Below are 41,986 nucleotides of genomic sequence, written 5' to 3'. Positions count from 1 at the left end.
ATGCAGGTTGTCAGCTTGAGATCGTAAATGAGAGTTACACTACCCAGACCTGCTCGTACTGCCTTAAAATAAGTGACAGTAGCTTGAGGGTAGAGCAGGTTTGCGAATAAGAGGATGGGCTTGTGCTGAGTGTGGCACATGGCATGATAGAGATATCAATGCCGCTAAGAACATCCTCGCGGTCGGGCTTGACCGTCTAGCTGTAGGAATCCCCTCGGTTTAGCGAGGGGAGGAAGTCAAGGATAGAATGTTATTGGTTACTGCTGATCGATAGTACTTAGCTATTACAGCGTGTCACGCATAAAGGCAATCATTTTGTCCCAGCTTTCAGTGGCTGCAGCTTCGTTATAACCTAAGTCCACGCCATTATCCGCAGCACGTTTGTCAGCATTTGGATTGGTAAAGCCGTGCTTAGCATTGTCATAGACATCCACAGTGTAATCGACGCCGGCATTGTCCATTTCTTGTTTGAAGCTCTCAACATCCTCCATTGAAACCATACTGTCATCACGACCATGAGCTACCAAAACTTTAGCATTGAATTTGCCCTTTTCAGCCGGCTGCTTCGGAGATAGATTACCGTGGAAGGTGGCGACAGCTTTAAGAGGCATGCCTTCACGGGCCATATCTAAACCAATTTTACCGCCAAAGCAATAGCCAGCTATCCCCAAACGATTGCCATCAACGGGAAGCTGGTCGGCAAAGTCATCTAATATCGCACGGCAACGACCCATTAATTTATCTTGGTCATTTAGCATTTGCGTCATCCACTCATTGGCTTGGGCCGCATCTGTGGTCAGCTTGCCTTCACCATAGACATCCATGGCAATAGCAGCAAATCCAGCTTCAGCTAAGCGTTCAGTGACTTTACGGGGGTGCTCAACCACGCCCCACCATTCTGGGGCAACTAAGATGCCTGGCACTGAGTTTTCATCACTGGCATTCTCTGGAAGCGCAATATAGCTGATTAGCTCCATGCCATAGTCAGCAGTGGTTTTGATTTCGTATGTTTTAATAGTCATCGGTTATGTCCTTATTGATTTATGGATTCGTTTTTTTTATAGAATAAGCTTTATAAAAGCCGGCTCATGATCGTTTATGGCCGTTTATAGTTATTCATAGCCCTTTATAATGAGGGCTTTGGATTTCACTTCTAATAACATAACAAAGATACCCGCCAGTTTCGATTTAAGAAATGTGAACAGGCTTTACAGCTTGCTGTCGGTTTGTGTTGATTCCCAGAGCCTAATCTATTAGTCTGCTGTCTATTGCTTAGGTAGCGGCCTCAGAGATAGCTTGAGGCAAAGGAATTAGTTAACAAGAAAATAGCTAAGTTACAGGTTAAATGACAAATCGAGGAATTATTGTGGGTGATGAGCAGTTAAGAGCAAATTTCTGGGAAAAATATCCCCTAGAGCAGCTGACGACAGCGGAATGGGAGGCTTTGTGTGATGGCTGTGGCGGCTGTTGTCTGGAGAAATTTTTGGATGATCCTGACTCGCCTTATGAAGTGGAATACACGGATGTGGCGTGTAAGCTGCTCGATTGTAGCACGGGCTATTGCTCAAACTATGAGAATCGTCAGCAGTTTGTGCCTGAATGTGTGTCTTTAACCGCGGATAAATTACCAGACATGATGTGGCTGCCGAGCAACTGTGCCTATAAAAGGATATATTTGGGCGAAGGCTTACCTGACTGGCACCTATTATTGACCCAAGATATTGAGCTGACCCAACAAGGAATGCGTGAGGCAGGGGTGGGTGTGGCAGGGCGCTGTATTAGTGAGAGGCAGGTCAGTGAAGAGGAGCTTGAGGAGCGTATTGTGCGCTGGATACAGGCGTAGGCTCTAAGCTAAATACCAAAAAAAGGAGCGCTAAGGCTCCTTTTTTGTTTTTTTACTATATTAACTACTGATTAATTAATAATAGTGACTAGTTTACAAACTCAGGGTAAGCTTCTTGGCCACATTCTGATAAATCTGCGCCTTCATACTCTTCTTCTTCAGAGATACGTAATCCCACCACAGCTTTTAAGATACCCCAAACGATTAAGCTTGCACTAAATACCCAAACAAAGATAACGGCTGCACCGCCAAGCTGACCTAAGAAAGTGGCATCTGCATTGGTGACCGGTACGATTAATACCCCAAATAGACCGACCACACCATGCACAGAGATAGCACCGACAGGATCGTCAATTTTCATTTTATCTAAAGCTAAGATTGAGCACACTACCAAGACACCAGCGGTTAAACCAAATAAAGTGGCTTGCACCGGAGTAGGGGTTAATGGCTCTGCAGTAATGGCCACAAGACCAGCCAAGGCCCCGTTTAATAGCATGGTTAAATCCGCTTTGCCAAAGATAATACGGGCAAGCAGTAGAGCACCGATAGCACCGCCTGCTGCTGAAGCATTGGTATTTAAGAACACCATAGCCACTGAGTTGGCACTGTTAATATCGCCCAGCTTCAGCACCGAACCGCCGTTGAAGCCAAACCAACCCATCCATAGGATAAAGGTACCCAGAGTGGCTAGAGGCAGGTTGGCACCAGGGATGGCGCGAATTTCACCATTTTTACCATATTTACCTTTACGAGCCCCGAGTAATAACACGCCGGCCAACGCCGCTGACGCACCAGCCATATGTACAATGCCAGAGCCTGCAAAGTCGCTAAAGTTAAGCTCACCAATGAAGGGTACGGGATTACCGCCCCAAGTCCAGCTACCTTCCATAGGATAAATAAAGCCGGTCATCACTACCGCAAAGGCGAAGAATACCCACAGCTTCATGCGTTCCGCTACCGCCCCAGAAACAATAGACATACAGGTGGCGACGAATACCACTTGGAAGAAAAAGTCAGAGGCTTGTGAATAAACCGCATCGCCATCGAAACCATTGGTGGCTGAAGCGGCCAAAGCATCTTTCACAAGGGTTTCGCCCCCAGAGATACCGCTTAAGAAGAAGCCGCCGTCATACATGAAGTGGTAGCCACACATCAAATACATGGTACAAGCGATGGCAAATAGGCCAACGTTTTTGGTTAAAATTTCAGTGGTGTTTTTGGCACGAACCAAGCCTGCTTCTAACATGGCAAAGCCAGCCGCCATCCACATGACTAAGGCGCCGCACATTAAGAAATAGAAAGTGTCGAGAGCGTATTGTAGTTCAAAAATCTGGTTTTGCATGAAGATTCCCCCTTGGAATGCGATCGAGATTGTCAGGATGTCATTTGTCGTGGCGATTTAAGTTCTTGATCTTAAAGGCCAAAATGAGCGCTGTGATCGATAACAGCTTAGATGGCGTCAGGACCTGTTTCACCGGTACGGATACGAATAACTTGCTCTAGAGGGGAGATAAAGATTTTACCATCACCAATTTTGCCTGTGCTTGCAATGCGAGTAATGGCTTCAATGGCAGGCTCTACCATCTCATCCGTTACGGCCACTTCTACTTTAACTTTAGGTAGGAAGTCGACCACATATTCTGCACCGCGATACAATTCAGTATGGCCCTTTTGACGACCAAAACCTTTTACTTCAGTAACTGTAACGCCTTTCACGCCAATTTCAGATAAGGCTTCACGCACATCGTCTAACTTAAAAGGTTTTAATATTGCGGTAATCAATTTCATAGAAGATCCTTATTAATGACTTTGATAATGTTTGGATTTGATTGTTTACAACAAACGGCTTGTTAATACGGCTATTTAGCTATTGTCTTTGATGTCATTGTTTCAAGAATTGTGCCAACCAAAAACGAAGGGGGATGACGTTTTTAGGGCTAATAATGCATCAAAGTAGTGCGTATTAAACTAATAGTGCACCAAATCAGTGTGCACCATATCAAGCAATAACCGAATTATTATAACTAAGTTTAACTATAGAGGGTTAGCCATTGGTTAGTAATTTGTGAAGGGTGTTCTGTGGCGTTACCGAGGTTACTGGGGTTACTCAGGGTTGCAATAACTAGCAAATCATTACAGCCACTGTGGTTATTTAATTGTATTATAAAGGTAGGGGAAGTAATGCCTAAATATAATAATAAATCCCCTCACATCTAAACGATTCATCTAATTGGAGATAGGGTGTTGCCTATTCATTCTGCGAAAGGTGTGGTCAAAAAAGACCACATCTCATGGTTTATCTTTGGCCTTATGGCCAGTGTGACTTTTATCGGTATTCTGTCAGAGTTGGTGCCATCTGGTATCTTGCCTCAAATGATCCAAGGTCTTGGTATTGAAGAGACACAAGTTGGTTTTTTAGTCGGTATTTATGCTTTAGCTTCGGCCATCTTTGCCATTCCTCTTATTAGCATGACCTTGGCTATCAACCGAAAAACTTTATTACTGGTACTACTGGCCGGTTTTGCGCTATCCAATATTGTGGTCGGCCTGACTTCTTCGTATTACCTTATTGTGGCCATGCGTATTCTTGGTGGTTTCTGTGCCGGTATCATGTGGCCAATGATTGCCGCGTATGGTGCCGCTTTGGTGACAGAAGATCTACAAGGCAGGGCCATTACTATTATCATGGCGGGGAATACCTTTGGCGTAAGTCTAGGTCTGCCGTTTATGACTTACATTGGTACTCATCTGGGCTGGAGAACAGAGTTTATCCTGCTAGGGGCGTTGGGCGCAGTCATTGCTTTATTGGCCGCCAAATTCTTGCCAGCAGTACCCGGTGAGAAGTTGACCCAAAGCAACTCCCCAATGGTCATGCTAAAAATCCCACAAGTGTGGAGGGTACTGGTATTAACCTTCTTATCTGTGGTCGCCCACTATAGTACTTATACTTATATTACCTTGTTGGTTGAAACCTTAAGGTTCCAAGGTGGTATTAGCCTAGCGTTATTGATATTTGGTATTGGCTCAGTAATTTCGGTCATTTTATCTGCCCGAATTATTGACGCGCACTTACAAGGGTTAATTGTGGCCATGTTGGTAGCTGGTGCGGTAGCGATGATGCTGTTTGTGGTCTTTGGCGGGGCTAATGGTTGGTCTCACATGGCATTCTTGTTATGGGGTTTGGCGTTTGGTCCCTTAGTGACCATGTGGCAAACTGCGGTTAGTAAGCAGGTAACAGAGGCCAAAGCAGTGGCTACCTCGGTGCAATCGAGTGTGTTTAATTTCTCAATCATGATTGCCACTTGGGTTGCCGGATTAATCCTAGTATACCTGCCACAATTTGGTGCCATGGGTATCGTTTACTTGTCGATACTGTGCTTTATTCCTGCCATCTTGTTATCGCTGTTTGCTAACAGGACTTTGGGGGCTAAATAAGGGGCTTATTAAAAGTAACCTATCCTTAAAAAGCCGGCCAACTTTTTAGTGCTTGATGCTCACACTCCTTTTGAAGCGGTACGTCAGCGGGCTGATGTGTTGGCATCTATCCGAAATGGTGAGTACTTATTCAAAAAGCCAGAGCCTAGCTATGACATTGAGTTGGACTTGTTTAGAAAAACCAAGTAGCCAGCTAATGGATAAGTAACCGGTCAATTAACAAACAACCGATCAATTAATAAATAGCCGGTCAATCAAAAAGAAAAAAGGTGAGCTCAGCTAACTGGGCTCACCTTTTTTAGATTTTAGGTTTGTATTAATTACATTTTTGGATACAGCAGGTAAGGGGTTTGACTGGCTTTGAGCAGTTTACGGGTATTACTGCCATGTAAGAACTCATGCAAGCGTGATTCACCAAAAGCCCCAGTAATTAGAAGGTCTAGCTCATTTTTTTGCTGGTAATACATGAGGGCTGAGGTCACATCATGGCCTTGTATCAACGCTTTTTTGCAGCTAATGCCTGACTGGGTTAAGCGGGCATAAGCTTCGCGTAAGGCTTCTTTGTTACGCTCATTTTCTTCTCCGACCATCACCACATGTAGGTTTAGATTTCTAATCAAAGAAGTACTACACAGCCATTCTAATAGGGCGTGACAGGTGGGGCGGTTATCAAAGCCAAACAGTGCAGTTTTTGGAATTTTAAAGCTCTCATGAGTGACTAAGGCGGGGCAGCGGCTGGCACGTATCAGCTGCGATAAGGTATCTTTACAAGTCACTTGATGTCCAAGGACGACTAACTGCGCGCTTTCATCGACATAGTCCAAGCTTTCAGCGATAGAGGCATGGCGATGCAAGTGGTAAATTTGATGCTTGTAGCGGCCTTGATGCTGCTCACAATAACTTTGTGCCTGCTTTAGCAATAAGCGACCTTGGTCACGCAGTTTGCCATTGCTGTCTTTTTCTTCCAAAGTTAATTGATTGAGGAGGTGAGTGCCATCATCGGCGACTAAGTATCCTGAATAATCCAACGCTTCCTTATGCTGTACGGTAGGGGCTGCGTGCAATAGACCTATGGGAGCCTGTAGGTTTTTGGCCGCCCACATGCTGGCCTCAAGGACAGCCTGTACATGGTTAGGACAATCCAAGCAAGCAATGACGCTATCCGCTCTTAAATTACTCATAAAAATCACTCAAACAGGGAGATATCCCTTCAACGTAAACTAAAAATCCCACTCAAGCAATGCCAGAGTAGGATTAATTGTGCTTGGCTATAAGCTAGACCACAGATTACCTTTAGAGTGCTCTAGTCTAGTAAGCCGATATCACGACGGTCATGAATTGAAAACTTATCAATAATGGTGCGACTCGCGCTGTTTAGACCCACTACTTTAACATCAATTCCTTCGCGTTGAAAACGGATTACTAACTTATCTAGCGTATCTACGGCAGTGACATCCCAGAAGTGAGCTTGGCTCACATCAATAACCACTTGATTTAAGGCTTCTTTGGTATCAAAGCTGTTTAGGAACTGAGTTGTTGAGCTAAAGAAAACCTGGCCTTGAACGTAGTAGTAACGGGTATTATTTTCATCATCCAGCTCGCTTAAGATGCTGAGGAACTGACCAATCTTATTGGCGAAGAATAAGGAGGATAACAGCACACCTGCCAACACACCATAGGCTAAGTTATGGGTAAATACGGTGGTAATAACCGTGGCCAGCATCACCACGTTAAATGACATGGGATGGGTCTTAAACTCACGCAGAGATTCCCAGTTAAAGGTACCGATAGAGACCATAATCATTACCGCTACCAGAGCAGCCATTGGGATTTGGCTTACCCAGTCACTTAAGAACACCACCATGATCAGTAAAACGGCACCCGCGATAAAGGTAGACAGACGAGTACGTCCGCCAGATTTAACGTTAATGACTGACTGACCAATCATCGCACAACCGGCCATACCGCCAAAGAAACCTGAAGCTACGTTGGCAATACCTTGACCACGACACTCGCGGTTTTTGTCACTTGGGGTATCGGTCAAATCATCAACAATGGTAGCAGTCATCATTGACTCTAACAGACCTACTACCGCCAAGGCCATAGAGTAAGGCGCGATGATCAATAAGGTCTCTAGGTTTAGAGGAACGTCAGGCAGTAAGAACATGGGTAGGGTATCTGGCAACTCACCCATATCGCCCACATTACGAATGTCCAAGCCCATATATAAGGCCACTGCGGTTAAGCCGACAATACAGATAAGTGGAGAGGGGATGATTTTACCAATCTTAGGAATCAGCGGAAAGCCGTAGATAATGGCCAAGCCCGCTGCGGTCATGATATAAACTGGCATGCCCACACGATCCATGGCTGGGTTTAGCTCGGGCAGCTGGGCCATAAAAATTAAAATGGCCAGGGCATTCACGAAGCCGATGACCACTGAGCGTGACACAAAGCGCATCAAGTTACCCAGCTTAAATACGCCCATAAAGAACTGGAGTACCCCGCACAGTAAGGTAGCAGCGAGCAGGTATTGCAGACCATGGTCGGCGACTAAAGTCACCATGACCAGAGCCATGGCTCCTGTGGCAGCAGAAATCATACCAGGGCGACCACCGACGAAGCTGATGACTACGGCAATACAAAATGAGGCATATAGCCCCACTTTTGGATCAACGCCGGCGATGATAGAAAATGCAATGGCTTCAGGAATAAGGGCTAAGGCGACCACTAATCCTGAGAGCACGTCACCTCGCACATTGGAAAACCACTCATCTTTTAGCGTATTTAAGGAAGGGAAGGTTAGAGACATAGGTTTTGGCATAGTGTTTGGGTCGATTATTTGTTAAGTTGTATTTTATAGGGATATGGCATGAAAAAACAGGTATAAATGGGGATAGCGCTCAGTCAAACAAGGTGACTGAAATTTAGGGTAGACTATCGGCCATACCGCCCATAAAGTGTATGTAATTTTGCAAAAATACAATCATCAATTATTTACATTACAAAAGTGGTGCTATAGTGGAGAGATATTTATTGATAAATATCAGCATGAGACGGCGCTTCTAAATGGGGTGTGTTTAAGAGGTTAAAAACACACAAAAATAGCCATAGAAAGGCAAGGAAATTCAGTTCATAGAGGCTGGGCTCATGGTAGAATAAACACCCTCTACCCCTAGCAACGATCTAGCTTCCTATTTAAATTTTAACATTAATTTATACTGCGGCGATAACTGCCCACTGCAGTTAATGCAGGTCGAGTCATTAGTGTCAAAAATAAGCAAAAATAAATAGGGGCTACATATCTACAAAAATGGGTGCATCATAGCACAATATAGAAACAAGGACAGACCATGAGTACTGACCCAACCCTAACCGATGCCAATAGATCTTCGGTAGATCACACAGCTTATAAGTCACAAAGCACATCACCTAATAACTCTCAGACCTCATCAAACCTTGATCCTGAACTGACCTCAAGTGTGGGCCAGTATCAGCCCAGTTCCCATTACCAAGGCGCTGCCAAATCTGACAGCCTGCCCTCAGCGCTTATCCAAAAGGGCAGTGGGCTACAGGTGGTCATTGGCATGGGACAGTCGGGCTTGGCGACTGCCAACTATCTAGCAAAGCGCGGTTATAGTGTTGCGGTTACTGATGGCAATGCCGCCCCTAAATTGGCCGATCAATTAAATCCAGCTATTGAAATCCGAGCCTTTGGTGAGATTGATGGCGAGCTGTTATTACAAGCTGAGCGTATTATTATTAGCCCAGGGGTGGCGCTAACCACTCCTGCTGTGGCAAAGGCCAAACAAGCCGGGATTGCTATTGTCAGCGATATCCAACTATTCAAAGAAGCTTGCAGTGCGCCTATTGTTGCCATAACCGGCTCTAACGCCAAAAGTACCGTAACTACCTTATTAGGGCTGATGGCCAAAGAGGCCGGTATCAAAGTCGGCGTTGGTGGTAATATCGGGGTACCCGCGTTAACTCTATTAGAAGATGAGAACTTGGGTGACCAAATGGAGCTAGCTGTTCTAGAGCTATCTAGTTTTCAGTTAGAAACCGTCACTGATCTTGGGGCCAAAGTAGCCACAGTGCTCAATATGTCACCCGATCATTTGGACCGTCATGGGGATATGCTCGGCTACCATCAAGCCAAACACCGTATCTTCCAAGGCGCCCAGTCTATTGTAGTGAACCGTGATGATGCGTTATCCAGACCATTAATTGCTGATAATACGCCCCGACTTAGCATTGGCTCAAATGCCCCGGACTTGGGAGAATATGGGCTGATTACCGAAGGAGATGGCGGTATTTATTTGGCCAAAGGCACCGAAAAGTTAATTGCAGCCGATAAGCTAAAAATAAAAGGCAAACACAACTTAGTGAATGCTTTGGCGGCTCTCGCTTTAGGGGAGCTGGCAGGGATTGATCTGCAGAGTATGCTGCAAACGTTACAAGAGTTTTCAGGACTGCCACACCGCTGTCAATTTGTGGATAATGTGGCAGGTGTAGATTACTTTAACGATTCCAAAGGAACCAATGTTGGGTCAACACTGGCGGCTATCTTAGGCCTTGGGTCTGTTTATAGTAGCCAATCTAATGGTAAAACCAAATTAATGCTGATATTAGGTGGCCAAGGCAAAGGTCAAAACTTCGCTGAGCTGGCGCCTTTAATCAATAAATATGTGACTCAGGTGTTGTTGATTGGCGAAGATGGTCAGCTGATTGCTGAACATTTACAGCAAGCGAACTTATCTGATGAAGTGCAGCTACATCATTACCAGACCTTAGATCAAGCCATGGACAAGTCTCAGCAGTTATTGAGCAGCAGTTTGTCACAAGTAGCAGCGGTTTTACTGTCTCCTGCCTGTGCGAGTCTGGATCAGTATAGTAGCTACAATGAGCGCGGTGACCATTTTTGTCAGCTAGTTACGGCATTAAAGTACTAGTTTGATTTGTTATTTATTTTATTAACCAAAATTATTAAAAAATAGTTTTAAGTACAGTTGATACCCTATGGCAAAAGATACTGCTAATGCATCTGGCTACACGTCAAATGCTCTGTCCAAACGTAAGCAAAAAAGTACCGGCGTTTTTTCAATGCCGTCAGCAGGAAGTGTGTTAATCACCAGCGTCAGCTGCTTGATGGTGTTAAGCCTTATCATGGTGGCCTCAGCCTCCATTCCTTTTGCCAATATGCATGATATTGAACAGCTTTACTTTTTTAAGCATCAATTAATGTACATGGGCTTGGGTTTGGTAGCCGGGCTTATGGTCTACAAAGTACGCCTTTTGTGGCTCTATGACATGTTCACTTTGGTTTCAGCACTGCTGATAGTGATTGCATTATTGTTAGCCACTTTGATGTTTGGAGATGCTATTAACGGCTCGAAGCGTTGGATTGAGCTTGGCCCCTTTAACTTCCAAGTGGCGGAACTGGCTAAGCTTGTAATGGTGATGTTTACTGCTGACTTTGTGGTGCGTCGAGGGACAGAGGTGCGCCATGGTTACGGGGGTATCTTCCGAATGGGTGCAGTGGTAACGATATTGGTTGGCCTGTTTTTGTCACAGCCTGACTTTGGGTCATTAGTTATCATTATTGGGGTCATTTTAGCCATATTCTTTGTGGCCGGTGCGCCTTGGAGTCAGTCTGGGCTCTTGTTATTATTTGGTTTAGTGGGAGCGGCTTATGCGGTAATGTTCCAAGAATATCGTATGACTCGGGCTAGCTCCTTCTTAGATCCTTTTGATGACATTCAAGGTTCTGACTATCAGTTGGCGCGCAGCTTAATTGCTTTTGGTCGCGGTGAAGTGACGGGCGTGGGTTATGGCGAAAGCGTGCAAAAGCTGGCTCACTTACCTGAAGCCCATACTGACTTCTTATTGGCCATTACCGCTGAAGAGCTGGGTTTCGTAGGCGTGATGACGGTATTGGTTTTAGAAGCCTTGGTGATTGCTAGCGCCATGCGTATTAGTTATATAGCGCTAAAAAACCGTCAAATGCGCTTGAGCTATACCGCCTTTGGTTTCGCGGTAATTTTCATTGGCCAAGGCGTTATTAATGCTGGTATGAACATGGGATTAATGCCTACTAAGGGGCTGACCTTACCTTTCTTTAGTTATGGAGGATCCTCTATGTTGATTAGCTTAATGATGGTGGGTATCTTATTAAATATTCATAAGAAAACCTCAAAAATACCAGCCGCCCAGTGTCGCCATTACTAACGCTATCCACTAAGTCCAGGGGATAAATCTAGCAATGGATAGATAGTGTGGTTAATTCGTATAATTAAACCGAGAAGTTAGAAACAAAAAGGCCGTATAGCATGCTATACGGCCTTTTTGTTTCTGTTTTACTTACTGAATCAGGCTTATCTAAGCCTATACTTTACCCAGCACACTTTGATGCTGTAAGGAGTCCAACTGCCACTGTTCCACGGCTTGCTGTAACATAACCTCTGGCTTATCTAAGTCTACTGCCGGCTGTTTGAGCAAGGTCAGTGCCTTTTGAATTAGGTTTTGACACTTCGATAGGGTAGCGGTATCAATAGGAGTGGCTAGGTTTTGTTTCGATAACTTTTGACCACAGTGGTTTTCTACCAAAGGCAAGTGATACCAGTGCTCAACGGCAGGCAAGTCTAGATAACGCATAATGGAGATTTGTGCGCTGGTTAAGGGCAAAATGTCTAGCCCACGCATGACATGGGTAATGCCTTGCAGACCATCATCGATACTGGCTGCCAAGAAGTAATTAATGGTACCGTCTGCCCGGCGTAACACTACATCTCCTAAGCTTTGTTGCGGATTAGACCATTGTATGCCCTGAATTCCATCTATAAATCCCATGCTTTGATTGGGCAACTGAATTCTTACCTTTTTATCTGTTAGGTCTTCCTGCCTTTGTTGCGGGCTCAGTTTATGGGATTCATAAGCTACGGTCTTAGGGTCAGGCAGACAAAATCTAGGGTAGATTTCATAGTCAGCCAAAGCTTTGCGCGAGCAGCGGCAGCCATAGACGTAAGGCAATAGCTGTTCATACAATAGCTCATTGTAGATAGCTATACGCTCAGACTGATACCAAATATCCCCATCCCAGTACAGACCTAAATTCTCTAAGTCGATTAAAATTTGGTCGCTAAATTGGGTACTGCAGCGTTGAAGGTCGGTATCTTCAATACGCAGTGACCAGGCTCCATTGAGAGATTTGATGTGACAATAACTGGCAATGGCTGTGGTCAGCGAGCCAAGATGTAATGCCCCAGTGGGAGAGGGAGCAAAACGGCCCACAGCTGGCCTATAAATAGGACAGGCAGTGAGCCGTTTATCGTTAGATATTGTCATAGACAGGCGCAGTCGCTAACAGTTACGCATAACTGATAGTGACTTAAGAGTGACCCCAGTTTTGACGCTCTTTGATTTCTGCTAGTGTTTTGCAGTCGATACACTGAGTCGCCGTAGGACGGGCTTCTAAACGACGTAAGCCAATCTCAACGCCACAAGTTTCACAAAAACCATAATCGCCATTGCTGATCTCTGCCAATGACTTATCGATTTTGCGAATTAACTTACGCTCACGATCACGAGTACGTAGCGCTAAAGCAAACTCTTCTTCTTGAGTGGCTCTATCATTAGTGTCTGATAGGGCAGCTGACTCATCTTGAATGTAGGTCTTAGTGCTTTCAGCATCACCTGCTAACTGTTGCTTCCATGCCTTAAGAATGTTCTCAAAATGGGTAAGTTGCGCATCAGACATATATTCTTCATCTGTACCAACTTCGTACGGCTTAAAATTTGTTAGGTCGTCAATAGCATTTTGACTCATGACAATTTCCTATATCCATGTAGTAGGGGGTGCCAAATTAAATAATTGACTCTTATATCATATTTTTTTTGTTATTGCAAGAAGAATTATATAAGGCCTTCTTACTGATTTATCAATAACCTGCAGGCAATTAAATCTGCTTTAAGCCTTTTTATTTTCTAGACTAGTTATCCAGCTTTTTATAATGCCTTGTTTAGTTAAGCTTAACCAACGGTAGCCGGGAACTGCTTGGTCATCAATAGCAAAGTTATCAGATTTTGGCTTAAATTGATAACAAGTAGAGGGGGTAGCATATACTTTGATTCCCGCTCTTTGAGATTCAAAATTTTGATGCACATGACCACTCACTATCGCTTTCACTGCAGGATAACCTTCAACCTGTTGCCAAAATTCTTCGGCATCTTTAGTGATATGATGATCAATCCAAGCAGAATCCATGGGCAGCACGTGATGATGCATGGCAATTATGACAGGATGATGACTATTTGCTAATTTTTGCGATAGCCAGTTTAGGTTTTTGTTACCCACAGTGCCATAAATTTCGCCAGGAACACTGCTGTCAATTAGCAGTAAGCGCCAGTCATTTAAAGTAAGGCAGTGACGAGAGAGGAGTAGAGTGTTGGGTTTATGCGCCTCAAAACGGCGCTCAGAGAAAGGTAGATGAGTGTCTAGCTCATCGGTGACATCATGGTTACCGGCTATACAAACGAACGGAATGCCGGTTTTCTCAAGCAACTGATAAATGTTTTGGTAAATCTCAGGCTTAACTTCATTCACCAAATCGCCGCTCAATAAAATCAAGTCACAACGGATGTTTTCATTTAGTGCCTGCTGCAGACAAGCAGTAAAACTCTGATAGTTATTAATACCAGCCGTTTCAGTATCAGGATCTAGATATAAGTGTGGATCGGTCAGCTGTAGTATATTAATCACCCCATCTTCAGTAGTTATCTGAGTCGGAGGATAGTTTACGAATTCGACAGAGCTATCAGAAACTGGCATAACAAACCTTTCCTTCACTATTAGTAGGGGTGCTTTTAGTAGGGATGCTTTGGGTTATCAAGGCACTATTAGCTGGCTCGAGACACGATAAATGCCATAAAAAATGCTATGGCTAAGCCTAGGACGATCGCCAAGCCGGTTTGGATGTCAAATAGAACACTGCCCCAAACCCCACCGGTTACCGCAAGCTGTGCCAAAATAACTGAAAAAATAACCATTTGCTTCGGGGAGTGAGCCCAAAGTCTGGCGGTCAGTGCTGGCAAAATCAATAAACCACTAATAAGTAGGCTACCGACAGCCTGAAGGGCCAAAGCACAAAATCCTGCTAAGACCCCCATGAAAAACAACCGCTGGCGAGTGGCATTTATTCCAGAGACCTGAGCTAAATCAGTGTGCGTTGCTAGAATGACCTGTTGACGCCAAATATAAATTAAAAAACCGATGCCAAGCGCGACACAAGCCGACAAGATAGGCAGGTCGCTCCAGCCGACCTCCAACAGATTACCAAATAGATAGCCCAAGACATTCGCCTGCATTTGAGTCAAATGAGTTAAAGTTAATAGACCCAAACACAGCATAGACACTGAAACAACAGCCAATATGGCATCGCTAGGCAGGCGCTCATCTTCTAACCACATCAGGCCGATGACCACCATGACACTCACCAAAGCGATACCTACGCCGAAGGGCAGTTGCAATAAAGCTGCTAGGGCCACCCCAAATAAAGTGCCATGGGCTAAAGCATCGGCAAAAAAGGACATGCGTCGCCACAGGACCAGACAGCCTAAAGGGGCAGATAATAGGGCCAACAAACTGCCGGCAATCCAAGCGGGGGCTATAATATCGAGCCATTCAACTAGCATACGAGCGGTATTCCACTAAAGTTTGTTATTTTAATAAGGTTATAGCTTTCAAAGCATAAGCTGGTTTCATAGGCCAGCTTATCAATGGGCATGCGGACCATGGTGCTGACAGTCGTGCGGCTTATGAATATAAGGCTGCTCGTACTGATGACCAAAAAGCTTTTTGAATTCTTGTGATACGCCAAGATCGCTTGGTTGGCCTTCGCAGCAGATGTGCTTGTTTAAGCAAATGACTCGGCGACTGCCTCGCATCACCCAGTGTAAATCATGAGAGACAACTACCATGGCGCATTGCAAAAATTCTGGCAAATCGTCAATAAACTCATACAGCCAGCGCTCACTCTCAGGATCTAAACCTTGCATCGGCTCATCCAAAATCAGCAAATTAGGCTTTGATAGCAATGAACGGGCCAACAAAATACGCTGGGTCTCACCGCCTGAAAGATGAATAACTTGCTTTTTTAATAACGGAGTGACCGATAGGCGCTGATATAAAAACTCTTGCTCACTTGGGGTCAGTCTTTTTTCAGTTTGAGCCAACAGATCTTGCACCCGCAGCGGTAAAATAGCTGGCACACTGAACTTTTGTGGGACATAGCCTAGCTGCAGGTTGGAATGACGGTGAATCTGACCTGAGGTGGGCTGGATCAACCCTAAGATAAGTTTCATCAATGTCGATTTCCCCGCACCATTGGGACCGATAACGCTGATTTTTTCACGCGGTAGAATCTGCAGGCTGATGTCGCTTAATAGCACTCTAGATTGAGAGTCTGCTGAGTTTTTGTCAGTAGTCTTTGCCGAACGAGCACCACTAAGCCAACCGCTAAGTTTAGAGCCTGATTGCTCCTTTTTGGCAGGTAAGCTTTCATTTGCCAAGCTAGCCTGATCAGACTTGCTTAGACCACGGGCGCTGACTTCAAAGCCGACATTATCCAGAGTCATCAGCGGTGTTGATTGGGTATCAACTTCAGTGGTCTGCTTAGAGGAGGTTTGATTGGGTAAGGCCATCAGTTAAGCGTCCTCTGAGAGATTAGAAGGAACAGGTGAGCAGGTTTGGCATAGACCTTTTAGCTCCATCACGCTTTGCTCAACTTTAAATCCCACCTCATTTTTGACATAGCCGACAATTTCTTGCACTGGCAATCCACTAAATTCCTGAACTCGCTGACAGTCATTGCACAATAAAAAAACAGCATTGTGTTCATCGCGAGGGTGACAGCAAGGCACAAACGCATTAATTGATGTTAGCTGATGGATAAAGCCAAATTCTAATAAAAACTCTAAAGTACGATAGATGGTTGGGGGAGCCACCATTTTCGCCTTATCTCCGGCTTGCTTTTCGCGGTCTTGCTGCAAACTTTGAATTAAATCATAAGCGCCTAGGGGCTTCTCTGATTCTAAAATGAGCTGATACACCGTACGTCGTAAAGGAGTAAATCTCGCTTGTTTGGCTGCACAGATTTGCTCAGCAGTCTGTAGACGCTGACTAATATCTTCAGAGCTTAAATCATGGACGTCATGTGAGTGGGCACCCTGATGCTCACAAGGCGGACTCTGATAAGTGGTGGGGGATTTTGCAGCATCAATCATAGATGGCCTCAAACTTAGGTGTTATTTTTTTATAAAAGTCTTAATATTTGTATTGTTATAGTATAACATATCTACTATCAATATTTTTGTATCTTTCTTTAAGAAAGTTTTGTTTTATTTCATCAACTGAGAATACTATGTCCACAGTTAAGCATAACCCTTCTAATATTATGTCTTTCAAACGTCTATTTTCAGGGGGTATAGCGGCCTCTATCCTAATGATGGCTGCCGCTTTAGCCAGTGCTGAAGACCGTCATCATAAACAGGCTCATCATGATCATGCCCATCACAATCAGGGCAGTCATGCTCATGACGGCCATCATGCTCATGAAGATCATCATGCTCACCATTACACCCAGGCCCAGACTCAGGGCTATGCGGATACGTCACGATCCAGAATGACAGTGATTCCCGAACACATTCAAAGCAAGACAGAAATTGCGATTAGTAATTATCCTCTATTTTTGCTCAGTGAAGCTGTGACTAAAGGAGCGCCCTCGGGCAAGCTGTTATTACAGCCAGGGGATGTGGGGCATCATGGCAGCCTAAGTCCAAGTGATATGAAAACAGTCAAAGACAGTCGTTATGTGGTTTGGTTTGGCAGTCAATTAGAATCAAACTTAGCCAATTCTGTGGGCAAAAGCCCTAATAATATCAGTCTATTTAGGTTCAATGCGTTCAACCGTTTGCCGCTACGTGATGTAAAAGGAGAGGCTATTGAAGGCACCTTAGATCCGCATCTTTGGCTAGACCCAGATAATGCAAAAGCCATTACCCGTGCTCTAGGCTCTCTTTATAGTCGAGCTAACCCTCAATATAAGGCAGTTTATGCCGCTAATGTGCAGAAATTTGCCAAACAGATGGATGAGGCAGTCGCTCAGGTTCAGGTAAATAGCCAAACCAGTCGACCCTACTGGGCCTACCATGACGCTTTTGGCTATATTGAGTCTGCCTTGAACTTAAAGCTGGCGGGTGCGTTGACCATTGACCATCATCTTCCCCCTAAGGCCAGTCAGTTTCACTGGTTAAATAAGACCCGTCCACAACCTACTATGTGTATGGTACTTCAGTCTGATAGCAATAAAGGGGTATTGCCTAAATTAAAACCGGTGAATAGCACGATACAGCAAGAAGACATGAGTGATGCAAAAGATTTTATTTCAGGGTGGACAGCTTTGGCGAAAGATATTAACAATTGTATTTAAAAAAAACTGACTAACTAGTGTCAAATAGACTCACGGGTCGTTAAAAATTAAGTTACAATCTCCCTGCCTAGTTAAGAGTGCATATCAGGTAGACAACGCGCCAAGCTCTTGTTATCTTGAGCTTCTAGTTCGTAGTTGATACTACTCGTTAGCTAGGGTAGGGGTATGCTTTTGGGTGTTATTAACTTATTAAATATATCTCAAACAGTTGATAACCGTTGCTTACAGACATGCATAAAAAAAGTATTTGACAAAAGAATGTTTTTTTCTTGCTTTACCCATAAGCCCTCATTATAATAGTCGGCGTTTTGTGTTATAGAAAAGTCATGACCACTCATTCCAATACGCCACTACGAGCGTCAGAACGTAAAGAGCTACAACGAGTTCAGTTAAGACGACAAGCCCGGCTTAGGTCGAGTAGTCTATTAATCATTATCGTTATAGCCTGGCTATTAGAGATGACTTTGTTTAAAAGCAACCTACTCATCCCAAAAGGGGTGGCACTAGGTGCTTTTATTAATTGGTTTGCTCAGAGTATCTTTGCTTGGTTCGCTTTCCGATATACCGGAGCACAAGCCAGACAGGCCATCGTAAGCCAGCTCTATCTGGGTCAGATCATTAAGTGGTTTGTGGTTATGTTAGGCTTTGCCCTAGTATTTATCATCATACACCCTATTTCTGCCGGCGCAGTCATATTTGGATTTATTGCAATGCAAATAGGACACTTTATAAGCCTCTGGCAGATTCGAAAAAATAGTTAAAGTAGCTTGCAACGTAACCACAGCAGCTAACGACTATTTAATTACTATGAAATCTAGGCGTGTTATTTTAGATTTCATATCAGTGCAATAATAAGATTTTAAAAAATTGTGGCAGTATCGAAACAGAGAATTGTAATCAGTTTTGTTACAAAGCTAGTAAATCAGTGTATGATACGCGGCAAGATTTATCTAAAATTTAGTAAATTTCTAATTTTGTAAGAATGCAGAAAGGTTGTGTTAAAAAGAATAAACGTTTTCTTTACACTTATATCTCACTGCATTAATATAAGGGCAGAAATAATTGAGCACAAAATTTATTGTCGTACAATAAACAGTTAAATTAAGACCAAGTTGCGCGTACGCAATAATTTAGCTGGGAGGACGATCCAAACACACCCCTAATCTAGTTCGCGTCATTGACAATCCTAACGGTAGGACTAGATTAGAATAAGAGCCTAAGGTGTACGGTGTGTCGTGCAGGCAATTGCCATATCTTAGGTTTGCGTTCGGGCTTGAACGTCTTGCAGAAGAAATCTCCTTGCTTTAAAGAGGAGAAGAGGTCAATTAGCAAAGTATAAGTAGAGAAATAGTAAAGTGTTCAGTAAAAATGTATTTTTTGTTTTGCTAAATAAATTAATGGTTAACACAAACTTATAAGAAGCTTAGATTATGGCAGCTGAAATATCCTCGTCTGATTATATTGCACACCATTTAACCAACTGGACCTTTGGCTATTTGCCAGGTGAAGGCTGGAAAGTTGCCCATACTGCTGAAGAAGCAGGTCGAATGGGCTTCAATGCCATTCACTTGGATACTATGCTTTGGTCATTTGGACTTGGTATTATATTTTGTGCCTTATTTTGGTTCGTAGCAAAGCGTGCGACTGCTGGGGTACCAGGCAAGTTACAGTCTGCAATTGAGATGATTGTTGAGTTTGTGGACACAAACGTCCGTGACTCCTACAACGGTACATCCAAACTAATCGCACCTTTAGCGTTAACAATTTTCGTGTGGATCTTCTTAATGAACTTGATGGACTTAATGCCCATCGACTATATCCCAGTACTGGCCCAAAAAATTGGTGCTGCTATGGGTCATGATCCACATCATGTTTACTTTAAGATTGTATCGACAACAGATCCCAACGCTACACTAGGTATGTCGTTCTCGGTATTCTTCTTAATTATTGGTTATAGCATTAAAGAGAAGGGCATCGGTGGTTTCATTAGTGAGCTTACCATGCATCCGTTCAGTGCTTCAAACCCAATCGCTAAGATTTTATTATTCCCAGTCAACTTAATCCTAGAGTTGGTTACCTTAATTGCAAAACCTGTATCACTTGGTTTGCGTTTATTTGGTAACATGTACGCAGGTGAGTTGGTGTTCGTATTGATTGCCTTGTTACCTTTCTGGATTCAGTGGGCATTATCAGTACCTTGGGCAATTTTCCATATTTTAATTATTACCCTTCAGGCGTTCATCTTTATGATGTTGACGATAATCTACTTATCACTAGCATCACAAACTGAACATTAATTAGTTAGATTTTTCATCAATCAATAGGTAAATGAGGATACATCAATGGATCCAGTATTAGGTGGTTACACAGTTATCGCAGTAGCAATACTAATCGGCGCAGGCGCGCTAGCTACAGGTATCGGCTTCGCATTACTAGGCGGTAAATTCCTAGAAAGTGTTGCACGTCAGCCAGAATTAGGCTCACAATTGCAAACTCGCATGTTCATTGTAGCCGGTCTTCTAGATGCGGTACCAATGATTGGTGTTGGTATTGCGATGTTATTATTATTCGCTAACCCTCTAGCTTAATTTAAACATCAGTGACCCCTGTTGACCATTCGCAATTATTTGGAATGCTATATCAGATATCGAATGGTCAATGATACTGATTTTTATTAATAAAGAGGTGATCGTGTGAATATTAATCTAACCCTAATCGGTCAGTCCATAGCGTTTGCAATATTTGTTTTATTTTGCATGAAGTTTATTTGGCCTGCTTTAATGGGTGCCATTGAAGAGCGTCAGCAGAAGATTGCTGAAGGTCTTAATGCCGCTGAAAAGGCAAAGTCGGACTTAGCAAATGCTGAACAATCAGTTGAGCAAGAGCTTGCAACAGCTAAAGTTAAAGCTGCTGCGCTGATTGAACAAGCAAATAAAAGCGCTAACCAGCTTATCGAAGAAGCAAAAGCACAGGCAGAAGTTGAAGGCGAACGTATTCGTCAGCAAGCCCGTGAGTCAATCGATCTTGAGATCAATCAAGCACGTGAAGGTTTACGCAGTCAAGTGTCTGAGCTTGCAGTACTAGGTGCTGAACAAATTCTAAAAGACAAAGTTGATGCGCAACAGCATGCCAAGATGTTAGAAGAGTTGGCAGCTAAGCTTTAATTGGTAAATTTAAGTCTTAATATCTATTGTTGATGAGCTGAAGTGACTCAGCTTCAGCTTTATAGAATCTTATAATGAACTGCTTTAGCAGTAATTATGGTTTTATAGACCAGCGATAGTAGGGCTCTTTACCTCCAATCAACTTCTTATACCTGGTTTGTTTTATATAAAGTTTTTCATAAAATATGTGGCTAAGAGGACATAATGGCTGAATTATCTACACTAGCGAGACCCTATGCCAAGGCAGCATTTGATTATGCGCATGAAAACTCAGTCATTGGTGAGTGGGAAGATTTCTTGTTGATCGCAAGTAGCGTGGTCGGTGATTCTGCCTTTGTGCAAATGCTAGATAACCCCGCTGTTACTGCTGACCAAAAAGCTGAAGCATTAATCAGCGTTTATGATGAACACGCAACCTCTACCCAGGGGCAGTCGTCTAATCAACTACCAGTAGCAACAACACCCATCAAAAACTTTGTGCATCAACTTGCCGAACAAGAGCGTTTGAGCCTATTACCACAGGTATTAGAGCAATATCGTTTACATCGCGCTAAAGCACTCAAGCAAGTCAACGTATACGTAACGTCTGCCTATCCGTTAGACGACGCACAACGTACTATGATTCAAAGTCGATTAGAGCAATCACTAAATGCAGCTGTGATTCTTCATGAAGATGTAGATCCTAGTTTATTAGCGGGTGCCACCATTAAAATTGGCGACAAGCTTGTTGATGACTCGGTGCGTGGAAAATTAAAACAGTTAAAAACACAGCTAACTGCTTAACGCATTATTAATAATAATGATAGTTGATGTTGCTTATTAGTTAACCTGTAATCAAAATAAATTATCATTAAAAGCTTAATTTATATTTTATCTTCCAACACATTTTACGAAGATTTTAAGCTTTATATCCGGCGAGTAAGCAGGCAATCACAAATTAAAGGAAACAAGGCAATGCAACAATTGAATCCAGCAGAAATCAGTCAACTGATTAAGCAGCGAATTCAAGACCTTGATACAGGTGCAACCGCTAAGAATGAAGGCACTATTGTCAAAGTATCTGATGGTATTGTACAGATTCATGGTCTTGAAGATGCAATGTACGGTGAGATGATTGAGTTTGAAGGCGATGTCTATGGTATGGCATTGAACCTTGAACAAGACTCCGTAGGCGCGGTTGTTTTGGGTGATTACCTAGGTCTTCAAGAAGGTCAAAAAGCTTACTGCACAGGCCGTATTTTAGAAGTACCAGTAGGTCCTGAGTTATTAGGTCGCGTAGTTGACGCTTTGGGTAACCCTATCGATGGTAAAGGCCCAATCAACGCTCAGCTAACTGATAAAGTAGAAAAAATTGCTCCAGGTGTTATTGCCCGTCAATCAGTTGATGAGCCAGTAATGACTGGTTATAAAGCGGTTGATACCATGATTCCAATCGGTCGTGGTCAGCGTGAGCTTATCATTGGTGACCGTCAGACTGGTAAAACAGCTTTAGCTATTGACGCTATTATTGCTCAGAAAGATTCTGGTATTAAGTGTGTGTACGTAGCCATCGGTCAGAAACGCTCTACCATCGCGAACGTAGTACGTAAACTGGAAGAAACAGGCGCTTTAGCTTACACCACAGTTGTGGTTGCTTCAGCCTCTGAGCCAGCAGCACTACAGTATATCGCTCCGTACTCTGGTTGTACTATGGGTGAATACTTCCGTGACCGCGGTGAAGACGCGTTAATCGTTTATGATGACCTATCAAAACAAGCGGTAGCGTATCGTCAGATTTCACTACTATTACGTCGTCCACCAGGTCGTGAAGCTTATCCAGGTGACGTTTTCTATCTTCACTCACGTCTACTAGAGCGTGCCTCACGTGTAAACGCAGAGTATGTTGAAGAGTTCACCAAGGGTGAAGTAAAAGGTAAAACCGGTTCTTTAACCGCTCTACCAATTATTGAAACTCAAGCCGGTGACGTATCTGCATTCGTACCAACCAACGTAATTTCTATTACTGATGGTCAGATCTTCTTAGAATCAAGCTTATTTAACTCAGGTATTCGTCCTGCAGTTAACGCTGGTATTTCAGTATCACGTGTTGGTGGTGCTGCTCAGACTAAGATTATCAAAAAGCTATCAGGTGGTATTCGTACCGCATTGGCTCAGTATCGTGAATTGGCAGCGTTTGCTCAGTTCGCCTCTGACCTAGATGATGCTACTAAGCAACAGTTAGAACACGGTGAGCGTGTGACTGAACTGATGAAACAGAAGCAGTATGCTCCAATGTCAGTTGCTGAACAAGCCGCAGTTATCTATGCTTCTAACGAAGGTTATTTATCTGATATCCCAGTTGAAAAAATCGGCGCCTGGGAAGAAGCTTACCTACGTTACATGTATGACGAACAAGCTGATCTTATGAAAGAAATCAACGACACTGCAAATTACAATGATGATATTGCAGGCCGTTTGAAAGCTTCAGTTGAAACGTTCCTACAAAACCACACGTTCTAAATAAACAAAGGTGCGATTAGTGAAGCTAATCGCACTATTTGAAATGTGTGTAATAGATTAACCCTCATTTAAACCCCGCCGAATTGGAAATGTTATGGCAAGTTTAAAAGAAATTCGTGCTAAGGTTACTAGCATTAAAAGTACGCAGAAAATTACGCGTGCGATGCAGATGGTAGCCGCCAGTAAAATGCGCCGTGCTCAAGAGCGTATGGAAGTGGGTCGTCCTTATTCTGAAAATATGCGTCGTGTGGTGTCACACTTAGTAAACGCCTCTTCAGATTATAAGCACCCTTATATGACTAGCCGTCAGGTAAATCGTGTAGGCTATATCTTAGTGACTTCTGATCGTGGTTTGGCTGGTGGATTGAACATCAACTTGTTCAAGCAATTGATGCATCATGTTCAAGAATTTCAAGACCAGTCTGTGCAAGCTGAGTTTGCTGTAATCGGCTCTAAAGGCGTTAGCTTTTTCAAGAGTTTTGGCGGCAAAGTAACTTCAGCAGTCACTGATTATGGTGATAATCCTAGCTTTGAGCAATTAAATGCTCCGGTTCAAGCCATGCTTGATGATTATGCCAAAGGTCACTTAGATCGCATTTATGTGGTTTACAATAAGTTTGTAAACGCAATGACACAAAAGCCAATGATTAGTCAGCTGGTTCCCTTACCTGCAGATGCTATTGATAAAGATTCAGGCATCCGTGCGGAAATCAACTGGGACTATATCTACGAGCCTGATGCCAAGACACTTGTCGATGGTTTACTTGGCCGTTATATCGAGTCTATCGTATATCAAGCGGTCATGGAAAACATTGCTTCAGAGCAATCAGCACGTATGGTAGCGATGAAAGCTGCTACTGATAATGCTGGTGACCTAATTAATGATTTACAGTTAGTTTATAACAAGCTGCGTCAAGCGGCAATTACCCGAGAAATTTCGGAAATTGTCGGCGGTGCTGCTGCTGTTTCCTAATTGACATACCTATATTTTTAGAAGTTCAAGGAGAACGCCATGAGTAGCGGTCGTATAGTACAGATTATTGGCGCAGTTATTGACGTCGAGTTTAACCGCACTGACGTGCCTCAAGTATATGATGCGTTAGTCGTAGATGGTACTGAAACCACTTTAGAAGTTCAGCAGCAGCTGGGTGACGGTGTGGTTCGTACTATTGCAATGGGATCTACTGAAGGTCTTAAGCGTGGTTTACCAGTAACAAACACTGGTGCCCCAATCACAGTTCCAGTTGGTGATGCGACTCTAGGTCGTATTATGGACGTTTTAGGTCGTCCAATTGACGAACAAGGTCCAGTCAACTCTGAAGACAAGTGGTCAATCCACCGTCAAGCGCCATCATATGATGAGCAAGCTAACAGTACAGACCTATTAGAAACTGGTATCAAAGTAATTGACTTACTTTGCCCGTTCGCTAAAGGTGGTAAAGTTGGTCTGTTCGGTGGTGCTGGTGTGGGTAAAACCGTAAACATGATGGAATTGATTAACAACATCGCTCTTAAGCACTCAGGTTTATCAGTATTTGCTGGTGTGGGTGAACGTACTCGTGAAGGTAACGACTTCTACCACGAGATGCAAGAAGCGGGCGTTGTTGACGTAGAGAACTTCACCAACTCTAAAGTTGCAATGGTTTACGGTCAGATGAATGAGCCACCAGGGAACCGTTTACGTGTTGCTCTAACTGGCCTAACTATGGCTGAATACTTCCGTGATCAGAAAGATGAAAACGGTAAAGGTAAAGACGTTCTATTGTTCGTTGATAACATCTACCGCTACACGCTAGCCGGTACTGAAGTATCAGCACTTCTAGGTCGTATGCCATCAGCAGTAGGGTATCAGCCAACACTAGCCGAAGAGATGGGTGTACTACAAGAACGTATTACTTCAACTCAAACGGGTTCTATTACTTCAATCCAAGCGGTATACGTACCTGCGGATGACTTAACGGATCCATCACCAGCTACTACGTTCGCTCACTTAGACGCGACAGTTGTACTAAGCCGTGATATCGCTTCACAAGGTATTTACCCTGCGATTGACCCACTAGACTCAACTTCACGTCAGCTAGACCCTCTAGTTATCGGTGAAGAGCACTATAACGTTGCTCGTGGTGTTCAGGAAGTTCTACAGCGCTATAAAGAACTTAAAGACATCATCGCGATTCTAGGTATGGATGAGCTTTCAGAAGAAGATAAGATGGTTGTATACCGCGCTCGTAAGATTCAGCGTTTCTTATCACAGCCATTTCACGTTGCTGAAGTATTTACCGGTGCACCTGGTAAATATGTATCACTACGTGACACCATCTCAAGCTTCCGTGATATCTTAGACGGTAAGTATGATGACCTACCAGAACAAGCGTTCTACATGGCTGGTAGCATTGATGAAGTGGTAGCAAAAGCTGAAAAAATGAAGTCTGCAGCTTAATTAAATAGCTGAGCTTAATTATATAGTCGTAGATAAGCAGGACATAGCCAAGTTGGGTTATGTCTTGCTTACCGAGATATTAAATTATCAGCTATCAAAGTCTGATGTTAATAATAATTAGCAAGTTAATGAGTTTATAACGGAGAGTCGCATGGCAACCTTACAGTGCCGAGTAGTTAGTGCTCGTGAAGAGATATATGCTGGTGAGATCAGTATGTTAATTGCGACGGGTAGTGAAGGTGAAGTGGGTATCCTAGCTGGTCACACCCCGCTTATTACACTATTAAAGCCGGGCTCAATGAGAATCCAACTACCTGATGGTAGCGAAGAAGTGATTTATGTTTCTGGTGGGGTTCTTGAAGTTCAGCCTAAGTTAGTTACCGTACTTGCAGACACTGCAGTACGTGCAGACGACTTAGACGAAGCGAAAATTATTGAAGCTCGTAAACAAGCAGAACAGATGCTTGCCAACCAGTCAGAAACTCTACAGACAAACGCTGCATTAGCCTCACTAGCAGAGTCTGTTGCACAGCTACAAACGATTAGAAAATATCGTAACCGTGCGTAAGGTACTCTACACCAAACAGCGTCAACTGTTGAGTAAGTGTTAACTGCTTATCAAAATAACAGGGCAAACGCATACTTTTAAAAAACATTAATATTTTCAGTAACTTATAAACTTAGAAAATAAAAATCTAAATTCATAACTATCTGATTTTAAATAGAATTCCTAAAAGTGTGCGTTTACCCTGAACAAAATAATCAAACAGCCTATACTAGGCTGTTTTTTTATGTGCTAATATTGAGTATATTACTAATTACATTATGGATTAATGTATATATACTAAGACTTGTAACGGTTTATTAATATATCGACTTGAATACGTTAAAGAAAACCCTAAGTAAGGTTTCATTTTTTTGAGGAAATAATAATGTCTATAAGTGAAGAAGAGCAAACCCCACGAATTTTAATCGTTGAAGATGATGAGCGTCTGGCCATGTTAACCCAAGATTATTTGGTTAAGAATGGTATGGATGTGGCTATCGAAACCGATGGTAACCGTGCGATTCGCCGTATCATTAATGAACAACCTGATTTGGTAGTTCTAGATGTGATGTTGCCAGGTAGCGATGGTTTGACGGTTTGTCGTGAAGTACGCCCACACTATCATAGCCCTATCTTGATGTTAACTGCCCGTACAGAAGACATGGACCAAGTATTGGGTCTAGAAATGGGTGCGGATGACTATGTGGCTAAGCCTGCACAGCCGCGCGTTCTATTGGCTCGTATCCGTGCCTTATTACGTCGTTCTGAAAATGTACCTTCTGAAGAAGTACCACAGCGTTTAGAGTTTGGTGAGTTGGTTATCGATAATGGTGGCCGCTCAGTGACTCTAAACGGTGAGTTAGTTGACTTCACCAGTGCTGAATATGATCTTCTATGGTTATTGGCTTCTAACGCAGGTCGTATCTTGTCTCGTGAAGACATCTTTGAGCGTCTACGTGGTATTGAGTATGATGGTCAAGACCGTTCAATCGACGTGCGTATTTCACGTATTCGTCCAAAAATTGGCGATGATCCAGAAAACCCAAAACGTATTAAAACCGTACGTAGTAAGGGCTACTTATTCGTAAAAGAGGGCAACTAAGCCGTCTTTTTAGGCGTAAAGCTTTGATTAGTAAGCCATAGTATGAGTGGCTAATAAGTTACTCATACAAGAGGTCAGCATTTAGCTGGCCTTTTTTCTTATTTGGATTTTTCCCTTTCCACTACATTGCATGCTATTATTTTTACAAATATTTTGCTAAAGCAACAAAACATAAGAATATACAGAATTGATTAGAGCTTATAATCAATATCTAGATCTAGCTCAGAAGTTGCACTTGTAGGCTAAAAATCCAATTTAAGGTAAACTAGGGCGAAATTATTTTATTAGACTTCGTATGCCAATATTTTCTTCTTTAAAACACAGTATTTTTCTGCGCATATATGCAGGACTGCTTTTGGTCTGTCTGTTTGTAGCACTTTTTGCCCAATTATTGGTAGACACGATCAATAAAGAGCGCGTTCAGGCTTATCGTGAAAACGTGGCTACGGGTGCTCTGTACCTAGTGAGTTCTGGGCTGCAACAACAATCTTCAGAAACTCAGCGTGAATACTGGCTAAATGATATCAGTCAGTTATTTGGTAATAGTTTTAGTATTCAGCCCGAAGAGAAAATAGATTTTAAGGCCAGTGAACTAAAGCGATTAGAAGAAAATAAAACCGTTGTTCGTTATGTAGCGCAGGAAGCTTATGCAGATATCTTTCACCCGATTGAGGGAGAGGATAATGTTATAACGGTACGCATTAGCAAGGTTACTGAGCAGCAAGTTCGAGCCATAGCAGTGCTACTGCTGAATGACTTGTCCTACTACAAGGACTTATCAAGCAAAAGACAGCGTCTTAGTGAAATCTCTAAGCAGTTTGCTTTCCCTTTGAGCATTGAAAACATTGTTGATTTAGAATTAGATGACGATCAATTGCGCCGTTTGGATAGAGATGAAGTGGTAATGCTGTTTCGGGATAGTACCCGCTCCGATGACTCGTCTATTAAGATCATTGCACCGTCCGAGCTCGAGAATATGGCAGTGGTCATTGGTCCGGTTAGCTTGTTTAAATGGTTTCCCTTTAACCTGATTATTAGTGTGGTGTTAATTAGTATGTTCCTCATTAGTTTGGGGGTTTATGCCTTAATTTTCCCACTAGAGCGTAAACTGCAATTGATTCAATCTGGGGTCAATGAGGTTGGGGATGGTAATTTAGACACTCGGGTGCAAGTGGTGGGTCAAGATGAAATTGCCCGTTTGGCAGCCACTTTTAACGCCATGACCGAGCACATCAAACGCCTTATCGAGTCTCAGCGTGAGCTGACCCGTGCGGTATCGCATGAACTGCGGACGCCGGTGGCTCGTATTCGATTCGCGGTAGACATGTTGGCGGATACCGATGATCAAGAGTCGCGTGAGATGCAGCGTGACTATATTGACCAAGATATTGAGGCCTTAAATGGTCTAATTGATGAAATTTTGACTTACGCTAAGTTGGAAGAGGGGTCCCCTAAACTAGATCTTGAGCCGGTCAGTTTAAAAGATCTGGTGGATCAAATTGTGCGTGAAACCAATGCTTTAGGTAAGCCTATTGAAGTCGTTGGTATTTCACCTTCAGCGAAGGTGACCGCTGTGGCCGACAGACGTTACTTACACCGCGTGGTGCAGAACTTGGCCGGTAACGCCCTACGCTATGCAGAGTCGAAAATTATCATCAGTGCCGGCGTACGCAAAGGCGAAGCTTACGTCAGTGTAGAGGATGATGGCCATGGTATTCCTGAGGAAGACAGAGACAAGGTGTTCGTGCCTTTCGCGCGTCTTGATGACAGCCGCACTCGTGCTTCGGGAGGCTATGGACTAGGGTTGTCGATTGTGTCCAGAATTGCCTTCTGGTTTAACGGAAAGATGTCAGTTGACGAAAGTCCGAAACTGGGTGGGGCTCGCTTCACCATGCGCTGGCCCATTAAGCCCTTGGCTCAAACCATTTCGGCAGACCAATTGACTCAAGAAAAAAGCGCTCGCAAAATCATTGAAACCGAAGATTAGGTTCGCTTAGGTGTTGATACGGATGCTAAAAGCGCTGCTGATTCTAAAAGCGTCAGTTATTATGAAAATGCTTATGATAAAACACATAGCATAGAAAAAGCCCAAGGCAATCTACCTTGGGCTTTTTTATAGCAGCGATAACGGAGCCTCGTTGAAGGGTGAAATAGGGTATTCACCGCTTTAAATTAATCTTCATCTTTACCCTCTGCGTCCCCATCTTGTAAGTCAGGCTGAGACTGAGAGACTAAAGGAATTCGCACACAGACCTGCAGTCCGCCTTCAGGGTGGTTAATGGCTTCAACGGTACCATGGTGTAGCCCTGTGATGCGTTGTACGATGGCTAGACCTAGCCCACTACCTTGGGTAGTGCGAGCCGACTCTCCGCGCTCAAAAGGCTGCATAATGCGTTCTAACTGGTCATTGGCTACCCCTGGGCCACAATCACGAACACAAATGATAAGCTGCTCTTTAGCCTTGCGGACCATGCCTGGCGTTGAAACTGAAGTTTCATCATCAGGATCCACTTCCTGTGAGTTGAAAGTCGGGATGATGGTGGCAGTGAGATAAATAGGCGGTTTACCGTAACGCTGAGCGTTAACGATTAGGTTAATAATCAGTCGTTTAATAGACAAAGGACGCACCGCAACCTCTCGTAGCCCATCGGTTTGATAAATGAACTCTAACGGTGCAAATTGCACCATCACTTCGCGAAAAATATTGTCTAAATTAGTTAAGCTCACCGCCTCATCGGAGCCATCTTTCATAAAGGAGATAAACTGCTCTAATATGGCATCCATGTCTTCAATATCATAGATAAGCCCTTCGCGGAAAAACTCATCGGGTAGCATTTCAGCAGTTAAACGCATACGGGTCAACGGGGTACGTAGGTCATGTGAAATACCAGCGAGCATAATAGTCCGCTCTTTTTGCGCCTGACTTAAGGTACTAAATAGGCGATTAAAAGCCATGTTAACGCGGCGAATTTCGGTGGTACCTGAGTTGGTAGGCAGGGTAGTGGCGGTACCCAAACGGATATAATTGGTGGCGGCTTGTTGCAGCTTACGTAGGGGACGGTTTAACTGACGCACTAATAATAAAATAGTTAGTAAAGTAAATAGCGGGATACCCAATAAGAAAAAAACAAGTGAACTTGGGCTATACTGAGCATAAAATATAACAGGTTCACGTATCCAAAACTCTGGTGATGCTGTATCCTGAACCCAGAGCTGTGGGGTAGGTTTGAACTTAAAGTAGACCACACTTTCACGGCCCAGCTGTTGGCTGATTTCTTGCTGAATAACATCGGTAAAGAAACCGACCACAGCTTTATCTGAAACATCAGGGAACTGATTGGGATCTTCTACGACCTCAATATGATTATTAGCAAGAATCCATTGTCTAACCTCTTCGTTTTCTCCCCAGTGCTCTCGAGTGGCAGTGACCAACTTAAGCTCTGTGGTTAGGTAGCGGGCATGGTTTTTTAACTCCGGCAAGTACAAACTTCGCCAAAAAAACCAGATCGATACCACGACACTAATCACGACCATCAGCATCACGGCAAGCGTCGTCTGCCAAGTGTTTGAATACGGTCTTGAACCGAACCGAGAGAAGAGAGAACGAGTAGAGGCTTTGTTCATTGGGACATCGCTTATAATATAATGAGAGTTACAGTTTTAATTAAGTAAAAGGTTTCCAAGTCATTAGTATTCTGATATAATTATGCCCTTTTTGGTATACCTACGGAAGAGAGAACTCAAATGGTTGTTATTCGTTTAGCACGGGGCGGTGCCAAAAAACGCCCATTCTATCAAGTTGTTGTAGCAGATCAGCGTCGTTCACGCGATGGCCGTTACATCGAAAATCTAGGTTTTTATAACCCACTAGCCAAAGGTCAGGAAACTGAGCTACGTCTAGATATGGATGCTTATAATGCTTGGATCGAAAAAGGCGCACAGCCTTCAGAGCGCGTTAAAGCATTAGCTAAAGGTTATAAGCCTGCAACTGAAGAAGTAACTGCTTAAGACATAATTTTTTTTGTAATGGGATAGTATCTCATTGCACTGCAGTTTTGAGTAATTGTTTTTTTATTAATTGTGGCTGAGCAAGTCTTATGACAACACCAAACGCTGACAGTCTTATGAAAATAGGACAGCTAAAAAAACCATACGGCATTAAAGGCTGGTTATGGGTTTTTAGTGAAACTGAGGAACGAGAAGCTATCTTTAGTTACTCCCCTTGGTGGATGAAGACGGCGACAGGGTTCAAACCACTGACCGTTACAGACTGGCGTAAGCAAGGGTCTGGTATTGTGGCTCAATTTGAGCAGGTACCTGATCGTAACATTGCTGAAACCATGAATGGCGTTAGCATTTGGATTGATAAAGATAGCTTACCTGAGACTGAAGAAGGCGAGTACTACTGGTCTGATTTGGTTGGCTTAAGTGTTATTAATAAGCAACAGGAATGTTTGGGCACTATCAAAGAGCTGTTTGAAACCGGTGCACACCCGATCATGAAGGTAGTGCCTAGTAAAGACAGTATTGATGATGAGCCTCGAATGATTCCTTGGCACAAGCAAACTGTCGATGTGGTCGATTTGGCTGCTGGACAGATGATTGTAGATTGGGAGCGTGATTTTTAATTAGCCACTTTAAGCGTGAGATACCTTAGGCTTTTAAGTTTGCGATTAAACTTAGCGTTTTTTATTTTTAATCAACTGTCACTATTTTGGCGTTATTTGGAGGTGACCTAATGTATTTTGCAGTCATCACCATTCTGCCTGAAATGTTTACCGCTGTTAGCGAGTTTGGCATTACTGGTAGGGCCGTTCAAAATAAGCAAGTTACTATCGAGTGCATAAATCCTCGAGATTTTACGACAGACAATTATCGCCGTATAGATGAACGTCCCTTTGGTGGCGGTCCCGGTATGGTGATGATGGCAGAACCTTTGGCCAAAGCCATTGAGTATGCCAAGTCGCAAGCCAGTCAACATGGCTGTGCCACAGATGCAGCGCATTGCCCCGTTATTTATTTGTCTCCGCAAGGCGGCACCTTAAATGAAACAAAGGTAATGGCATTACGTCAATATGACGCAATGATTTTGCTATGTGGTCGTTATGAAGGCATTGATGAGCGACTATTGCAGCGTTACGTTGATATGGAGATCTCAATAGGAGACTTTGTATTAACCGGCGGTGAGCTACCCGCGATGGTATTGATGGACAGCGTGATTCGCAGACTACCCGATGTGATGGGGGATGCCAAATCCGCTGAGCAAGACTCCTTTGTTGAAGGGTTGCTGGATTGTCCACACTACACCAAGCCTCATGAATTTGAAGGTTTGACTGTGCCAGAAGTGCTACTTTCTGGTCACCATGCCAATATCGCAAAGTGGCGTTTTGTTGAGCAAGTTAAGCGCACCAAGCAAAGACGCCCTGACTTGTGGCAGCAATTTACCCCGAACGCAGAGCAGGCCCGCTTGCTCAAAAAAGTTAAGGACGAAATAAAGTAGACAGGGGATAGACCTGACAGCGCTTTATTTGCGGTTAACTTTATTATTTTATTTATATTCAGATTCAAACTGATGGTCTTTATTGCAGTGACCCTAAGTCACCTTAAGAGCATTAGTGCTATTGGTTCAATATCGATAGCAGTCAAAACCGATTTCTTATTCCTGTTTCTCCTTTAAGCTCGTTATTGAGTGCAAGGGGTTATTATTATAAACGGGTGGTATGCGACTTTCAGCCTATGCCGTCCCATGTGAGGAGCAATCTCATGAGTAATGTACATCCATTAGTACAAGCAGTTGAAAATTCACAACTACTTGAGCGTCCTAACTTCTCTGCTGGTGATACTGTAGTAGTTCAAGTAAAAGTACGTGAAGGTGAGCGTGAGCGTTTACAGGCTTTTGAAGGCGTGGTAATCGCTAAGCGTAACCGTGGTCTTAACTCTGCCTTTACCGTTCGTAAAATCTCAAGCGGTATCGGTGTTGAGCGTGCTTTCCAGTTACACTCACCAATTATTCATAGCATCGAAGTGAAACGTCGTGGTGCTGTACGTCGTGCGAAACTATACTACTTACGTGAGCGTTCTGGTAAATCTGCACGTATTCGCGAAAAGTTATCTTTACGCCGTGAAGGTGTTCAGAGCAAAACTGACGCTGGCGTTCCAGAAGCAGTTGAAACTGCACCAGGCATCTAAGCTGATCCTAATACTAGGTTAAAGCATTAATTAGTTGTATACCAAAAAGAGCTGGTAATCTAACCATTATCAGGAAAAACCCTCAATCTGAAGAGATTGGGGGTTTTTAGATTTCTATAATAAATTATGTCCAGATAAATCAGAGGGTTAGCCGTAAAATGTGCTCGTATTCTTTATCCAGTTAGACTACAATACTCAGTCATATTCGATACAACCCCTATAAACCGTGTGGTTTTACTAAACAATCCTGTCACCAAGGAAGTATTTATTGTATAAGGAGATACTATGAGTAATGACTCATTACCTAATTCTGGCGGGGCAACTCTAGAGGAAGACATTGCTTTATCAGGGAGCTATGAACAGCTGCATAAACCCAGCTCTAGTTTTCCCAATCGTGATGCTTACCTGAATCATGAATTACAAATCATGCAGCCCAAGCGCTGGAAGCCTAACCTCCCATTCCGTGACTATCGTTTTGAATATGAAGATGCCATCCCAGCTTTAGCCGCCACCATTGGTAAAGTAGTTATGGTGGGTGCTATTGCAGCGACTTTCGCTGGTGCCTTAAACTTAGGCGATGCCTTTATTCTAGAAAACGTCCGTTATGAGCTATTGATCGTCTCATTCTTCGTTATTTTATTCTCCGGTTTCCTACTACCTACCGCCAACTTAGCGGGTACCCATGGCCCCTTAATTCCGCTGATTCCTATCGTAGTCTTGGCGGGTGGTCACCCTATGGCCTTTGGTTTATTAATTGGTCTGTTCGGGATGCTTCTAGCCATTAGTAAAGGGGGGAGCTTGCTAGCAGAGTTGACCAGTAAAGGGGTGTGTGGCGGTCTGCTGCTCTATCTGGGCTTTATTGGGACCACCTCTCAGGTGACCAAGCTGCTTAACTGGTCGAAAGACATCAATATGCCCCACATCGCTTTCATTGTGATTTTAGGTACTATTGTGTTATACGCCATTTTAGAGAACTACAATAAGCGCTGGTTGGCGGTACCATTGAGCTGCTTCTTAGGTGGGGCAACGGCCTTCTTGTTAGGTGCACCTTTTGCTTTTGAGACCGCCCCTGGTATGCCGCACATGAGCCCTATGTATTGGTGGGGTGAGAACACCGGTTGGATGTTAGGTCTACCCAACTTAGAAAGCTTTATGGTGGTGTTGCCTTTCGCAGTGTTGGCTGTGGCTATGTGGTCACCAGACTTCTTAGGGCATCAGGTTTTCCAGAAGATCAGTTATCCAAAGCGTACTGAAAAAGTAATTATGGATATCGACGATACCATGACCAGTGCCTCAATTCGTCAGGTTGTGGGCTCTGTACTGGGCGGCGCAAACTTCACCTCATCTTGGGGTACCTATATCGTTCCAGCAGCGATTGCCAAACGTCCTATCCCTGCAGGTGCTATCTTAACTGCCCTACTGTGTGTGGTTGCGGCTATCTGGGGTTATCCTATGGACTTAGCCATTTGGGAACCTGTGATGTGTGTGGCGCTTATTGTGGGGGTATTTATTCCTCTACTTGAAGCGGGTATGGAGATGACTCGTGAAGGTAAAACCACGCAGTCAGCGGCCATCGTGGTATTCGCTTCAGCGCTTGTGAACCCAGCCTTTGGTTGGTCATTAACCATGCTATTAGATAACATGGGTCTGATTGGCTCTAAAGAGCGTAGTGCGGGTCTTAGCAAAATGAGTCGCTGGATCATTCCAGCCGGTATGTTTGTGCTATTGACCGTGGTGATGGCGATGGTGGGTATGCTACCAGGTATTCCAGCCTTGATGCCAAGCTTTAGACACTAATCTCTGCTGTGAAACAGTGTCTAAAATAAGATCTGAGTTAACCATTGAAAAGTCGGCCTAGAGCCTAATGCCTGTCAGTTAAGAGATTTTATAGCGGAATCGTGAAATTTGTTTTTCTAGAGCCCCTATTTATGGAGGCCTCTGGTTTTAAAAAACCATATTTCCGCTAAGTCTCTTGCTTAACTGACTGGCATTAGGCCTAGAGCCGGCTTTTTTTATCGCTAATATTCATAGCCGTGAGTAGTCTGTACAATAGGTCTCGTTTTTTTGGTATCAATAATTGAAACAATTATTGATTTAGACAATTGCTGTTTAAAACAGCAGGAGAATTTTATGAAAAAAGCAATAGCGATCGCATTAATTGTATTCGGGTTGGTGGCCATTATTGGCGGCGTCATTATGCTGTTTGGTTTAAAAGGTGACGATACTGCGTCCGTTGCTTATCCACATACAGTGCTGCCAATGACTCAGAAATTGTCTTAATAAGCATTTGATAAGATGGTTTTAAGAAAATTAGAGAAGATTTAAGAAGGGTAGAGACAGGGTTTATAAAGGGTATGGTACTAAAGGCTAGTAGTATGACTTAGCCCGTAATAGGCTTGCAATAAGGGGTTCAAAGCCCCATAGATAAAGATATCTTAAATATTTTTTGGTTTTGTGAGTTATGGTGAATAAGTCGACAACGATAGCCGCGGATGATAAACAAGCCCGGCTCAAGCATTTGATTAAACGTATGCCTAATTTACCAGGCGTGTATAAAATGCTGGGTAAAAATGGCGATATCTTATACGTGGGTAAAGCAAAATCGCTAAAAAATAGAGTCAATAGCTATTTTGCCAAAACCATCGATCACCCTAAAACTCGCGCTTTGGTTTCACGTATTCACAATATTGAGACCATTATTACCCGCAGTGAGACCGAAGCACTGCTACTAGAACAAAACCTAATTAAAGAGCATCGTCCGCCTTATAACGTTCTACTACGCGATGATAAGTCGTATTTGTATGTTTTCATCTCAGCCGATCAGCCTTACCCTAGATTGGCGTATGGGCGCGGCAAGGCCAAGCATCAAAAAGGCAAATTCTTTGGTCCCTTTCCTTCAGCGCATGCGGCCAAAGAAACCTTAACCTTAATGCAAAAGATGTTTCAGATGCGCCAGTGCACCAATACCTTTTTTCGTCAGCGCAAGCGTCCGTGTCTGGAATATCAGATTAAGCGTTGCCGAGCACCCTGTGTGGGTTTGGTATCGCCGGAAGAGTATGCCGAGGATGTGCAAAATACCATCCGCTTTTTAAAAGGCGACTCCAGTGATATCCATTCTGCTTTAATCGATAAAATGGAAGACGCCGCTGAAGAGCTGGAGTTTGAAAAAGCGGCTTTCTACCGTGATCAACTGTCTATGCTACGTGAGGTACAATCTCGTCAAGCGGTCTATACCGTGAAGGGTGAGGCAGATGTTATATCTATTGCCAGTCAGGCAGGGATGACCTGTGTTAATGTGCTCACCGTGCGTGGCGGGCGCGTATTGGGCGGTAAAAATTATTTCCCTGACGTCGACAGTAGTGAACCTATTAACAGTAACTTATCGGCGTTCATTACCTCCTTTTATTTCCAGGTCACCGACGACTTACCGCCAGAGATTATCATCAGTCACGAGTTGCCGGATCAGCAGGCTTTGCAGGAGGCACTAAGCACTCATTTTGAGAGTAGAACGGTCATTAAGACCAATGTGCGTGAACACCGAGCCGAGTGGTTAGATTTGGCGAAATTGAATGCCCATAATGCCTTGAAAACCAAACTTGGTGACTACCTAGAGTTGCATGCCCGCTTTGGCGCGCTAAAAGAAGTGCTACAGCCGGTCACTGAAGCTAACATTGATAGAATTGAGTGTTTTGATATTTCGCATACCATGGGTGAGGCAACCATCGCCAGCTGTGTGGTATTTGATCAGGGTGGAGCGCGTAAACGGGACTATCGTCAGTATGCCATTCATGGGGTACAAGACGGTGATGATTATGCAGCCATGGCTCAGGCTTTGACCCGTCGCTACAAGAAACATCCCTTGCCCGACATTCTATTGATTGATGGCGGTAAAGGTCAGCTTAATATGGCCAAAAATGTGCTAACTGAGTTGGGCATCCTAAACGACACCTTGCTGATTGGGGTAGCGAAAGGGGAGGGACGTAAGGCGGGTCTTGAAGTGTTGCACTTTATTGATCATGAGCCGTTAGACTTGCCTATGGACTCAAAAGCGCTGCATCTAATTATGAATATCCGCGACGAGGCACACCGTTTTGCTATTACCGCGCACCGTAAAAAGCGCGATAAACGTCGCTCTTCTTCAGTGCTAGAAGCGATTCCGGGACTCGGAGAGAAGCGTCGTCGTGATTTATTAAACCACTTTGGTGGCTTACAGCAGTTGTTAGGTGCCTCTCAGCAAGAGCTGGAGGGGGTAAATGGCATTGGTAAAGTGATGGCCAATACCATTTATAAAGTGTTGCATGAGTAATTTTTAACGGTTTGCTGCTTTGCCTATTAAAAATAGCTACTTGTCATCAAAACGGTTGGCCACTTGTTCACGCAACCAAGACTTTAAGTCTTCTGACATATTGGCCAACTGCTCGCTGAGATAATCATCGATTCGACTCTCTAACTCTTTAATAAAGTCAGCATCAAGCTCAGCTTTTGGAGCGGTCGTGTCGAAGGCAAATGATGCTGGAGCAGAGATCTCTGCTTCAGTCTCATTAACCTCAGCAGTAGGTTGCGACTCTGAGGGTTCGACAGGGGTGTCAGAAACTTCTGTATTAGAGCCTTCAGCTGTATCAAGGTCTTCGGTCTCTACAAGCGCATCAGTATCCATAGCGCTCTCAGTGTCCGCTCCGGCATCTATACTGCCTTCTACCAGTTCAGTATCCGCTACCTGCATCGCCTGTGGATTTTGAACCAGAGTTTCATCTGTTTCTAATTCAGACTGCACTAAAGCATCTTGCTCTGCCTGCTGCTCTTCATTTAATAAGCGCTCCGCTTCCAAAGCCTCAAGCTCGGCTCTTTCTGCCTCTAAGCGCTCCGCCTCTAATCTTTCTGCTTCTAAGCGAGCTACTTCTTTTTCCGCAGCCACCTCAGCATTAATAGCGTCGATATGAGCATGCAAATCGGGTACTGTAAATTCGAAGTTCTCTAAGTCCGTCTCCGCGTCAAGCAGCTGCATAATATCTTCAAACTCTTGTAGCAAGGCGTCTTTAACCGCTTGTGGGGCATTGCTCCAGCGATGAGAGAATTGGTGTGAGAACGCAACTTGTGCCATATTAATGTGTCTCCATCAGAGTTTGATAAGGGGAAATAAGAGGGATTATGCGATAGAACTTATGTGGTAAAGCTTAAGCGGTAGACTGAATTAATCCGACCAACGCGCGAAAATCAAAGAGCCATTGGTACCACCAAAACCAAAGCTATTAGACATCGTATAGTTAAGGTTGGTCACACAGCGCGCTGCATTGGCCACATAGTCTAGGTGGCACTCTTCATCAACATTTTCTAGATTGATGGTAGGCGGTACCGTCTGATCTAACAAAGCATGGATACTAAAGATAGCTTCGATAGCCCCGGCGGCGCCTAATAAATGACCAGTCATAGATTTAGTTGAGCTCACCAGTAAACGGTCTTTGCACGCTTCAAATATACCTTCAATAGCCTTGGATTCAGCCACATCTCCAGCTGGGGTACTGGTACCATGGGCGTTGATATAACCAATTTCACACGGGTCAATCCCCGCATCGTTAATGGCCATAACCATGGCTCTAGCGGCTCCATCACCATCCGCTGGCGGCGCAGTAATATGATGTGCATCGTCGCTCATACCAAAGCCTGCTAGCTCTGCTAAGATAGTGGCACCGCGTGCTTTGGCATGCGCCAGACTCTCTAGCACCAACACTCCCGAACCGTCTCCCAATACAAAGCCATCACGATCTTTATCAAAGGGGCGGCTAGCACGGGTTGGGTCGTCATTGCGAGTAGATAAAGCGCCCATGGCGGCAAAGCCTGCCATACCCAGAGGGCTAGAGCCTTTTTCACTGCCGCCAGCCAACATAACATCACAGTCGCCATAGGCAATTAAGCGAGCGGCCAATCCAATGGCATGGGCAGCCGAAGTACAGGCTGTTGCGGTCGCTAGATTCGGACCACGCAAGTTATGCTTAATGGCCACCATACCTGCGGCCATATTAATAATTGAGCCAGGCAGTGAAAAAGGAGAGACGCGGCGTGTTCCTTGATTGGCTAGGGCATCGCGGTTGTCTTCTAAAGTTTGTAGCCCGCCAATACCTGCCCCAATGATGACACCAAAGCGGTCCGAATCCACGTTTTGCACCGGAGCCGATTCAGCTGATACTTGCTCAATAAAGCCGGCTTGCTTTAGCGCCATGCTGGCAGCAGCTACGCCATAATGAATAAAGGCATCATATCGACGGGCTTCTTTGGCGGCCATAAATTGACTGGCATCAAAGCCTTCTACGGTGCCTGCAAACTGTGCCCGGTAGGTGGAGGCATCAAAGTGGGTAATCGGCTTAATACCACTTTCGCCCTGGATTAAGCGTTGCCAAGTGCTGTCCACGTCTAAGCCGAGCGGGGTAATTGCGCCCATACCGGTAACCACTACGCGCTGATGGTCAGCCCGATTAAAATGAGCCGGCTTACTGCCAGCTGTGGCGCTATTTAAAGTTTGGGGTGTATTTGTTGTGGGCTGACTCATGATATTATTGCCTTATTCCTTAGCCGGTCCTTGTTGCTAAGCGAGACTTGAAAGGGTCATCAAGCTGCTAATTATACTCACTAAGATTCGCCATGAACTTTTAGTTTAGCGGCAAATGCACATTGCTTCATACGCGCTGACTGTACCACTGCATCGCGCTCACCAAATAAGCGTGAAAGTTTGGCATCGCGTGCGTTATTGTTGGTGCTTTTGCCAACACCAATGTTGATGTTAGGAGAGATGCCCCAGCGTCCAGCAGAGACACCAACCCCAATACCTGTTGTGGTCAATCCTGAGTAGTTTCTACTTTCGGTATTAATATAGGATTGAATGCGCTGATATTCTTGAGACAGCGTCGAACAGTCATAATTTTGATAAGTGCTTGGCGGAATGTACTGCGGGGTAACATTACCCGTGCTGGCACAGCCACTGATAACTAGGATGCTGCCAACCACTGCAGCAGAAGTCATCAAAGATTTTACGCTAAGTTTTGGCATAGGAGCTCCTAAGTTTATAATTGCTTTAATTCAGATTATACAGGGAATAGACGCCTTACTTATAATAGAATTACTAGCGGTTTTGACTGCCAAGTGCCACTAGTAGCTGTTAATAGCTGCTGGACTACATAAAGTTGCCAGGCTTTACGAAAGCTAAGATGAAAATAGCCACGTAAGCAATGAAAGCGATAAAAATACCAGACTTGCTCTGTGCCGGTGTGGCCGTCGCTCTAAAGGCTTTAATACTAGCACTTATTGCCGCTATGAGTAATATAATTTTGGCAGCCACCCATTGTAGTGGGGCATTGGCTGACAGTAGCGGCATGACGTTCAATATTCCTGAGATAATTAACAGGGCATAAACCACATGGCTAGCAATTTTCCCTTTTTTATCAAAGCGGGTGCCTTTGGCCATCACCAAGTAGCTTTGCCATAAAAAAAGCACCACAGTGATTACCGCCATTAACATATGTAAGTGTTTCATAGATTCCTCTGGCCAGTTGCCTAGAAAGTTAAATAAGTGATTTCAAAAATTAGGCTTTATTCAAAAGTTAGTTTTTATTCTGACCGGCACAAAGAGGGCTGGCAGGTACCGTCTGGTTCTGTTGTTGCCACTCGTCTGGACTGTAAGCGTGGATAGCCAAAGCATGAATGCTACCGCCTTGACTGGTCATTAACTCATTCATTAGTCCATAGATAAACTGGTGTCTGGCAACGCGTCTTTTGCCCTCAAATTCAGGGCTGACCACAGTTAGCTTAAAATGACTTTCTTTACCTTCAAAATAACCGGCATGATTCATAGACTCATTAACCAACTCGCTGTGAGTAGGGTTAAGTGCTTCGATGCGCTTTAATATTTCAGTATGGGTTTGCACGCCCTTTCTCCTAATGATGGATACGACTGCTATCGATTGTTAATAGGTGACTCACTAGATGGCTGATAGTTGTTAATCAGTCAATAAAGAACCCGCTAATTCACTAAATACGTGGGTCACTATAGTAGCTATATAACCTGAGTTCGGGATAAGCAGGTCAAAAAAAAGCAAAAAAAAGAAGTCCAAAATTGTTAAAGTTAAGGTACCAACAAAAACTCAACAAAAAGGACTTCTTACATGGACAACCTAACCGAATTATACTGCCATATTGACGACTTTTACCAAGCATTCAAACCACAATTTGAACGTCAGCTGATCGAAAATGGGACAAAGCGATTAAGAGCATGCAAGATAAGTGTACCAGAG

At 43.8% G+C, this 41,986-nt stretch carries 41 protein-coding genes and 2 pseudogenes; 26 read left to right on the top strand and 17 right to left on the bottom strand.

The window, feature by feature from the left end; genetic code table 11:
• A pseudogene (locus A1019T_RS03505) lies at nucleotides 1–223 on the top strand (zinc ribbon domain-containing protein); the annotation flags it as partial.
• Between the two features lie 61 nt (nucleotides 224–284).
• Here A1019T_RS03505 and A1019T_RS03495 read toward each other — a convergent pair.
• Nucleotides 285–1,022 (bottom strand): dienelactone hydrolase family protein, encoded by a 738-nt coding sequence (locus tag A1019T_RS03495; protein ID WP_077450442.1) that lies wholly within the window; start codon nucleotides 1,020–1,022, stop codon nucleotides 285–287.
• Between the two features lie 323 nt (nucleotides 1,023–1,345).
• Here A1019T_RS03495 and A1019T_RS03490 point away from each other — a divergent pair, with 323 nt between their 5' ends.
• On the top strand, nucleotides 1,346–1,843 hold the full coding sequence (locus tag A1019T_RS03490; protein ID WP_208608021.1) for a YcgN family cysteine cluster protein: 498 nt from the start codon (nucleotides 1,346–1,348) through the stop codon (nucleotides 1,841–1,843).
• 88 nt (nucleotides 1,844–1,931) lie between these two features.
• Here A1019T_RS03490 and A1019T_RS03485 read toward each other — a convergent pair whose 3' ends face one another.
• Both A1019T_RS03485 and A1019T_RS03480 read right to left on the bottom strand, forming a co-directional pair.
• Entirely contained in the window at nucleotides 1,932–3,185 is a 1,254-nt protein-coding gene (locus tag A1019T_RS03485) for an ammonium transporter (protein ID WP_077450441.1), read from the bottom strand.
• 107 nt (nucleotides 3,186–3,292) lie between these two features.
• Nucleotides 3,293–3,631 (bottom strand): P-II family nitrogen regulator, encoded by a 339-nt coding sequence (locus A1019T_RS03480; protein WP_077450440.1) that lies wholly within the window; start codon nucleotides 3,629–3,631, stop codon nucleotides 3,293–3,295.
• A gap of 453 nt (nucleotides 3,632–4,084) precedes the next feature.
• Between A1019T_RS03480 and A1019T_RS03475 the strand changes: the two genes are divergently transcribed.
• On the top strand, nucleotides 4,085–5,278 hold the full coding sequence (locus A1019T_RS03475; protein ID WP_244156521.1) for an MFS transporter: 1,194 nt from the start codon (nucleotides 4,085–4,087) through the stop codon (nucleotides 5,276–5,278).
• Nucleotides 5,279–5,326: 48 nt separating this feature from the next.
• Nucleotides 5,327–5,467: a hypothetical protein gene (locus A1019T_RS03470; protein WP_208608020.1), complete on the top strand. Its 141-nt coding sequence runs from the start codon at nucleotides 5,327–5,329 to the stop codon at nucleotides 5,465–5,467.
• A gap of 131 nt (nucleotides 5,468–5,598) precedes the next feature.
• Here the strand turns inward: A1019T_RS03470 and A1019T_RS03465 are convergent, their stop codons facing one another.
• Together A1019T_RS03465 and A1019T_RS03460 are read right to left on the bottom strand one after the other, a co-directional pair.
• A complete protein-coding gene (locus A1019T_RS03465; RefSeq protein ID WP_077450439.1) occupies nucleotides 5,599–6,459 on the bottom strand; it encodes a universal stress protein in 861 nt (286 codons plus the stop codon).
• A 122-nt stretch (nucleotides 6,460–6,581) separates the two neighbouring features.
• The gene (locus tag A1019T_RS03460; protein WP_077450438.1) at nucleotides 6,582–8,090 is read right to left on the bottom strand and encodes a SulP family inorganic anion transporter; all 1,509 of its coding nucleotides are present in this window, start codon (nucleotides 8,088–8,090) and stop codon (nucleotides 6,582–6,584) included.
• Between the two features lie 775 nt (nucleotides 8,091–8,865).
• Here A1019T_RS03460 and murD point away from each other — a divergent pair.
• Together murD and ftsW are read left to right on the top strand one after the other, a co-directional pair.
• The gene (gene murD, locus A1019T_RS03455; RefSeq protein WP_244156522.1) at nucleotides 8,866–10,230 is read left to right on the top strand and encodes a UDP-N-acetylmuramoyl-L-alanine--D-glutamate ligase; all 1,365 of its coding nucleotides are present in this window, start codon (nucleotides 8,866–8,868) and stop codon (nucleotides 10,228–10,230) included.
• 67 nt (nucleotides 10,231–10,297) lie between these two features.
• Nucleotides 10,298–11,506 (top strand): putative lipid II flippase FtsW, encoded by a 1,209-nt coding sequence (gene ftsW, locus A1019T_RS03450; RefSeq protein ID WP_208608019.1) that lies wholly within the window; start codon nucleotides 10,298–10,300, stop codon nucleotides 11,504–11,506.
• Nucleotides 11,507–11,662: 156 nt separating this feature from the next.
• Here ftsW and gluQRS read toward each other — a convergent pair whose 3' ends face one another.
• The 6 genes from gluQRS to A1019T_RS03420 all read right to left on the bottom strand — a co-directional run bounded on the left by gluQRS (nucleotide 11,663) and on the right by A1019T_RS03420 (nucleotide 16,558).
• Entirely contained in the window at nucleotides 11,663–12,622 is a 960-nt protein-coding gene (gluQRS, locus tag A1019T_RS03445; RefSeq protein WP_077450436.1) for a tRNA glutamyl-Q(34) synthetase GluQRS, read from the bottom strand.
• Between the two features lie 43 nt (nucleotides 12,623–12,665).
• Nucleotides 12,666–13,103 carry an RNA polymerase-binding protein DksA gene (dksA, locus tag A1019T_RS03440; protein ID WP_077450435.1) on the bottom strand — a complete coding sequence of 146 codons (438 nt, stop codon included), beginning with the start codon at nucleotides 13,101–13,103 and terminating at the stop codon, nucleotides 12,666–12,668.
• Between the two features lie 141 nt (nucleotides 13,104–13,244).
• Nucleotides 13,245–14,105: a metallophosphoesterase gene (locus A1019T_RS03435; RefSeq protein WP_077450434.1), complete on the bottom strand. Its 861-nt coding sequence runs from the start codon at nucleotides 14,103–14,105 to the stop codon at nucleotides 13,245–13,247.
• Between the two features lie 68 nt (nucleotides 14,106–14,173).
• On the bottom strand, nucleotides 14,174–14,968 hold the full coding sequence (locus A1019T_RS03430; RefSeq protein ID WP_077450433.1) for a metal ABC transporter permease: 795 nt from the start codon (nucleotides 14,966–14,968) through the stop codon (nucleotides 14,174–14,176).
• An 81-nt stretch (nucleotides 14,969–15,049) separates the two neighbouring features.
• On the bottom strand, nucleotides 15,050–15,910 hold the full coding sequence (locus tag A1019T_RS03425; RefSeq protein ID WP_077450445.1) for a metal ABC transporter ATP-binding protein: 861 nt from the start codon (nucleotides 15,908–15,910) through the stop codon (nucleotides 15,050–15,052).
• Nucleotides 15,911–15,979: 69 nt separating this feature from the next.
• The gene (locus A1019T_RS03420; protein ID WP_077450432.1) at nucleotides 15,980–16,558 is read right to left on the bottom strand and encodes a Fur family transcriptional regulator; all 579 of its coding nucleotides are present in this window, start codon (nucleotides 16,556–16,558) and stop codon (nucleotides 15,980–15,982) included.
• 137 nt (nucleotides 16,559–16,695) lie between these two features.
• Between A1019T_RS03420 and A1019T_RS03415 the strand changes: the two genes are divergently transcribed.
• The 12 genes from A1019T_RS03415 to A1019T_RS03360 all read left to right on the top strand — a co-directional run bounded on the left by A1019T_RS03415 (nucleotide 16,696) and on the right by A1019T_RS03360 (nucleotide 29,502).
• Nucleotides 16,696–17,763, top strand: a complete 1,068-nt coding sequence (locus A1019T_RS03415) for a metal ABC transporter solute-binding protein, Zn/Mn family (protein WP_244156520.1) — start codon at nucleotides 16,696–16,698, stop codon at nucleotides 17,761–17,763.
• Nucleotides 17,764–18,089: 326 nt separating this feature from the next.
• Nucleotides 18,090–18,524: an ATP synthase subunit I gene (locus A1019T_RS03410; RefSeq protein WP_077450431.1), complete on the top strand. Its 435-nt coding sequence runs from the start codon at nucleotides 18,090–18,092 to the stop codon at nucleotides 18,522–18,524.
• A gap of 669 nt (nucleotides 18,525–19,193) precedes the next feature.
• Complete coding sequence (atpB, locus tag A1019T_RS03405) at nucleotides 19,194–20,060, top strand: F0F1 ATP synthase subunit A (RefSeq protein WP_077449393.1); 867 nt, start codon at nucleotides 19,194–19,196, stop codon at nucleotides 20,058–20,060.
• A 45-nt stretch (nucleotides 20,061–20,105) separates the two neighbouring features.
• Entirely contained in the window at nucleotides 20,106–20,351 is a 246-nt protein-coding gene (atpE, locus tag A1019T_RS03400) for a F0F1 ATP synthase subunit C (protein WP_077450430.1), read from the top strand.
• A gap of 105 nt (nucleotides 20,352–20,456) precedes the next feature.
• Entirely contained in the window at nucleotides 20,457–20,927 is a 471-nt protein-coding gene (locus A1019T_RS03395) for a F0F1 ATP synthase subunit B (RefSeq protein WP_077449391.1), read from the top strand.
• Nucleotides 20,928–21,131: 204 nt separating this feature from the next.
• Nucleotides 21,132–21,710: a F0F1 ATP synthase subunit delta gene (locus A1019T_RS03390; RefSeq protein WP_077450429.1), complete on the top strand. Its 579-nt coding sequence runs from the start codon at nucleotides 21,132–21,134 to the stop codon at nucleotides 21,708–21,710.
• Between the two features lie 171 nt (nucleotides 21,711–21,881).
• Complete coding sequence (atpA, locus tag A1019T_RS03385) at nucleotides 21,882–23,426, top strand: F0F1 ATP synthase subunit alpha (RefSeq protein WP_077450428.1); 1,545 nt, start codon at nucleotides 21,882–21,884, stop codon at nucleotides 23,424–23,426.
• Nucleotides 23,427–23,520: 94 nt separating this feature from the next.
• Nucleotides 23,521–24,399, top strand: coding sequence for a F0F1 ATP synthase subunit gamma (gene atpG, locus A1019T_RS03380; protein ID WP_077450427.1), 879 nt, complete (start codon nucleotides 23,521–23,523; stop codon nucleotides 24,397–24,399).
• Between the two features lie 39 nt (nucleotides 24,400–24,438).
• A complete protein-coding gene (gene atpD, locus A1019T_RS03375) occupies nucleotides 24,439–25,866 on the top strand; it encodes a F0F1 ATP synthase subunit beta (RefSeq protein ID WP_077449387.1) in 1,428 nt (475 codons plus the stop codon).
• A gap of 151 nt (nucleotides 25,867–26,017) precedes the next feature.
• Complete coding sequence (locus A1019T_RS03370) at nucleotides 26,018–26,434, top strand: F0F1 ATP synthase subunit epsilon (RefSeq protein ID WP_077450426.1); 417 nt, start codon at nucleotides 26,018–26,020, stop codon at nucleotides 26,432–26,434.
• A 370-nt stretch (nucleotides 26,435–26,804) separates the two neighbouring features.
• Nucleotides 26,805–27,515 carry a response regulator gene (locus tag A1019T_RS03365; protein ID WP_077450443.1) on the top strand — a complete coding sequence of 237 codons (711 nt, stop codon included), beginning with the start codon at nucleotides 26,805–26,807 and terminating at the stop codon, nucleotides 27,513–27,515.
• 295 nt (nucleotides 27,516–27,810) lie between these two features.
• Nucleotides 27,811–29,502, top strand: a complete 1,692-nt coding sequence (locus A1019T_RS03360) for an ATP-binding protein (protein WP_077450425.1) — start codon at nucleotides 27,811–27,813, stop codon at nucleotides 29,500–29,502.
• 185 nt (nucleotides 29,503–29,687) lie between these two features.
• Here the strand turns inward: A1019T_RS03360 and A1019T_RS03355 are convergent, their stop codons facing one another.
• Complete coding sequence (locus A1019T_RS03355) at nucleotides 29,688–31,139, bottom strand: ATP-binding protein (protein ID WP_077450424.1); 1,452 nt, start codon at nucleotides 31,137–31,139, stop codon at nucleotides 29,688–29,690.
• A 120-nt stretch (nucleotides 31,140–31,259) separates the two neighbouring features.
• Between A1019T_RS03355 and rpsP the strand changes: the two genes are divergently transcribed.
• The 7 genes from rpsP to uvrC all read left to right on the top strand — a co-directional run bounded on the left by rpsP (nucleotide 31,260) and on the right by uvrC (nucleotide 38,010).
• Complete coding sequence (gene rpsP, locus A1019T_RS03350; protein ID WP_077450423.1) at nucleotides 31,260–31,523, top strand: 30S ribosomal protein S16; 264 nt, start codon at nucleotides 31,260–31,262, stop codon at nucleotides 31,521–31,523.
• 89 nt (nucleotides 31,524–31,612) lie between these two features.
• Entirely contained in the window at nucleotides 31,613–32,143 is a 531-nt protein-coding gene (gene rimM / locus A1019T_RS03345; protein WP_077450422.1) for a ribosome maturation factor RimM, read from the top strand.
• A 110-nt stretch (nucleotides 32,144–32,253) separates the two neighbouring features.
• The gene (gene trmD / locus A1019T_RS03340; RefSeq protein ID WP_077450421.1) at nucleotides 32,254–33,015 is read left to right on the top strand and encodes a tRNA (guanosine(37)-N1)-methyltransferase TrmD; all 762 of its coding nucleotides are present in this window, start codon (nucleotides 32,254–32,256) and stop codon (nucleotides 33,013–33,015) included.
• 263 nt (nucleotides 33,016–33,278) lie between these two features.
• The gene (gene rplS, locus A1019T_RS03335; RefSeq protein WP_077450420.1) at nucleotides 33,279–33,704 is read left to right on the top strand and encodes a 50S ribosomal protein L19; all 426 of its coding nucleotides are present in this window, start codon (nucleotides 33,279–33,281) and stop codon (nucleotides 33,702–33,704) included.
• 285 nt (nucleotides 33,705–33,989) lie between these two features.
• Nucleotides 33,990–35,501, top strand: a complete 1,512-nt coding sequence (locus tag A1019T_RS03330) for a DUF3360 family protein (protein ID WP_077450419.1) — start codon at nucleotides 33,990–33,992, stop codon at nucleotides 35,499–35,501.
• 333 nt (nucleotides 35,502–35,834) lie between these two features.
• Complete coding sequence (locus A1019T_RS13180) at nucleotides 35,835–35,984, top strand: hypothetical protein (protein WP_167366835.1); 150 nt, start codon at nucleotides 35,835–35,837, stop codon at nucleotides 35,982–35,984.
• A gap of 181 nt (nucleotides 35,985–36,165) precedes the next feature.
• The gene (gene uvrC, locus A1019T_RS03325) at nucleotides 36,166–38,010 is read left to right on the top strand and encodes an excinuclease ABC subunit UvrC (protein WP_077450418.1); all 1,845 of its coding nucleotides are present in this window, start codon (nucleotides 36,166–36,168) and stop codon (nucleotides 38,008–38,010) included.
• Nucleotides 38,011–38,046: 36 nt separating this feature from the next.
• On the opposite strand, the gene A1019T_RS03320 is transcribed toward uvrC, so the two are convergent.
• The 5 genes from A1019T_RS03320 to A1019T_RS03300 all read right to left on the bottom strand — a co-directional run bounded on the left by A1019T_RS03320 (nucleotide 38,047) and on the right by A1019T_RS03300 (nucleotide 41,620).
• On the bottom strand, nucleotides 38,047–38,805 hold the full coding sequence (locus tag A1019T_RS03320) for a hypothetical protein (protein WP_077450417.1): 759 nt from the start codon (nucleotides 38,803–38,805) through the stop codon (nucleotides 38,047–38,049).
• A 90-nt stretch (nucleotides 38,806–38,895) separates the two neighbouring features.
• Entirely contained in the window at nucleotides 38,896–40,248 is a 1,353-nt protein-coding gene (gene fabF, locus A1019T_RS03315; RefSeq protein ID WP_077450416.1) for a beta-ketoacyl-ACP synthase II, read from the bottom strand.
• A gap of 80 nt (nucleotides 40,249–40,328) precedes the next feature.
• Complete coding sequence (locus A1019T_RS03310) at nucleotides 40,329–40,745, bottom strand: hypothetical protein (protein WP_077450415.1); 417 nt, start codon at nucleotides 40,743–40,745, stop codon at nucleotides 40,329–40,331.
• A gap of 124 nt (nucleotides 40,746–40,869) precedes the next feature.
• Nucleotides 40,870–41,229 (bottom strand): SirB2 family protein, encoded by a 360-nt coding sequence (locus tag A1019T_RS03305; protein ID WP_077450414.1) that lies wholly within the window; start codon nucleotides 41,227–41,229, stop codon nucleotides 40,870–40,872.
• 67 nt (nucleotides 41,230–41,296) lie between these two features.
• Nucleotides 41,297–41,620, bottom strand: coding sequence for a BolA family protein (locus A1019T_RS03300; protein ID WP_077450413.1), 324 nt, complete (start codon nucleotides 41,618–41,620; stop codon nucleotides 41,297–41,299).
• Nucleotides 41,621–41,857: 237 nt separating this feature from the next.
• On the opposite strand from A1019T_RS03300, the pseudogene A1019T_RS03295 reads away from it, so the two are divergent.
• Nucleotides 41,858–41,986 (top strand): annotated as a pseudogene (locus A1019T_RS03295) (IS982 family transposase); the annotation flags it as partial.

The organism is Psychrobacter piechaudii, from assembly GCF_900162825.1.
In the GTDB taxonomy this organism is placed as follows: Bacteria; Pseudomonadota; Gammaproteobacteria; order Pseudomonadales; family Moraxellaceae; genus Psychrobacter; species Psychrobacter piechaudii.
The sequence above is the reverse complement of the archived record's forward strand: the minus strand, read 5'-3'. Positions and strand labels throughout refer to the sequence as shown.

Bases quoted from the DNA above. Each gene is read 5' to 3' on its own strand.
- atpG (WP_077450427.1), top strand. From the start codon at position 23,521: ATGGCAAGTTTAAAAGAAATTCGTGCTAAGGTTACTAGCATTAAAAGT.
- A1019T_RS03480 (WP_077450440.1), bottom strand. From the start codon at position 3,631: ATGAAATTGATTACCGCAATATTAAAACCTTTTAAGTTAGACGATGTG.
- dksA (WP_077450435.1), bottom strand. From the start codon at position 13,103: ATGAGTCAAAATGCTATTGACGACCTAACAAATTTTAAGCCGTACGAA.
- murD (WP_244156522.1), top strand. From the start codon at position 8,866: ATGGGACAGTCGGGCTTGGCGACTGCCAACTATCTAGCAAAGCGCGGT.
- atpA (WP_077450428.1), top strand. From the start codon at position 21,882: ATGCAACAATTGAATCCAGCAGAAATCAGTCAACTGATTAAGCAGCGA.
- gluQRS (WP_077450436.1), bottom strand. From the start codon at position 12,622: ATGACAATATCTAACGATAAACGGCTCACTGCCTGTCCTATTTATAGG.
- rplS (WP_077450420.1), top strand. From the start codon at position 33,279: ATGAGTAATGTACATCCATTAGTACAAGCAGTTGAAAATTCACAACTA.
- atpD (WP_077449387.1), top strand. From the start codon at position 24,439: ATGAGTAGCGGTCGTATAGTACAGATTATTGGCGCAGTTATTGACGTC.
- A1019T_RS03490 (WP_208608021.1), top strand. From the start codon at position 1,346: ATGACAAATCGAGGAATTATTGTGGGTGATGAGCAGTTAAGAGCAAAT.
- trmD (WP_077450421.1), top strand. From the start codon at position 32,254: ATGTATTTTGCAGTCATCACCATTCTGCCTGAAATGTTTACCGCTGTT.
- A1019T_RS03360 (WP_077450425.1), top strand. From the start codon at position 27,811: ATGCCAATATTTTCTTCTTTAAAACACAGTATTTTTCTGCGCATATAT.
- A1019T_RS03370 (WP_077450426.1), top strand. From the start codon at position 26,018: ATGGCAACCTTACAGTGCCGAGTAGTTAGTGCTCGTGAAGAGATATAT.
- A1019T_RS03390 (WP_077450429.1), top strand. From the start codon at position 21,132: ATGGCTGAATTATCTACACTAGCGAGACCCTATGCCAAGGCAGCATTT.
- A1019T_RS13180 (WP_167366835.1), top strand. From the start codon at position 35,835: ATGAAAAAAGCAATAGCGATCGCATTAATTGTATTCGGGTTGGTGGCC.
- A1019T_RS03465 (WP_077450439.1), bottom strand. From the start codon at position 6,459: ATGAGTAATTTAAGAGCGGATAGCGTCATTGCTTGCTTGGATTGTCCT.
- A1019T_RS03330 (WP_077450419.1), top strand. From the start codon at position 33,990: ATGAGTAATGACTCATTACCTAATTCTGGCGGGGCAACTCTAGAGGAA.
- A1019T_RS03435 (WP_077450434.1), bottom strand. From the start codon at position 14,105: ATGCCAGTTTCTGATAGCTCTGTCGAATTCGTAAACTATCCTCCGACT.
- A1019T_RS03430 (WP_077450433.1), bottom strand. From the start codon at position 14,968: ATGCTAGTTGAATGGCTCGATATTATAGCCCCCGCTTGGATTGCCGGC.
- rimM (WP_077450422.1), top strand. From the start codon at position 31,613: ATGACAACACCAAACGCTGACAGTCTTATGAAAATAGGACAGCTAAAA.
- A1019T_RS03305 (WP_077450414.1), bottom strand. From the start codon at position 41,229: ATGAAACACTTACATATGTTAATGGCGGTAATCACTGTGGTGCTTTTT.
- A1019T_RS03355 (WP_077450424.1), bottom strand. From the start codon at position 31,139: ATGAACAAAGCCTCTACTCGTTCTCTCTTCTCTCGGTTCGGTTCAAGA.
- A1019T_RS03485 (WP_077450441.1), bottom strand. From the start codon at position 3,185: ATGCAAAACCAGATTTTTGAACTACAATACGCTCTCGACACTTTCTAT.
- A1019T_RS03460 (WP_077450438.1), bottom strand. From the start codon at position 8,090: ATGTCTCTAACCTTCCCTTCCTTAAATACGCTAAAAGATGAGTGGTTT.
- A1019T_RS03420 (WP_077450432.1), bottom strand. From the start codon at position 16,558: ATGATTGATGCTGCAAAATCCCCCACCACTTATCAGAGTCCGCCTTGT.
- A1019T_RS03425 (WP_077450445.1), bottom strand. From the start codon at position 15,910: ATGACTCTGGATAATGTCGGCTTTGAAGTCAGCGCCCGTGGTCTAAGC.
- A1019T_RS03410 (WP_077450431.1), top strand. From the start codon at position 18,090: ATGACCACTCATTCCAATACGCCACTACGAGCGTCAGAACGTAAAGAG.
- A1019T_RS03310 (WP_077450415.1), bottom strand. From the start codon at position 40,745: ATGCCAAAACTTAGCGTAAAATCTTTGATGACTTCTGCTGCAGTGGTT.
- uvrC (WP_077450418.1), top strand. From the start codon at position 36,166: ATGGTGAATAAGTCGACAACGATAGCCGCGGATGATAAACAAGCCCGG.
- atpE (WP_077450430.1), top strand. From the start codon at position 20,106: ATGGATCCAGTATTAGGTGGTTACACAGTTATCGCAGTAGCAATACTA.
- atpB (WP_077449393.1), top strand. From the start codon at position 19,194: ATGGCAGCTGAAATATCCTCGTCTGATTATATTGCACACCATTTAACC.
- A1019T_RS03320 (WP_077450417.1), bottom strand. From the start codon at position 38,805: ATGGCACAAGTTGCGTTCTCACACCAATTCTCTCATCGCTGGAGCAAT.
- ftsW (WP_208608019.1), top strand. From the start codon at position 10,298: ATGGCAAAAGATACTGCTAATGCATCTGGCTACACGTCAAATGCTCTG.
- rpsP (WP_077450423.1), top strand. From the start codon at position 31,260: ATGGTTGTTATTCGTTTAGCACGGGGCGGTGCCAAAAAACGCCCATTC.
- A1019T_RS03415 (WP_244156520.1), top strand. From the start codon at position 16,696: ATGTCCACAGTTAAGCATAACCCTTCTAATATTATGTCTTTCAAACGT.
- fabF (WP_077450416.1), bottom strand. From the start codon at position 40,248: ATGAGTCAGCCCACAACAAATACACCCCAAACTTTAAATAGCGCCACA.
- A1019T_RS03495 (WP_077450442.1), bottom strand. From the start codon at position 1,022: ATGACTATTAAAACATACGAAATCAAAACCACTGCTGACTATGGCATG.